The organism is Streptomyces aureus, from assembly GCF_001418135.1.
Taxonomy (GTDB): domain Bacteria; phylum Actinomycetota; class Actinomycetes; order Streptomycetales; family Streptomycetaceae; genus Streptomyces; species Streptomyces aureus_A.
The window spans coordinates 1-49801 of the sequence record NZ_LIPQ01000112.1; the positions used below are offsets into that span (position 1 = coordinate 1).

General features: G+C 71.2%; 51 protein-coding genes and 1 pseudogene. 36 read left to right on the plus strand and 16 right to left on the minus strand.

What is annotated here, in order from left to right:
• Positions 1-38 precede the first annotated feature (38 nt).
• The gene (locus tag AOK00_RS11685) at positions 39-1781 is read right to left on the minus strand and encodes an ABC transporter substrate-binding protein (RefSeq protein WP_055600246.1); all 1743 of its coding nucleotides are present in this window, start codon (positions 1779-1781) and stop codon (positions 39-41) included.
• Positions 1782-1996: 215 nt separating this feature from the next.
• Between AOK00_RS11685 and AOK00_RS11690 the strand changes: the two genes are divergently transcribed.
• From AOK00_RS11690 to AOK00_RS11725, 8 genes are all read left to right on the plus strand, one after another.
• Positions 1997-3154 carry an NAD(P)/FAD-dependent oxidoreductase gene (locus AOK00_RS11690; protein ID WP_055600247.1) on the plus strand — a complete coding sequence of 386 codons (1158 nt, stop codon included), beginning with the start codon at positions 1997-1999 and terminating at the stop codon, positions 3152-3154.
• Positions 3155-3186: 32 nt separating this feature from the next.
• The gene (locus tag AOK00_RS11695) at positions 3187-3501 is read left to right on the plus strand and encodes a (2Fe-2S)-binding protein (RefSeq protein ID WP_055600248.1); all 315 of its coding nucleotides are present in this window, start codon (positions 3187-3189) and stop codon (positions 3499-3501) included.
• Positions 3482-5053 carry an NAD(P)/FAD-dependent oxidoreductase gene (locus AOK00_RS11700; RefSeq protein ID WP_079041950.1) on the plus strand — a complete coding sequence of 524 codons (1572 nt, stop codon included), beginning with the start codon at positions 3482-3484 and terminating at the stop codon, positions 5051-5053. Before AOK00_RS11695 ends, AOK00_RS11700 begins: the two co-directional genes overlap by 20 nt.
• Positions 5054-5173: 120 nt before the next feature.
• The gene (locus AOK00_RS11705; RefSeq protein ID WP_055600249.1) at positions 5174-6082 is read left to right on the plus strand and encodes a dihydrodipicolinate synthase family protein; all 909 of its coding nucleotides are present in this window, start codon (positions 5174-5176) and stop codon (positions 6080-6082) included.
• An 86-nt stretch (positions 6083-6168) separates the two neighbouring features.
• Entirely contained in the window at positions 6169-7173 is a 1005-nt protein-coding gene (locus tag AOK00_RS11710; protein ID WP_055600250.1) for a proline racemase family protein, read from the plus strand.
• On the plus strand, positions 7170-8555 hold the full coding sequence (locus tag AOK00_RS11715) for an aldehyde dehydrogenase family protein (protein WP_107097365.1): 1386 nt from the start codon (positions 7170-7172) through the stop codon (positions 8553-8555). The genes AOK00_RS11710 and AOK00_RS11715 overlap by 4 nt, the downstream gene beginning before the upstream one ends.
• Positions 8556-8602: 47 nt before the next feature.
• Complete coding sequence (locus tag AOK00_RS11720; RefSeq protein WP_055600251.1) at positions 8603-9283, plus strand: GntR family transcriptional regulator; 681 nt, start codon at positions 8603-8605, stop codon at positions 9281-9283.
• A 162-nt stretch (positions 9284-9445) separates the two neighbouring features.
• Positions 9446-10423 carry a GNAT family N-acetyltransferase gene (locus AOK00_RS11725; protein WP_055600252.1) on the plus strand — a complete coding sequence of 326 codons (978 nt, stop codon included), beginning with the start codon at positions 9446-9448 and terminating at the stop codon, positions 10421-10423.
• Positions 10424-10514: 91 nt separating this feature from the next.
• Here the strand turns inward: AOK00_RS11725 and AOK00_RS11730 are convergent, their stop codons facing one another.
• A complete protein-coding gene (locus AOK00_RS11730; protein ID WP_055600253.1) occupies positions 10515-10904 on the minus strand; it encodes a VOC family protein in 390 nt (129 codons plus the stop codon).
• 245 nt (positions 10905-11149) lie between these two features.
• On the opposite strand from AOK00_RS11730, the gene AOK00_RS11735 reads away from it, so the two are divergent.
• Complete coding sequence (locus AOK00_RS11735) at positions 11150-11641, plus strand: DUF2975 domain-containing protein (protein WP_055600254.1); 492 nt, start codon at positions 11150-11152, stop codon at positions 11639-11641.
• The gene (locus AOK00_RS11740) at positions 11641-11862 is read left to right on the plus strand and encodes a helix-turn-helix domain-containing protein (RefSeq protein ID WP_055600255.1); all 222 of its coding nucleotides are present in this window, start codon (positions 11641-11643) and stop codon (positions 11860-11862) included. Before AOK00_RS11735 ends, AOK00_RS11740 begins: the two co-directional genes overlap by 1 nt.
• A 66-nt stretch (positions 11863-11928) precedes the next feature.
• On the opposite strand, the gene AOK00_RS11745 is transcribed toward AOK00_RS11740, so the two are convergent.
• Positions 11929-12381, minus strand: a complete 453-nt coding sequence (locus AOK00_RS11745) for an Lrp/AsnC family transcriptional regulator (RefSeq protein WP_030319132.1) — start codon at positions 12379-12381, stop codon at positions 11929-11931.
• Between the two features lie 111 nt (positions 12382-12492).
• Between AOK00_RS11745 and AOK00_RS11750 the strand changes: the two genes are divergently transcribed.
• The 5 genes and pseudogenes from AOK00_RS11750 to AOK00_RS40190 form a co-directional block, all read left to right on the plus strand.
• The gene (locus tag AOK00_RS11750) at positions 12493-13110 is read left to right on the plus strand and encodes a LysE family translocator (protein WP_055600256.1); all 618 of its coding nucleotides are present in this window, start codon (positions 12493-12495) and stop codon (positions 13108-13110) included.
• Positions 13111-13457: 347 nt separating this feature from the next.
• A complete protein-coding gene (locus AOK00_RS11755) occupies positions 13458-14495 on the plus strand; it encodes a PP2C family protein-serine/threonine phosphatase (protein WP_055600257.1) in 1038 nt (345 codons plus the stop codon).
• A gap of 743 nt (positions 14496-15238) precedes the next feature.
• A complete protein-coding gene (locus tag AOK00_RS11765; protein WP_159041740.1) occupies positions 15239-16051 on the plus strand; it encodes a hypothetical protein in 813 nt (270 codons plus the stop codon).
• A gap of 395 nt (positions 16052-16446) precedes the next feature.
• On the plus strand, positions 16447-17109 hold the full coding sequence (locus AOK00_RS11770; protein WP_159041741.1) for a hypothetical protein: 663 nt from the start codon (positions 16447-16449) through the stop codon (positions 17107-17109).
• A pseudogene (locus AOK00_RS40190) lies at positions 17082-17324 on the plus strand (hypothetical protein); the annotation flags it as partial. The gene AOK00_RS11770 and the pseudogene AOK00_RS40190, both read left to right, overlap by 28 nt.
• A gap of 335 nt (positions 17325-17659) precedes the next feature.
• On the opposite strand, the gene AOK00_RS11780 reads toward AOK00_RS40190, so the two are convergent.
• Positions 17660-18400: a class I SAM-dependent methyltransferase gene (locus AOK00_RS11780; protein ID WP_055600261.1), complete on the minus strand. Its 741-nt coding sequence runs from the start codon at positions 18398-18400 to the stop codon at positions 17660-17662.
• A gap of 83 nt (positions 18401-18483) precedes the next feature.
• Here AOK00_RS11780 and AOK00_RS11785 point away from each other — a divergent pair, with 83 nt between their 5' ends.
• Entirely contained in the window at positions 18484-18888 is a 405-nt protein-coding gene (locus AOK00_RS11785) for a hypothetical protein (protein ID WP_159041742.1), read from the plus strand.
• Positions 18889-18999: 111 nt separating this feature from the next.
• Here the strand turns inward: AOK00_RS11785 and AOK00_RS11790 are convergent, their stop codons facing one another.
• Complete coding sequence (locus AOK00_RS11790; RefSeq protein ID WP_055600263.1) at positions 19000-19647, minus strand: GNAT family N-acetyltransferase; 648 nt, start codon at positions 19645-19647, stop codon at positions 19000-19002.
• 447 nt (positions 19648-20094) lie between these two features.
• Here AOK00_RS11790 and AOK00_RS11795 point away from each other — a divergent pair, with 447 nt between their 5' ends.
• Entirely contained in the window at positions 20095-20889 is a 795-nt protein-coding gene (locus AOK00_RS11795; protein ID WP_055600264.1) for an SGNH/GDSL hydrolase family protein, read from the plus strand.
• Between the two features lie 363 nt (positions 20890-21252).
• Here AOK00_RS11795 and AOK00_RS11800 read toward each other — a convergent pair whose 3' ends face one another.
• On the minus strand, positions 21253-22380 hold the full coding sequence (locus tag AOK00_RS11800; protein WP_055600265.1) for an NADH:flavin oxidoreductase: 1128 nt from the start codon (positions 22378-22380) through the stop codon (positions 21253-21255).
• A gap of 116 nt (positions 22381-22496) precedes the next feature.
• Here AOK00_RS11800 and AOK00_RS11805 point away from each other — a divergent pair, with 116 nt between their 5' ends.
• Together AOK00_RS11805 and AOK00_RS11810 are read left to right on the plus strand one after the other, a co-directional pair.
• The gene (locus tag AOK00_RS11805) at positions 22497-22931 is read left to right on the plus strand and encodes a MarR family winged helix-turn-helix transcriptional regulator (protein WP_055600266.1); all 435 of its coding nucleotides are present in this window, start codon (positions 22497-22499) and stop codon (positions 22929-22931) included.
• A 217-nt stretch (positions 22932-23148) separates the two neighbouring features.
• Positions 23149-24666, plus strand: a complete 1518-nt coding sequence (locus AOK00_RS11810; RefSeq protein ID WP_107097367.1) for a DHA2 family efflux MFS transporter permease subunit — start codon at positions 23149-23151, stop codon at positions 24664-24666.
• A gap of 182 nt (positions 24667-24848) precedes the next feature.
• Here the strand turns inward: AOK00_RS11810 and AOK00_RS11815 are convergent, their stop codons facing one another.
• From AOK00_RS11815 to AOK00_RS11835, 6 genes are all read right to left on the minus strand, one after another.
• A complete protein-coding gene (locus AOK00_RS11815; RefSeq protein ID WP_055600268.1) occupies positions 24849-26390 on the minus strand; it encodes a UDP-N-acetylmuramoyl-L-alanyl-D-glutamate--2,6-diaminopimelate ligase in 1542 nt (513 codons plus the stop codon).
• Positions 26391-26585: 195 nt separating this feature from the next.
• On the minus strand, positions 26586-26723 hold the full coding sequence (locus tag AOK00_RS38995; protein WP_159041743.1) for a hypothetical protein: 138 nt from the start codon (positions 26721-26723) through the stop codon (positions 26586-26588).
• Positions 26724-27004: 281 nt separating this feature from the next.
• Entirely contained in the window at positions 27005-27427 is a 423-nt protein-coding gene (locus tag AOK00_RS11820; RefSeq protein WP_159041744.1) for an STAS domain-containing protein, read from the minus strand.
• Between the two features lie 214 nt (positions 27428-27641).
• Positions 27642-28082, minus strand: a complete 441-nt coding sequence (locus tag AOK00_RS11825; RefSeq protein ID WP_055600270.1) for a VOC family protein — start codon at positions 28080-28082, stop codon at positions 27642-27644.
• Between the two features lie 205 nt (positions 28083-28287).
• The gene (locus tag AOK00_RS11830) at positions 28288-28824 is read right to left on the minus strand and encodes a hypothetical protein (RefSeq protein ID WP_055600271.1); all 537 of its coding nucleotides are present in this window, start codon (positions 28822-28824) and stop codon (positions 28288-28290) included.
• 387 nt (positions 28825-29211) lie between these two features.
• Entirely contained in the window at positions 29212-29469 is a 258-nt protein-coding gene (locus AOK00_RS11835; protein WP_055600272.1) for a WhiB family transcriptional regulator, read from the minus strand.
• Between the two features lie 207 nt (positions 29470-29676).
• Here AOK00_RS11835 and AOK00_RS11840 point away from each other — a divergent pair, with 207 nt between their 5' ends.
• The 8 genes from AOK00_RS11840 (at position 29677) to AOK00_RS11875 (ending at position 37174) form a co-directional block, all read left to right on the plus strand.
• Positions 29677-30507: a DUF1206 domain-containing protein gene (locus AOK00_RS11840; protein ID WP_055600273.1), complete on the plus strand. Its 831-nt coding sequence runs from the start codon at positions 29677-29679 to the stop codon at positions 30505-30507.
• Positions 30508-30608: 101 nt separating this feature from the next.
• Complete coding sequence (locus AOK00_RS11845; protein WP_055600274.1) at positions 30609-31799, plus strand: alcohol dehydrogenase catalytic domain-containing protein; 1191 nt, start codon at positions 30609-30611, stop codon at positions 31797-31799.
• Between the two features lie 238 nt (positions 31800-32037).
• Positions 32038-32718, plus strand: coding sequence for a HemK2/MTQ2 family protein methyltransferase (locus AOK00_RS11850; RefSeq protein WP_254047332.1), 681 nt, complete (start codon positions 32038-32040; stop codon positions 32716-32718).
• A gap of 142 nt (positions 32719-32860) precedes the next feature.
• A complete protein-coding gene (locus tag AOK00_RS41575; protein WP_254047334.1) occupies positions 32861-33034 on the plus strand; it encodes a CDGSH iron-sulfur domain-containing protein in 174 nt (57 codons plus the stop codon).
• Positions 33031-34071 (plus strand): iron-containing redox enzyme family protein, encoded by a 1041-nt coding sequence (locus AOK00_RS11860; protein ID WP_055600276.1) that lies wholly within the window; start codon positions 33031-33033, stop codon positions 34069-34071. The genes AOK00_RS41575 and AOK00_RS11860 overlap by 4 nt, the downstream gene beginning before the upstream one ends.
• A 9-nt stretch (positions 34072-34080) precedes the next feature.
• Complete coding sequence (locus tag AOK00_RS11865) at positions 34081-35448, plus strand: mycothione reductase (protein WP_055600277.1); 1368 nt, start codon at positions 34081-34083, stop codon at positions 35446-35448.
• Positions 35449-35568: 120 nt separating this feature from the next.
• A complete protein-coding gene (locus AOK00_RS11870) occupies positions 35569-36057 on the plus strand; it encodes a flavin reductase family protein (protein ID WP_055600278.1) in 489 nt (162 codons plus the stop codon).
• A gap of 151 nt (positions 36058-36208) precedes the next feature.
• A complete protein-coding gene (locus tag AOK00_RS11875) occupies positions 36209-37174 on the plus strand; it encodes an LLM class F420-dependent oxidoreductase (protein WP_055600279.1) in 966 nt (321 codons plus the stop codon).
• A gap of 231 nt (positions 37175-37405) precedes the next feature.
• Here the strand turns inward: AOK00_RS11875 and AOK00_RS11880 are convergent, their stop codons facing one another.
• Positions 37406-37918: an SRPBCC family protein gene (locus tag AOK00_RS11880; protein WP_055600280.1), complete on the minus strand. Its 513-nt coding sequence runs from the start codon at positions 37916-37918 to the stop codon at positions 37406-37408.
• Positions 37919-38087: 169 nt separating this feature from the next.
• On the opposite strand from AOK00_RS11880, the gene AOK00_RS11885 reads away from it, so the two are divergent.
• The 3 genes from AOK00_RS11885 to AOK00_RS39000 all read left to right on the plus strand — a co-directional run bounded on the left by AOK00_RS11885 (position 38088) and on the right by AOK00_RS39000 (position 40133).
• Positions 38088-38921 (plus strand): class II glutamine amidotransferase, encoded by an 834-nt coding sequence (locus AOK00_RS11885; RefSeq protein ID WP_055600293.1) that lies wholly within the window; start codon positions 38088-38090, stop codon positions 38919-38921.
• 315 nt (positions 38922-39236) lie between these two features.
• The gene (locus AOK00_RS11890; RefSeq protein WP_055600281.1) at positions 39237-39581 is read left to right on the plus strand and encodes a hypothetical protein; all 345 of its coding nucleotides are present in this window, start codon (positions 39237-39239) and stop codon (positions 39579-39581) included.
• 117 nt (positions 39582-39698) lie between these two features.
• Entirely contained in the window at positions 39699-40133 is a 435-nt protein-coding gene (locus AOK00_RS39000) for a hypothetical protein (RefSeq protein ID WP_063886584.1), read from the plus strand.
• Positions 40134-40412: 279 nt separating this feature from the next.
• Here AOK00_RS39000 and AOK00_RS11900 read toward each other — a convergent pair whose 3' ends face one another.
• The 3 genes from AOK00_RS11900 to AOK00_RS11905 all read right to left on the minus strand — a co-directional run bounded on the left by AOK00_RS11900 (position 40413) and on the right by AOK00_RS11905 (position 42436).
• Complete coding sequence (locus AOK00_RS11900; protein WP_254047333.1) at positions 40413-41639, minus strand: PP2C family protein-serine/threonine phosphatase; 1227 nt, start codon at positions 41637-41639, stop codon at positions 40413-40415.
• 243 nt (positions 41640-41882) lie between these two features.
• Complete coding sequence (locus tag AOK00_RS39415; RefSeq protein ID WP_167346867.1) at positions 41883-42029, minus strand: hypothetical protein; 147 nt, start codon at positions 42027-42029, stop codon at positions 41883-41885.
• A gap of 47 nt (positions 42030-42076) precedes the next feature.
• Entirely contained in the window at positions 42077-42436 is a 360-nt protein-coding gene (locus AOK00_RS11905; RefSeq protein ID WP_055600284.1) for a hypothetical protein, read from the minus strand.
• Between the two features lie 249 nt (positions 42437-42685).
• Between AOK00_RS11905 and AOK00_RS11910 the strand changes: the two genes are divergently transcribed.
• The 6 genes from AOK00_RS11910 to AOK00_RS11935 all read left to right on the plus strand — a co-directional run.
• On the plus strand, positions 42686-42910 hold the full coding sequence (locus AOK00_RS11910) for a DUF6458 family protein (RefSeq protein WP_055600285.1): 225 nt from the start codon (positions 42686-42688) through the stop codon (positions 42908-42910).
• A 62-nt stretch (positions 42911-42972) separates the two neighbouring features.
• Positions 42973-43347, plus strand: a complete 375-nt coding sequence (locus AOK00_RS11915) for a hypothetical protein (RefSeq protein ID WP_055600286.1) — start codon at positions 42973-42975, stop codon at positions 43345-43347.
• A gap of 185 nt (positions 43348-43532) precedes the next feature.
• The gene (locus AOK00_RS11920) at positions 43533-43934 is read left to right on the plus strand and encodes a hypothetical protein (protein ID WP_055600287.1); all 402 of its coding nucleotides are present in this window, start codon (positions 43533-43535) and stop codon (positions 43932-43934) included.
• Between the two features lie 107 nt (positions 43935-44041).
• Positions 44042-44203: a DUF5670 family protein gene (locus tag AOK00_RS11925; RefSeq protein ID WP_055600288.1), complete on the plus strand. Its 162-nt coding sequence runs from the start codon at positions 44042-44044 to the stop codon at positions 44201-44203.
• Positions 44204-44544: 341 nt separating this feature from the next.
• Complete coding sequence (locus AOK00_RS11930; RefSeq protein WP_055600289.1) at positions 44545-48564, plus strand: HAMP domain-containing protein; 4020 nt, start codon at positions 44545-44547, stop codon at positions 48562-48564.
• Between the two features lie 126 nt (positions 48565-48690).
• Positions 48691-49801: GAF and ANTAR domain-containing protein (locus tag AOK00_RS11935; RefSeq protein WP_159041745.1), on the plus strand; the 1111-nt coding region annotated here is incomplete at its 3' end.

Consider the following 49801-nt stretch of genomic DNA (forward strand, 5'->3'; position numbering starts at 1 on the left):
GGTCGCGGGGGAGGGTGGGGTGGTGGTCACGGCCGGCCTCAGTTCCCGCTCTTCGAGGGGTCCTTGAGGCCGACGGTGGCGTAGTCGAGCTGGCCGCCGAAGGAGGTGTGGCCGAAGGCCCCGGCGATGTTGGTGCCGATGACGAGGGGCTTGCGCTCGACGACGACGGGCGCTGTGGGCGCCTTGGCGAGGATCGCTCCGTCGAGTTCACGCCAGGCCTTGGCGGCCCGGGTGGCGTCGGCCATCGCCGCGATCTCGTCCATGCGCTTCATCGTGGCGTCGTCGCGGAAGAGCGAGTGGTTGCCGGAGTTGCCCTTCTCCTTGATGAAGCGGCCGTCGAAGACGAACGGCAGGAACGTCGAACCGGAGGGGTAGTCGGGGCACCAGCCGGTGTAGACGAGGTCGGTGCGGTTCTTGGTGTCGCCGATCGTGTCGTAGAAGGCGGAGGGGTCGACGGTCTCGATGGTGACCTTGATCCCGGCTCGGCCGAGGGACTGCTGGACGGCCTCGCCGACGGCCTTGTCGCCGTTGGAGACGGTGATGCGGGTGGTGAAGCCGTCCGCCTTGCCGGCCTGCTTGAGCAGCTCCTTCGCCTTGGGGACGTCGCCGGTGAGGGGGATGCCGAGGGTGTCGGGCTGCTTGCCGCCGAACAGGAACCCCGGCATGAGCGCGGTGGCCGGGTCGTTGAGGGCGGGGCCGCCGGACGCGGTGAGGACGGCCTCGCGGTCCAGGGCGTACTGCACGGCCTGCCGGACCCTGACGTCGTCGAAGGGCGCGCGCCCGGTGTGCATCTGGACCATCTCGGTACAGCCGGTCGACTCGGCGAGGAGACGGGCCTTGACGTCCGGCCTGGTGAGCACCTTGGGGGTGGACTCCGGGCGGAGCTTGTCCCACGGCACGGCGGAGGCGTCGGGGCCGGTGGCGGCGATGAGCCGGTCGTCGATCTGGTTGGCCTTGAGGCCCATGGTGACGACGACCCTGTCCGGGTACGCCTTGCGCACCTGGTCGGTCTTGGGGTCCCAGTGGGTGTTGCGTACGAGCACCAGCTGCTTGTCGCGGGCGTAGGAGTCGATCTTGTACGGGCCCGAGGAGAAGGGCCGGTTGTCGTACTGGGGCCCCTTGTCCTGGGACGGAGGCACGGGCGCGAAGGTGGGCAGCGTCGCCGCGAAGGGGAACTCGGCGAAGGGCGTGCGGAGTTCGAAGACGATCGTGCGGTCGTCGGGAGTCTTCACGGAGGCGAGGTGCTTGCCGCCCGCCGGGCCCGTGTAGCCCTCGGCGCCGGCGAGGTAGCGGGCGGCGTAGTCGGGCCCGCCGGGCAGGTCGGGGGAGAAGGACCGTTCCACGTTGTGCTTGATGTCCTGGGAGGTGATGGGCGTGCCGTCCTCGTACTTCAGTCCCGGCTTGAGCGTGAAGGTCCAGGTGCGGGCGCCGTTGGAGGAGACGCCCAGGCTCTCCGCGAGGTCGGGGACCAGCTCGCCGCCCCGCGCGCCCGGTTCCGCCTTGTACGTGACGAGGGTGCGGTAGAGCAGGCGGGTGCCGAAGTCCATGTCGCCCATCACCCAGTTGCGGGCCGGGTCGAGATGGGTGAAGTCCTGGTTGGACAGCACGGTGAGCGTGCCGCCCTTCTGCGGGGTGCCGCCGAGGACCGCCCCGGTGTTGGAGGTCGCGGGGTTCCCGCCGTTCCGGTCGCCCCCGGACGTGCCTCCGCCGGAGCAGCCGGTCGCGGCGAGGGTCAGGGTCGTCACCAGGGCCGTGGCCAGGGTGCGCGTGCGCTTGTTCATGCGGGTCACTCCGGGGAAGCAGTCGGACAGCCGGAGGCGGCTGGAATGTGACCGGTAACATAGTAATGTGAAATTGTACTGACAAGGTGTCGGGTCGGCCGTTACCCATCCGTGTCCGGACGGGGGTGCCGGGGGTCGGCCGGAGTCGGCCGGAAGCTTGGGGATGTCTCGCTCAGGGTCTTGGCAGGGGGTGTGCAATGTGAAATATTACTGCTGTGCCCACGAGAGAAACCTCGGACGTCATCGTCATCGGCGCCGGCGTGGTCGGCGCAGCCTGCGCCCACTACGCGGCCCTGGCCGGCCTCTCCGTCACCGTCGTCGACCGAGGTTACGTCGCCGGCGGCACGACAGGAGCGGGCGAGGGCAACCTTCTGGTCTCCGACAAGGAACCCGGCCCCGAGCTCCAGCTCGCCCTCCTCTCCACCGCGCTGTGGACCGAACTCGCCGACAGGCTCCCGCCGGCCGTCGAGTACGAGGCCAAGGGCGGCCTGGTCGTCGCCTCCGGCGAGACGGGACTGCACGCCCTGCGGGAGTTCGCGGCCCACCAGGAGAAAGCGGGGGTCATCGCGCACGAGGTGCCCGGTGACCGGCTCCACGACCTGGAGCCCCACCTCGCACCGGACCTCACCGGCGGCTTCCACTACCCCCAGGACGCCCAGGTGATGCCCGCCCACGCCGCCGCGCAGCTCCTCCGAGCCGCCGGCGACCGGGTCCGCCTCGCGCTCGGCGAAGAGGTCACCGGCCTCCTCACCGGCGCGGACGGAGCGGTCCGCGGGGTGCGGACCGCCACCCGCGAACTCCACGCCCCGTACGTCGTGAACGCCGCGGGCACCTGGGGCGGCGCCGTCGCCGAGCTCGCCGGCGTCCACCTGCCCGTCCTGCCCCGCCGTGGCTTCGTCCTCGTCACCGAACCCCTGCCGCGCATCGTCCGCCACAAGGTGTACGCCGCCGACTACGTGGCCGACGTGGCCAGTGGCTCCGCCGCGCTCCAGACCTCGGCCGTCGTCGAGGGCACCCCCGCCGGACCCGTCCTCATCGGCGCCAGCCGCGAGCGCGTCGGTTTCGACCGGACCCTCTCCACCGAGGTCCTGCGCCGCCTCGCCGCCGGAGCCACCGCGCTGTTCCCCGTCCTCGGCACCGTACGGGCGATCCGCACCTACCTCGGCTTCCGCCCGTACCTGCCCGACCACCTGCCCGCCATCGGGCCCGACCCGCGCGTCCCCGGCCTTCTGCACGCCTGCGGCCACGAGGGCGCGGGCATCGGCCTCGCACCGGTGACGGGACAGATCGTCGCCGCCTGTATGACCGGCGCCGAACATCCCCTCGACCTTGACCCGTTCCGCCCCGAACGCTTCGACGCCACCGCACCTTGAGGCGCGCACCCACCGTCACGAGAGGAGGGCCCGTGGCCCGCACCCCCATCGGCCTCGTCGGGGCACAGCCCGATCCGCCGTTCGGCATCACCTTCGACGGCCGGCCCGTCCCCGCCCTGCCGGGCCAGACCCTCGCCGCCGCCCTGTGGGGCGCGGGCATCCTGGCCTGGCGCACCACGCGGGACGGAGGCCGTCCGCGCGGCGCGTTCTGCGGCATCGGCCAGTGCTACGACTGCCTCGCCACCGTCAACGGAGAGCCCAACCGCCGCGCCTGTCTGGTCCCGGCCCGCCCCGGCGACGCGATCACCACCCAGGAAGGGCACGGCCATGACCGCCTCGGCGTCTGAACCCGAAGACGTGGCCGGGCCTCCTTCGGCGTCCGCACCGAAGGGCTCGACACGGAGCGTCCCCGACTCCGTGCCCGACGCGGGCCGACGCCCGGGCGCGCCGCACGACCTCGTCGTCGTCGGCGCGGGCTCCGCAGGGCTCGCCGGAGCCGTCGCCGCCGCTGAACTCGGTCTATCAGTAGCCCTGTTGGACTCCTCGACCCAGCCCGGGGGGCAGTTCTACCGGCACCCCGCGCCCACCCTGGGCGCGAGACGGCCCGAGGCCCTTCACCACGACTGGTCCGCCTTCGCCGACCTGCGCCGACGCCTGCACGCGAGCGATGTCGACCACCTGACCGGACATCACGTGTGGTCCGTCGTGAAGGAGACCGACGGGACGTGGACGGCGCACGCCCTCACCGGCGCGGACGGACGCGCGGACGCGCCCGCCCGGATCCGGGCCCGCGCCCTGCTCCTCGCCACCGGCGCCTACGAGCGCCAACTGCCCTTTGCCGGATGGACCCTGCCCGGAGTCGTGGGCGCCGGGGGAGCGCAGGCCATGCTCAAGTCCGGGCTCGTGCTGCCCGGCCGGAGCATCGTCGTGGCCGGCAGCGGCCCGCTCCTCCTCGCCGTCGGCTCCTCCCTCGCCTCGGCCGGAGCACGGGTGCCGGCGGTCGTCGAGGCCGCGGGGTACCTGCGGTACGGCCGCAACCCCCGGGTGCTCGCCACCAACCCGCGCAAGGCGGTCGAGGCCCTCGTCCACACGGCCGCGCTGGCCCGTCACCGGGTGCCCGTACGGCTCCGCAGCGCGGTGACCGAGGTGCACGGCACCGACCGGGTGGAGGCCGTCACGGTGAGCCGCCTGGACCGCGACTGGCGGCCCGTACGGGGGACGGGCCGCCGGATCGCCTGCGACGCCCTCGCCGTCGGTCACGGCCTGGTGCCCCAGATCGAGCTGGCCGTGGCCGTCGGCTGCACCACCCGCGTGCTGCCCGACGGCACCCTGGGCCTGGCCCTGGACGACCTCCAGGAGAGCTCGGTGCCCGGCCTGTGGGCCGCGGGCGAGACCGGGGGCGTCGGCGGTGCCGAACTCGCCCGTACCGAGGGGGAGCTGGCGGGCCGGGCGATCGCCGCGCGGCTCCTCGGCCGTCCCGACCGGGTCGGTGCGACCGCCGGGCTCCGGCGGCGCCGGGACCGCTTGCGTGCCTTCGCCGACGTCATGTCCGCCGCGCACGCACCCGGCCCCGGCTGGACCGGGTGGCTGAGCGACGACACGGACGTGTGCCGCTGCGAGGAGGTCCCGGCGGGCAGGATCCGCGAGGCGGTCGCCGAGTGCGGCGCGCGCGACGCCCGGACCGTCAAGCTCCTCACCCGGGCCGGCATGGGGTGGTGTCAGGGCCGCGTGTGCGGGACGGCCGTGGCGTGCCTCGCGGCCACCGGAGCCACCCCTGAACCACCGTCCGAACGCCGCCCGTTCGCCGTCCCCGTACCGCTGTCGGCGCTTGCCGCGCTCGACGGGCCACCGGACCCGACTTCCGCGGTCGGCAGTCCGTCAGACCCAGGCCCCTCCTGAGACACCGCACCTGTCACAGCCGTCACACCCGTCACACCTGTCCGACCTGTCAGACCGGTCAGAGTTGACACCCCTGCCACTGCTACCACCTCCGCCACACGTCACCGAAAGGTCGTCGAGATGAACACCACCGCCTGGACCACCGAGCGCCCCTGGCGCGGCATCATGGTCGCCACCACCCTGCCGTTCAAGGAAGACCTCTCCGTCGACTACGACGCCTACGCCGAGCACGTGGCCTGGCTGATCGCCAACGGCTGCGACGGCGTCGTCCCGAACGGCTCCCTCGGCGAGTACCAGACCCTCACCGCGGACGAGCGCGCCCGGGTCGTCCGTACCGCCGTCGAGGCCGCGGGCGACGGAGCCAGGGTCATGCCGGGTGTCGCCGCCTACGGCAGCGCCGAGTCGCGCCGTTGGGCCGAGCAGGCCGCCGAGGCCGGCTGCGGCTCCGTCCTGCTGCTGCCGCCCAACGCGTACCGCGCCGACGAGCGCTCCGTCATCGCCCACTACGCGGACGTGGCAGGGGTCGGCATCCCGGTCGTCGCGTACAACAACCCCATCGACACCAAGGTCGACCTCGTCCCGAGCCTGCTGGCGAAACTGCACGCCGACGGCAGCATCGTCGCCGTGAAGGAGTTCAGCGGAGACGTCCGCAGGGGCTACGAGATCGCCGAACTCGCCCCGGAACTCGACCTGCTGATCGGCGCCGACGACGTCCTCCTGGAGCTCGCCCTGGCCGGCGCGGTGGGCTGGATCGCCGGCTACCCCAACGCCCTCCCCGCCAGCTGCGTCGAGCTGTACCAAGCCGCCGTCGCGGGCGACCTGGCGACGGCCCGGCCGCTCTACTCGTCGCTGCACTCACTGCTGCGCTGGGACTCCAAGGTCGAGTTCGTCCAGTGCATCAAGCTGTCCATGGACATCGCCGGTCGCCGCGGCGGCCCCGTCCGCCCGCCGCGCCTCCCGCTCACCGGAGCGACCGAGACCGCCGTCCGCACCGCCACCGAGAAGGCCGTCGCCGACGGTCACCGCTGACCGGACCCACCGACCGGACCCACCGACCGGACCCGCTGACCGGGCCTGCTGACCGGGCCCACCGACCGGACCGAAAGGAACTCCGCGTGCGTACGCGTCATGTCTTCCACGCAGTCGACTCCCACACCGAGGGAATGCCCACCCGGGTCATCACCGGAGGCGTCGGTGTGATCCCCGGTGCCACCATGGCCGAGCGAAGGCTCCACTTCATCGAGCACCTCGACCACCTCAGGACGCTCCTCATGTTCGAGCCGCGCGGGCACGCGGCCATGAGCGGCGCCATCCTCCAGCCGCCCACACGCCCCGACGCCGACTACGGCGTCCTCTACATCGAGGTGTCGGGCCTCCTGCCGATGTGCGGCCACGGCACCATCGGCGTCGCCACCGTCCTCGTCGAGACCGGAATGGTGCCGGTCGCCGAACCGGTCACCACCGTCCGCCTGGACACCCCGGCGGGCCTCGTCTCCGTCGACGTCCAGGTGGAGGACGGCGCGGCGAAGTCCGCCACCTTCACCAACGTGCCCGCCTTCTGCGTGGGCCTGGACCGCGCGGTGGACGTCCCCGGATTCGGCAAGGTCACCTACGACCTTGCCTTCGGCGGCAACTTCTACGCCTTCGTCCCCCTCGACGACCTCGGGCTGCCGTTCGACCGCGACCGCAAGGACGACCTCCTCGCCGCCGGACTCGCGATCATGGACGCGATCAACGCCTCCCCGGACCGCCCCGTCCACCCCACCCGCCCCGAGATCGCCGGACTCAAGCACGTCTACCTCACGGCGCCCGGCTCCGACGCCACGCACTCCCGGCACGCGATGGCCATCCACCCCGGCTGGTTCGACCGCTCCCCGTGCGGCACCGGGACCAGCGCGCGCATGGCCCAGCTCCACGCACGCGGCGAACTGCCGCTCGACCGCGACTTCGTCAACGAGTCCTTCATCGGCACCCGGTTCACCGGCCGGCTCACCGCCGGGACGGAGGTCGGCGGCCTGCCCGCCGTCGTCCCCACCGTCACCGGCCGCGCCTGGATCACCGGCACCGCCCAGTACTTCCTCGACCCGGACGACCCCTTCCCCGGAGGCTTCCTCCTGTGATCACCGACGTGACCACCCTCGTCTCGCACAACCCGGCCGACCCGACCGACGTGCTCGTCAGCCTCCCGGCCCCCGGCGCCTTCGCGGCCGCCGACGCCGTCGAGCGGGCCCGGGCCGCCCAGCCCGGCTGGCTGCGCGCCGGAGCCGCCGCACGCTCGGCCGCGCTCGGCGCCGTCGCCGCGGCCCTGGAGGCCGCGGCCGACGAGCTCACCGCCCTCGCCGTACGCGAGGTCGGCAAGCCCCGCACCGAGGCCGGGGCCGAGATCGCGCGCACCGTCGCGATCTGGCGCTACTACGCCCAGGCGCCCTTCGAGCCCACCGGCTCCGTCCACGAGACCGCGGCAGGACCCGGGCTGCTCCTGAACCGGCGCCGCCCCCACGGCGTGGCCGGGCTCGTCACGCCGTGGAACTTCCCCTTCGCCATCCCGAGCTGGAAGGCCGCCCCCGCACTCGCGGTCGGCAACACGGTCGTCCTCAAACCGGCCCCCGAGGCCACCGCATGCGCCCGGCGACTCGCCGAGATCGTCCGACAGGCCCTGCCGGACCACGTGTTCGCCGTCCTGCCGGGCGGCCCCACCGAGGGCAACGCCCTCGTCTCCGCGGCCGACGTCGTCTCCTTCACCGGCTCCACCCCCGTCGGCCGGGCCGTCGTCCGCGCGGCGACGGCGCGCGGCATCCCCGTACAGGCCGAGATGGGCGGCCTGAACGCGGCGATCGTCCTGCCCGACGCGGACATCGGGCAGGCAGCGGCCCACATCGCCGCCGCCGTCGCCGGGTTCGCGGGCCAGAAGTGCACCGCCACCAGCCGGATCATCGCGGTCGGCGCCGCCCTCGACCCCCTGCGCGAAGCCCTCTCCGAGGCCTTCCGGGCCGTCCGGGTCGGCGACCCCGCCGATCCCGCGACGGTGTGCGGTCCGCTCGTCCAGGAGAGGGCGCGCGAGCGGGTGGTCGAGGCCTGGCAGGGGCTCCCCGTCCTCGCCGGCGCCACCGTCCCCACGACACCCGGCTGGTACGCGGCCCCGACCCTGGTCGAGAGGGTCCCGCCGGGACACCGACTGCTCAACGAGGAGGTCTTCGGGCCGGTCGCCGCGCTGCTCCCCGCCGACGACCTCGCCCACGCGGTACGGATCACCAACTCCGTGCCGTACGGCCTCGTCACCTCGGTCCACACGGCCGACCTCGACGCGGCCCTGTACGGACTCGACCTCGTCGACACCGGCATGATCCGGATCAACGCCCCGTCCACCGGCGTCGACTTCCACCTGCCGTTCGGCGGGGCCAAGCAGTCCGGTCACGGCCCGCGCGAGCAGGGCAGGGCGGCCCTGGAGTTCTACACGTCCTCCCGGACGTACACCCTGGCACCCGCGGGCGCCGCGACGTGACATCGTACGGTGGTGACGCAGAACGAGCCGAAGGGATCACCACCTCCATGGGGCACCTGACCCACCGCGACCTGAACGCTTCCCGAGAGCGGCTGCGCGACCAGGTCGCCCATGCCCTGCGCGCCGCCCTGATCTCCGGCGAACTGCGGCCGGGCGTGGTGTACTCGGCCCCCACCCTGGCAGAGGACTTCGGGATCTCCGCCACACCCGTGCGTGAGGCGATGCTCGACCTGGCCCGTGAGGGGCTGGTCGAGCCCGTCCGCAACAAGGGGTTCCGGGTCACCGAGGTCGACGAACGCGACCTCGACCAGTACACCGAGATCCGTGCGCTCATCGAGATCCCGACGGTCGGCCGCGTCACCCGGTCCGCCACGCGCGAGGACCTGGAGGCGCTGCGGCCGGTGGCCGTCGAGATCGTGCGCGCCGCCCGTGAGCACGACCTCATCGGCTACCTGGAGGCGGACCGGCTCTTCCACCTCACCCTGCTCGGCCTCGCGGGCAACGAGCGCCTCGTCGAGACCGTCGGCGAGCTGCGCAAGCGGTCGCGCCTGTACGGGCTCACCGCCCTCGACGAGAGCGGCGACCTCATTCCCTCGGCGGAGGAGCATCTGGAACTGCTCGACCTGATGATCGCCGGGAACGCCGAGGGCGCGGAGGCGTGCATGACCCGGCACCTGGGCCACGTCCGTTCCCTGTGGGCCAAGAGCGAGGGACCGGCCGAAGGCTAGGCCGGGCCCGTCGGGATCATGGCCGGGCGACGGCGACGTCGGCTCCGACGGTGAGGCCGGCCGCGCGGACCGCACCATGGGCGGCGAGGGCGAGCCAGGTGCGGGCGGCATGCTTGGCTCACGTACCGAACGCTTGTCACGCACCGAGGGAGCGATGCTCACATGTTCACTCTGCCCATCGGCGATCAGGCCAGGCTCCGCCCCCTGGAGCCCTCGCGGGCACCGGAGTTCCTCGCCCACATCGACCGCGCACGGGACACCGTCGACCCCTGGATCCCCTGGGCGACATTCAGCACCGACCTGCCCTCCGCCACGGCCACCCTCCAGCGCTACGCCGACCGGCTGGCCACGGACAACGGCGGGATCTTCGGCATCTGGCTGGACGACACCCTGGTCGGCGGCGTCATGTTCACCCGCTTCGACAGCACCTCGGGCGTGTGTGAGATCGGCTGCTGGCTCGAGAAGGCGGGGGAGGGGCGGGGCCTGGTGAACCGGGCCTGCCGGACCCTGATCGACTGGGCCTTCACCGAGCGGGGGATGAGCCGGGTCGAGTGGTGGGTCGCGGCGCACAACGCCCGCAGCATCGGGGCCGCGCGCCGGCTCGGCATGACGCGTGACGGGGTGCTGCGGCGGCATTCCCCGTACCGGGGAGTGCGGCACGACATCGAGGTCTGGTCGGTCCTCTCCGAGGAATGGCCGACTGCCGGGGAGGGGTCCGCGTCCGGCGTCCAGGCCGAACTCGACCGGCTGATGGGTGTGTTCGTCGGTGCCTTCACCAACACCGGCGGCAGGCGGCCCGACCTCGACGTCATCCGCGACGTGTTCGTCCCGCAGGGCAGGATCATCGCGAACGTCGGAGCCGAACCGGTGATCTACGATCTCGACGCGTTCATCGAACCTCGCCAGAGGATGCTCACCGACGGGACCCTGACGGAGTTCTCCGAATGGGAGGTCGCCGCGCGCACCGAGATCTTCGGATCGATCGCCCACCGCTTCAGTGAGTACCGGAAGTCCGGCTACCACGACGGCGAGTGGTTCGAGGGTTCCGGCCACAAGACCACCCAGTACCTCCTGACCCCGGCGGGATGGAGGATGTCCTCGCTGGCCTGGGACGACGTGCCGGCTGCCGTCGCCGGCTGACCGTGCGGACACCGGTGAGTGGGACAGGAAGAGGAGGAGGGGGCCGGGGGCGTGGTCGAGGGCCGCGCCGGTCGCGGCCCTCGGCGGTCGCCTACGAGGGCCGGCCGCCGTACGGCACGGTGATCAGCTCCATGAGGTGACCCGCCGGGTCGACGAAGTACACGCCCTGGCCGCCGTCATGGTGGTTGATCGCGCCGGGCTGCTTCCGGTGCGGGTCGGCGTAGTGCTCGACGCCGAGCTGCCTGATCCGTGCGTACGCCGCGTCGAACTCCTCGTCGGAGACCAGGAAGGCGTAGTGCTGGGGCGTGATCCTGTCCGCCGGGATCGTGGCGAAGTCCAGAGTGACGTGGTTGCTCAGATCGACCGCGACGAACGGCCCCCACTCGGCGGTGATCTCAAGGCCCAGCAGGTTCGCGAAGAACTCCGCGGATTCCCGGTTGTCCCGGGCGTGGACGATGGTGTGGTTCAACTCGACTGACAAGGAATGCCTCCGAAGGCATCTCCCGACACCTCCGTGCCGCACCCGGGCGGTGACCGGCACGCGATGTCGCCGTAGATCCTGGACGTTGCTGTCCGTGTCGCTGTTGTCCGTCCGCTGATCTCCGTGAGGCGCTCAGACCATCTCCAAGTTTACGGCGCAGGCGAACGCCGGCATCCGCATCCACCCCTTGCCTCACCTATCGAGATTCGATAGGTTCCCATCGTAAATCGATGTAAGGGTGGGTCATGGGAAAGCTGGCAGTGCGTGCGTTGCGCGCCGTGCTCGCCGTGGTGCTTGCCGGCACCGTGTGCGTACAGGCGTTGATGGTGTGGGTGCTGGTCAGTGGGAGCGACCCTGAGGACGGGTCGCTTCCCCTGACCCCGCTGCGCGTGATCGTGATCCTGGGGATGGCGTCGGCGCAGGTCGCTCTGGTCTCTGTGTGGCGGCTGGTGGCGATGGTGCGACGCGGAACCGTGTTCTCCCACGCCGCCTTCCGGTACGTGGACCGTGTGATCGGCGCGATCGTGGCGGCCGCCGTCCTGTGGTTCGCGGTCACGGTCATCAACGCGCCGGGCCAGCGGGAGGACCCGGGCGTCACCGTCATCATGGGCGGGGTCGGCGTGGCCATTCTGGGGGTCGCGCTCATCGTCCTCGTGCTGCGGATGCTGCTCGCTCAGGCCGTCGAGCGCGATGTCGAAGCCGCGCGCATGCAGGCCGAGCTTGACGAGGTCATCTGATGCCGATCGTCGTCGACATCGACGTGATGCTGGCCAGGCGGAAGATGTCCGTCGGCGAGCTCGCCGGCCGCGTGGGGATCACGCCCGCCAACCTCGCGGTGCTCAAGAACGGCCGTGCCAAGGCGGTGCGGTTCGCGACGCTCGCAGCGCTCTGCGAGGTGCTGGAATGCCAGCCGGGCGACCTGCTGCGCTGGGAGGTCGAAGACACCACGGACGGCTGACGTCCCCAGGACGCGGCGGGGTGAGACCTCGCGGGGCGGGTGCCCCTCCTCGGAGGGCACCCGCCTCTACTCGGGCAGGGGGCGGTCGTCGATGACGTTCTTCATGACGAGGGTGGAGGTCAGGCGCTGGACCCCGGGCAGTCGGGCGAGCTGCTGGTCGTACAGCTTCTGGAACGCGACCAGGTCGGCAGTCGCGATCCGCAGGAGGTAGTCGGGCTCGCCGAAGAGGCGCTGCGCCTGAAGCACGTGCGGAACGGCGGCCACGGCCTCTTCGAAGGCCGTCACGGTGTCGGCGTCCTCCCAGCGCAGGGTGGCGAACACGAGGGCCTCGAAGTTCAGGCCGACGGCGGCAGGGTCGACGACGGCGCGGTAGCCGCGGATCGCGCCTTCGCGTTCGAGGTCGCGCAGCCGGCGGTGGCACGGCGAGACGCTGAGCTTCACGCGAGCGGCCAGCTCGGTGATGGTCAGACGGCCGTCGAGCTGCAGCTCGGTAAGAATCTTCCGGTCCAGGGCGTCCATGGGCAAGATTCTCCCTCAGTTCGCGCGATCATGGGGTAAAGACGCAAACACCTTCGGATGTATCCGGCCTAGCCTTCCCTCCAGAGCGAGAAGTGCGAGAGGGAACGATCGATGGATACGACGACGCTGGCGGCCTTCCTGGTGGTGGACCTGCTCCTGGTGTTCACCCCCGGTGCGGACTGGGCCTACGCGATCACCGCCGGTCTTCGGGAACGTTCGGTCGTCCCTGCGGTCACGGGCCTGGTCGCCGGGCACGCGGCCTACGCGCTGGTGGCCGTCGCGGGTCTTGCGGTGATCGTGGCGAGTTCCCCGGCCGCCCTCACCGCACTGACCGTGGCCGGCGCCGGCTACCTGCTGTGGCTGGGCTGGGGTGTTCTGAGGCAGCCGGCCGTACCGGAGGCCACGGGCGAGACCGCGTCGGCCTCTCGCGTACGGGTCATGCTCAAGGGGGCCGGGACCAGCGGCCTGAACCCGAAGGCACTGTTGCTGTACTTCGCGCTGTTCCCGCAGTTCATCGACACCGCCGACGGCTGGCCGGTCGCTGCGCAGACCGGTCTGCTCAGCACGATGCACCTGGCCGCGTGTGCCGTCGTCTACCTCGCCGTCGGCGTGCTTGCCCGTACGGTCCTCAGGACCCGGCCCTCGGCCGCCCGGGTCGTCACCCGCGTCAGCGGCGCCATGATGATCGCCATCGGCACGTTCCTGCTGGTGGAACGCCTGGCCGGCTGAAGGCTCCGGCCCGCTCCACCCGAGTCTTCCCGCCCACGGACCGCTCCCCGCCGCCCTCCCCGCCAGCCTGGCCGGCAAGCGAGCCGCGGTGGTACACGAGGGAACAAGACGGATCGGGCAAGCACCCTCCGGCCACTCGCCGGCCCCACCTCCTCGGAGCGTGTGATCAGCAGTGATGCCACCCGTGACCTGTGCCTGACTGGTACCCGACCTGGGCCGGCCCTCCGCCACCCGCTCCGGCCGCCTCTGCCCCCGAGGCGCTTTGTCCCCCTTATGTGGATATTCTGTCCGGTGTGATCGAGTCTGGACAGCTACGGCTACGGCTCCGCCGGCGCTATGGCCCAGGGATGTTTGTGCGGCTATCGCCGGTCATGCTGACCGTCGTGATCGCCGCACTGGCCTACAACACTCCGCCGGAGATGGCTTTCAGCCGCCTCCTGCCGGCCGCACCGGCCCTGGCCGCCGCCATGTGGCCGGTCCTGCCCACTGTCCTGCTCGGCACGGTCTGCCTGGTGCTGATGATCGGCCTCAGCCTCGTGTTCCCCGACCTCGGAACATGGTGGACGGCTGCGGGGATCATCGCCGTCACCGTCGCCGCGGCGTACGGAAGCCATGTGCGGCTCCAGCGGGAACGCACCCTCCTGCAGGTGCGTCTCGTCGCCGACGCGGCGCAGCAAGTGGTGCTCAGCCCGATGCCGCGCCGCTTCAGAAACGTCGAGATCGAGTCGCTGTACCTCGCGGCCGCGGCCGAAGCACGCATCGGCGGGGACTTCTACGAGGCCGTCGACACGCCGTACGGGGTCAGGCTGCTCATCGGTGACGTACGGGGCAAGGGTCTGCCGGCCGTGGGAGCGGCCGCCGCCATCGTCAACGCCTTCCGCGAGGCGGCCTTCAGTGAGACGGACATGGTCGGCGTCGCGCGCAGGCTCGACGCCACCTGCACCCGCTACAACGGAGCCTTTCCCCCCGAGGGGACGATGGAGCGCTTCGCCACCGCGCTGCTCGTCGAGATCCCGGACGCCGGCGGCAGGATCGACGTCCTCAACTGCGGACACCCGCCCCCGCTGATCCTGAACCGCGCGACGCTGCGCGTCGTCGAGTCGCGGACCCCCTCGCCTCTGCTCAGCCTCGCCGACCTGCTGGGCGACCACTACAACGTCGACACCTGCAGCTTCGCCCCGGGTGACCTGCTGCTCCTCTACACCGACGGAATCGCCGAGGCCCGCGATCGGCGCGGCGAGTTCTTCCCCCTGGCGGCCTGGACGCGCCGACAACCCCTGACGCCACCCCGCGAGCTTCTCAACGCGCTTCACCGCGATCTTCTCCGCTACACCCACGGGCGTCTGGACGACGACATCGCCGCCCTCGCTGTACGCCTGAGCTAGGACCTGTCCGGCCGATCTCGGACTGTGGGAGGATGCCGTCCATGACGTGCATCCGAAGGGGCCGTGCCTCGTAGAACCCCCGCTTCAATTCGGCCGCGGGAACGCGGCCGGGGTAGCCCCTGGGTGCGGTATCGCGATGTCCCAGGTCTGTCGGGAGCGGCGAATGCCGCTGTCCGTGTGCTTGAACGGGAGCGATTGTCTCCGGGAATCGTGGCGGTGGCGCTGAGCGTGTGGTCCGTGCGCGTCCACGGCACGAGGCGCCGGTGGAGACGATGGGAGGCGGAGTTCACCTGCTCCTGCTGCGGCGAGGGTTGGGCCCGGGACAAGCTGCAAGACGCTCTGTTCATGCTTCCGCCAAGGTCCGCCGGCGAACTCCGGGTGCAGGTCGAGCGCCTGGACGCGGTGCTCCTCGGGCGAACGCATCACGAACCGACGGAAGACCCGGCGTTGGCGTGGTGGCATCGCAGGTGCTGACCGTACCCATGCCGCTCACGGGGTCGTTGGCTCTGGGCGGGGGGATCTGACAGACCTGCTGCGGCGACGCTGCATCCGCCACGTCATCTCCGAGGAGAGCGACCAGGCCGGGACCGCGTACGCCAGGGCTGGGCGGGGGTCGCCCACCCGGCTTTGACAAGGAGCGGTACAGGAAGCGCAGCACCGTGGAACGGGCGATCAACAAGCTCAAGAACTACCGAACCGTGTCCGCGAGGTACGACAAGCGCGCCCGCTCTACGATCATGCCCATGTCGACTTCCATTTCCACCCTCCCGGTGCTCCGAGGCCGGGACGGGGCCATCCTGTCCGTCGAGGACATCGGACTGGTCCTCGACCTCCCGCGCGAGCAAGTCACCTTCACGCCGGACGGGTTGGGCCGGATACGCGCCGAGGGCCGCTCGGTCCTGATCGAACTGCGGGCGAAGGCGGGGGCGACGCCGCGCGTCCACCGCATCGACGACGTGGACGAGGCAGCGGCCATCGCCTTCGCCGACGGGGTCAACGCGATCCTGGCGAACCGGACGGACAGTGACGACGTCGACGGGGCCCCGTTCGCCGTGGTCCGCTCGCTCGCCCCCACCTGGCGGACGCGGTTCCACCGCCGGATCCTGCGGGGCACGCTGTGGCACCTGCTGGCGCTCGTCGTCCTCTGCGTGGTGGCCGCCTCACTCGGCATCTGGGACTTGGTGCTCCTCACGGTCCCGGCCGGCGGCTTCGCCTGGCTGGGCCTGTGGCTCGGCCTGTACGGGGTGCTCCGCGCGCGGCGGGAACGCTGGTTGTACCGGCACGGCGTCACGGTGACCGCCACCCGGGCCACGATGTCCCGCGGTGCGTACGTCTACCCGGACGCGACCGGGACGTACCGCGGCTTCCTGCACGGCGAGGCCGGCCCCACGATCACCGTGGCCCATCCCCAGGAGGACCCGGCGGACGTGCTGGTGCCGGCATCGCCGTTCACGCACCTGGTGAACACCTACGCGGGCGCCGTGCTGGTCTTCTGCTGCAGCGCCATGACCGTCCTCCACGCCGTGATGGCGGTGGATTTCCTCCTCGACGGCTGAGCACGCATGAGAGAGGCGTGGTGCCCTCGGCGTCGTTGGTCTCCGGGCAGGCCCCGGCCCGCAGCAGAGCGTGGACACGGGTGCTGTCGTCGAACGTCGCCGCCTCGACGAGGCGCTTGGACAGTTTCTTCTGCCGTCGTCTGTTCACCATCGCTCAGGCTAGCCATCAGGTGGGGAAACGTCTGGTCACAGCCGCTCGTTGAGGGCCGCCACGAGGACGGTCGTCTCATATCGATCAGAAACGCATTGGGTCATTCGTTGAGGGTTGTCCCGGCTCACCGGAATTTGACGAGTCTCATTGGAGTCCGGCCACTCGGGATTCGTCTCATCGGACCTTGACGTCGCAGGTCAGGTACGGTGCGGGCATGATTGAGGGTCTTCCTTCCGATGCTGACGTGTCAGGTGAGGTGATGCTCGCCGGCTACTTCGTTGGGGTGCCCGAGCGGGTCACGGTCTCGGGGTTGCCCCGTACGGAGCGGCTGACCTCTGCGTCCGACTGCCTGATCGACCGGTTTCCGGATGCCGGCTGCTGGTTCGGCACGGCGCAGGAGGCACTCGCGGCCTGCCTGCCCCTCCAGTTGCCCGTGGAGGCACGCTTGTACGCCCTGCTGGTGCCCTCCGAACATGTCGGCGGATTCGTCGCCGACATCCGCGCGGCCGGGACGGACGAGCCGGTGCTGCTCGCCCACCTCGCCGGTCAGGGGGGCGGCGACGCCGCCCCGAAGGTGGCCGAGGGCGGGCACACGCTCGGCTGGGAGGTACTCGGATACGACAATGGCCTGCTCCACACCTGGCTCTGCAACGGCCTGTACGAGGAGGGCAGGCTCCACCTCGGAGTGGATACCGATGAACGCGGTCTGCTGCCCGACCGGCAAGCCGCCCTACGAGTCGCCGCCTGGGCGAACACCCGTGGAGACACCAAGCCGGTCACCTGGTTCCCTGGCGCCCTGATCGAGTGGGACACCCCGATCGAGAGCGGCCTCGGCCCCGTCACCACCGAGACCCCGGCGCCCCCTGCACGGCAGTCCTGGTGGGGCCGCATCCTCCAGCGCGCCTGAACCTCAGGCCGAGCCCGATATCGCCCTTCCGGTGGTCTCGCAGTGGTCGTCACTTCGCGGGCTGGTACTGGACAGCGTCGACCGGGCAGCATGTCGGCTTCGAGTCCTGGCTGGAGCGGGACCGGCTCGTGCTCATGGACTTTGACCCGCAGGTGACAGGGATTGCCTCGCAGCCGTTCTGGCTGCACTGGCATGACGGCGAAGGAGAGCGACGGAGACAGGTCAGCGGACGTGGGGGTCGCCGAAGCAGCCGTGGATGACGTGGGGCCGGCGTTGTCGGCGGCGGAAGAACTGCGGGTTTCGGCGGCGAGTTCGGCCTGGTTCCTGGCCCGGTGGGTGTGGAGGCAGGCTGCGTTTGAGGTCGGCGTCGACCAGGTCGTCCGGGTTCGGCCCGGGTGAGTACCCAGGCGAGTGCAGCTCGATCTTGTCGTCGTGCTCGGCAAGTTATGACTGGACGGCCTTCGAGCGTGGGCCCGAGTGCCGGTCGACGACCAGATGGGCCTTCCGGTCGAAACGCCCGACGATCCGGGCGAGGAACCGGCACATGACCTTAGGGTTTGTGGGTCACCCAGAGAAGTTCCGCCGGCCAGCGGTGGGCCCAGTCGGGCGGGTCGGTTTCGTTGTAGCCGTTGGGTGTTCCGGGTTCGGGCCGCGGCTCGATGAGGTCGTCGATGATGAGACCCGCGCCGCGCAAAACCTTGACCCAGTCGCCGTAGGTGAGCTGGTAGCTGGTCGCGCCGTCGCCTTCGGCGATGGTGTCCAGCCCGAAGTAGTCCTTCTGCAGCGTTGTGGTGACGCGGCCGGCGGCTTCGTCGTAGCAAGCTTCGAACCAGGGGCTGGCGACGTTGAACACCAGGCGCCCGCCTCGGCGCAAGACGCGTGCGGCCTGCGGGACGGCCAGGTGCGGGGACGCCCAACTGAGTCCACCGAAGTCGCAGAACACGAGGTCGAAACTGTCCTCGGCGAAGGGGAGTTGTTCGGCGGCGCCGTGCACCAGCTGGTAGCGGGTCGCTCCCATCGCGCCTTCCGCTGCGGCGAGTTGGGCTTCGGACAGGTCGAGCCCGACCACGGTGGCGCCCTCGGCGGCGAGCGCCCTGGACCACTGGCCGGCGCCGCAGCCGAGTTCGAGGACGCGCTTGCCGGTGACGTCGCCCAGGGCGTGCAGGTGCGCGTCTGGGATGGAGTACATGCCCCACAGCCGGGGCGTGGCGCCGATCTGCGGGTCGTGCTCGTGCTGGTAGGCGCTGCTGATCCGGTTCCAGAGCCGCCGGTTGGCGGGGATGCTGTCCACGTGCCGACTCCAGCACTGCATGCCGGGGGCGGTCAACACGATTTGGCCCTGTCAGGCGATCATGACGGTGGCAGAGTGTGTCCGTGAGTTACAGCATCTTTCTGCTCCGGTTCGTGGACCGCGAGGTTGTCGCGTTGGACGCCGAACGGTTTCGGCATGTGACGGAGCCGTACGTGGTCGCGGGCGGTCCGGAGGAGGGCTTCTCCCTGCTCCGCGCGGAGGACGGGGGCGAAGCGGACCTGTACCACGAGTCCCACGGCGAGAGCGGGATGCCGGGCGTGACGGCGACGCACTTTGCCCGTGGCGCGATGCTCGGCGTGCTCGCCCGGCTGGCGGCAGCCCTCGGAGCCTCAATCGTCCCCCAGAGTGGCGGGGCACTGATCTTCCACGAGAACGACCGTCGTCACCTTCCTGTGGACCTTCAGGGAAACGCGGTTGTCATAGCTCCGACGGAGGAAGCGTTGCAGGCGGCATTCGACGCGCGTTGAGCGTTGCCGTCCTGATCAGGGGGCCCATCCCGACCTCCGGATCACGGGCGGAGCCGGAGACGGATGGTTGCTGCGGTGACGGTTCCGTGGAAGACGTGGGCGCGCTCGTCGTCATGGGTCGCGAGGGGTCGGGGGCGCGTCCTGTGCCGTCGGGCGGCCCAGATACCAGACGGGTCCGGAGTCCGGCACGTCCAGCGGCTCGAACCCCAGACGGTCGTAGAACGCCCGGGCCGCCGTGTTCGCCTGCACCATGCACAGGTGCACGGCGGGCACGCCGTGCGCGTGCAGCGCCGCGAGGAGTGCGTCCATCAGGGCGCGCCCGTACCCCCGCCCCTGCCAGGAGGGCAGGAGGTCGATGTGCAGGTGCGCGGGATGGCGGGCCGGCTCTCCGCGGACCATGCGCTCCGGCGTGTGCAGCAGGACCGCCATCGACTCGGCGGGCGTGCCGGCCTCCCCGGCGGGCGCCGGGAACCGTTCCGCCACCCGGGGGAGCCACTCCTCGCGGAACCGGGCGGCGAAGCCGGCGGTGTCCGGTACCCCGAGGACGTAGCCGACGGCCCGCCCGGCGCCGTCGTCCAGGACGAACGCGAAGTCCGGCTCCAGCTCCACGTAGGGGTGGGCGAAGAGCACGGGCATCAGCTCGGGATCGGGGTAGAGCGGGGAGGAGTCACCTCCCTCGTGAGCCGTCCTGACGCAGATGTCCGCGAGTTCGGCGCGGTCCGAGGGTCGGTAGCGGCGGACGAACGGTGCTGTCTCCATGCGTGCGACGATCTCAGAGTGGGAGCGCTCCCGCACTGGGTTTGGGCCGGATTCGCCGGTGCGCGCGGCGGAGTCGGCCGCTCCGATTCTGCGTGGTCTGTCGAGCAGGCCTGACGGCCTTCGGAGTTGGTCTCGTCAGGCCGTTCCGCCGAGGGCTGGGAGGGCCTGCGGAGCCTGCAGTCGCCGACGGTCCGGGCCGGCGGATGCCGAAGCACCTTCGAAGCGCCGCTTGTTGGGGCCGTTGCCGGAGCCGTAACGGCAGCCGCCCTGATGTGCAGCCCGCCGCGTGCGTGGCGCAAACAGGACGAGTCTACGCGCGGAGAATTAAACATGCGCCCAAAGCGGACGACATCCGCCCCGAGGGCTACCGGTCGGTATCACCGCCCTGCTAGAAGTGTCGCGCTCAACCAACTCACCTCCCACGCTTTGGATTTGAGGCTGATCGCCATGCTCTGGCGAAGAATCGCGCTGTCCGCGTCAACCGCGCTCGCAGTGGCCGCCGCGGCCCTCGGAGTCGCCCAGCCGGCCACCGCCGCCGGCCACCGCTACGTGGCCCTCGGAGACTCGTACTCCTCCGGCGTGGGGGCCGGAAGCTACCTCGCGGACAGCGGCGACTGCCGCCGCAGCACCAATGCGTACCCGCGCCTGTGGGCAGCGGCCAACTCCCCCTCCGCGTTCTCCTTCACCGCATGCTCCGGTGCGACCACCGGCTCCGTCCGCAGCGGCCAGCTCGGCCCGCTGAACTCGTCCACGACCCTCGTCAGCGTCACGGCGGGCGGCAACGACGTCGGGTTCGCGGACGTCATGCAGACCTGCGTGCTCAACAGTGAGGCCACCTGCGTCGCGGCCGTCGACGCCGCAGTCGTGAAGATGAACAGCACGCTGCCCGGCGGCCTTTCCGCCCTCTACGGAGACATCCGCGGCCGCGCACCCCAGGCGCGCGTGGTGGTTCTCGGGTACCCCCGGTTCTACAAGCTGGCCGGGAGCTGCATCGCCGGACTCAGTGAGAGCGAGCGAGCGGCCATCAATCGGGGTTCGGACACCCTCAACGGCGTTCTCGCGAAGCAGGCGGCGAACGCGGGCTTCACCTTCTCCAGCGTCGTCGACGAGTTCACGGGCCACGAGATCTGCTCCGCCGACTCCTGGCTGCACAGCCTGTCCGTCCCGGTGTACAACTCCTACCACCCGAAGGCCGCTGGGCAGTCGGGCGGATACCTGCCCGCTTTCCGTTCGGCCGTCTGACCCTGCCGACCTTTGTACGAAGGGATCGGACCGGCCGCTCGACGGCTCGGCCCGATCCCGGTCGCATCGGGGTCGGACCGGCGCGCGGCCTTCTTCCCGGGCCGCCCCTTCGCGGTCTCGCCTGTGGGCCGGCTCCGAGTCGCGCCCGCGCGCCACATGGACGCCTCGATCGGATCGAGCGGCACGACCGGAGCGGTCGGACTCCGCCCCGGCCTCCCGGCGACCGAGCTCCTCCCCGCACCCGGCAACCCGCCGTCGCGATCACCATGGCCACGCCCTCGCGTGCCCGCTCGGCCCGCGACCGGGAGCCGCCCCACGAGTGCGCCAGATTCGCGACGTCGGTGCATCGGCACGCGCGCGGGGCTAGCTGAGCGTCTTCACCGCCGCCGCGTCGTACGGCTTGAGCTCGTCGGTCCGCCCTGCCAGGACCTTCGCGGCCCACTCCGGGTCCTGGAGCAGCGCGCGGCCGACGGCGACCATGTCGAACTCGTCCCGCTCCAGGCGGTCGAGGAGGTCGTCGATGCCCTGCACCGGGGCGCCCTCGCCCGCGAAGGCGTGGATGAAGTCGCCGTCCAGGCCGACCGAGCCGACGGTGATGGTGGGCCTGCCGGTGAGCTTCTTGGTCCAGCCCGCCAGGTTCAGGTCCGAGCCTTCGAACTCGGAAATCCAGTGGCGGCGGGTGGAGGCGTGGAAGGCGTCGACACCGGCCGCGGCGAGCGGGGCCAGGATCGCCTCCAGCTCCTGCGGGGTCTCGGCGAGCCGCGCGTCGTAGGCGTCCTGCTTCCACTGCGAGTAGCGGAAGATCACCGGGAAGTCGGGCGAGACGGTCTGGCGGACCGCGGTCACGATCTCGGCCGCGAACTTCGTACGGGCCACGGGGTCGCCGCCGTAGGCGTCGGTGCGACGGTTCGTCCCCGCCCACAGGAACTGGTCGAGGAGGTAGCCGTGGGCGCCGTGCAGCTCGACGCCGTCGAAGCCGATGCGCTCGGCGGCCGCGGCGGCCTCGGCGAAGGCGCCGATGACGTCGTCCAGGTCGCTCTGGGTCATGGCCTTGCCCGTGCCCTCGGTGCCGTCGGGGCGGATGCCGGAGGGCCCCATCGCCGGGGCGTCGGCGTAGGGCGCCTGGCCCTGCTTGCGCACCATGCCGATGTGCCACAGCTGCGGCACGATCGTGCCGCCCGCCGCGTGGACGGCCTCGGCGACCTTCGCCCAGCCCGCCAGCTGCTCCTCGCCGTGGAACCGCGGCACGCGGTCGCTCTGCCCGGCCGACTCGTGGCCGACGTAGGTCCCCTCGGTGACGATCAGGCCCACGCCGGCGGCGGCGCGTCGGGCGTAGTACGACCGCACGTCCTCGCCGGGGACTCCGCCGGGGGAGAACATGCGCGTCATCGGCGCCATCGCGATGCGGTTCGGGACGGTCAGGCCGTTCAGCGTGACGGGCCGGGACAGGATCTCGGCAGCGCGGGAGGTGGGGGACGCGGTGACGGTCACAGGGACGCTCCTCTGGGCTATTGCTTGACAACCTTGATGCTTGAGAACTTCATGCAATGAGGACGGTAGACGTCAAAGCTTGAGATCGTCAAGTATCTCCGGTTAGAGTGGCTCGCATGACAGAAGCTCCCCGCGCCGACACGGCCCAGCTCATGGAGCTGCTCTCCGTGTCGCTCGGCGTCTACTACGGCGATTTCACCGTCGCGGCGGCGAGCGAGAACCTCACGGCGAGCCAGGGCAAGGCCCTGACCGTGCTCCGCCGGGGGCCCGCCGCGATGCGCTCCCTGGCCGAGACCATGACCTGCGACGCCTCCAACATGACCGGGATCATCGACCGGCTGGAGAAGCGGGGCCTGGTGCGCCGCGAGGCCGACGCCTCCGACCGGCGCGTCAAGAACGTCATCCTCACAGCCGAGGGCGAGCGCGTCACCGACGCGATCCGCGCGAGGATGCGCACCACGCGGGAAGGCCTGGACAGGCTCAGCGGTGAGGACCGGGAATCCCTGTACACCCTGCTGGAACGGGTCTTCGTCTCCCCGCCCACCGTCTGACCCCTGGCTGCCTCGCGTCTCCTCGACGACGCCCGCTGCCGGCGCGGGGATGATGCCGACGCCCTCCGGCTCGCAGGCCCGCGGGCGGTCGGGAAATTGGTTTGTGCTCGGGCGGCGCCACCGACAGGATCGGGAACACCCATGAGTTCTTCCCGGCGCCGCGGTCCGTCATTGTGAGCTGCCACGTGCGGAGGACACTCACATGACGGAAGGCGCCATGCCCGCATCACACGCAGTGCCCGCGTCGCACGCGACGCCCACTCTCTCGCCCGCCCACATCACCGCCGTGCTGCGGATTCTCGTACTGTCCACGTTCGTCGTCCTCCTCAACGAGACGATCATGGTCAACGCGATCCCGCGGCTCATGCGCGAGTTCGAGGTCACCGCGGCGGCCGCAGGATGGCTGTCCACGGCCTTCATGCTCACCATGGCTGTCGTCATCCCGGTGACGGGGTGGTTCCTGCAGCGCGTGACGACCCGGACCGCCTTCAGCCTGGCCATGGCGCTGTTCCTCGCCGGTACGGCTCTGGCCGCGGCCGCGCCCGCCTACCCCGTGCTGCTGGCGGCCCGCGTCATCCAGGCCGGCGGCACCGCGGTCATGATGCCGCTGCTCATGACGACGCTGATGACCCTCGTGCCCCCGCACGACCGCGGCCGCGTCATGGGCAACATCACCCTCGTCATCTCCGTCGCACCCGCACTCGGCCCCGCGGTCTCCGGTGTGCTGCTGCAGCTGGGTTCATGGCGCCTGCTGTTCTTGGCCGTGCTGCCCATCGCCGGAGCCATGGCCGTCTTCGGCCGTCGCAAACTGGTCAATATCGGTGAGCCGCAGGCCGGCCCCATCGACTGGGTGTCCGTCCCCCTGGCGGCGGCGGGCTTCGGATCCCTGGTCTACGGCCTGAGCGGGCTCGGTGCCGGGGACGCGGCGCAGGCCCCCATGCCCCCGGTGGCCATGACCCTGACCGGCGCCGCGCTCGTGGGCCTGTTCGTGTGGCGACAGCTGGCGCTCCAGCGCTCGTCCACGCCGCTCCTTGACCTGCGCGCCCTGACGTTTCGTCACTTCTCCGTCGCACTCGGCCTGATGTGCCTGTCCTTCATGGCTCTCATGGGTGCGTTCATCCTGCTGCCTATCTATCTGCAGGAGGTGCGCGGCCTGAGCTCCCTGCAGACCGGGCTGCTCCTCATCCCGGGCGGCCTGACCATGGGCCTGCTCGGACCACAGGTCGGCAAGCTCTACGACCGGTTCGGCGCACCTCGCCTCGTCGTACCCGGAGCCGTACTCACGGCGCTGTGCCTCGCGCTGTTCGCACTCACGGGCGAGCAGACCTCGCCGTGGCTGGTGCTCGCCCTGCACGTGGCGCTGAGCGCGGGGATGGCGTTCGTCTTCACCCCCGTCTTCACCTCCGGCCTGTCCGTGCTGCCGCCGCACCTCTACCCCCACGGCTCCGCCATCCTCGGCTCGCTCCAGCAGGTCGCCGCCGCCGCCGGTACCGCCCTGGTCATCAGTGTCATGTCGGGACACGCCGCCACGGCGGCGGCCGAGGGTGCCGGCGCCACCGGCGCCCTGGCCACGGGCGTCCGATGGGGATTCGGCATCGGGGCCGTACTGGGCGCCCTGGCCGTGCTGGTCGCGCTGCTGGTCCGCACCCCGCCCGCTCCGCAGCAGCCCGCCGAGCCGGAGGCCCAGGACGAAGACGGCACCACGACGAACAAGACCGCCCCCACACCCACCTGACACCTGGACGAGCGACCGGGCACTCGGCACGGGCCATCGCCGTGTCGAGAGCGCCCGAGATCTCGTAGGAGTTCGTCGCAGGGGCCACGCCCGCACTCGGAGCCAGGGGGGGGCGAGGCCCGGCCCAGGAGCAAGGGGCGACGTCGCTCACCCAGCCGTCGCCCACCTCGCGGACGCCCAGATCAGCCGGCCATCGCCGCGCTGCCTCCACGGCTCGCATCTCCATCGGAGACGTATGCGGTCCGTGCCGAGGCGAGTTCACGCACGGTGGCCATGTCGCTGAAGGGCAGCAGTTCCTCGCCGACGATCTGGTAAGGCTCGCTGCCCTTGCCGGCGATCAGGACGGTGTCCTCGGGACTCGCCGCGGACAGGGCGAACGAGATGGCCTCGCGGCGGTCGGCGATCCGCTCGAACAGGGTGCCGGTCGCGGCGAGGCCGGGGGCGATCTGGTCCAGGATGGCCTGCGGGTCCTCGTTGCGCGGGTTGTCCGAGGTGAGGACGCACAGGTCGGAATGGGCCCCGGCGATCCGTCCCATGTCGGAACGCTTCGTGTCGTCCCGGTCGCCGCCGCAGCCGAAGACGGTGATGATCCGGCCCCGGGCATAGCCGCGGATGGTGGTCAGTACCTTGTCCAGGGAGTCCGGGGAATGGGCGTAGTCCACGATCACGGACGTACCCTCGGGGGTCTCGAAGCGTTCGAACCGGCCGGGGACGGGCGGCATCCGGTCGAGTGCCGTCACCAGGTCGCCCAGCTCGTGCCCGAGGACGTGGCAGGCGGCCAGGGTGGCGAGGGCGTTGGCCACGGAGAACCGGCCCGGGACGGGGATCGCCGCCGGATACGCACGCCCGCCGTGGTGGAGGGTGAACCTCGTGCCGGACGCGCTGACGGCGAGATCGGTCGCCCGGTAGTCCGCCGGCCCGTCGAGGGAGTACGTGGTCACCGCACCCGGCATCATCGCCACGATCCCGGCGCCCACCGGATCGTCGGCGTTGACCACCGCCTGCCGGCACAGCCCCTGGAAGAGACGGAGCTTGGCGTCCCGGTAGTTCGCCATCGTCCCGTGGTCGTCGAGGTGGTCCTGGGTCAGGTTGGTGAACACCCCGACGTCGATGAACGTACGGTCCACCCGGTGCGTCAGCAGACCCATCGACGTGGCCTCGAGCACCACGCTGCCGACCCCGCGGTCACGCATGCACCCCAGGAGATACTGCAGGTCCGGCGACTCCGGCGTGGTCAGCACCGATCGTGGCATCGGGATCAGCTCGTCGCCGATCCGGCTGCCGGCCGTCCCGATCACTCCCACCTTCGCGCCCTCGGAGATCCGCAGGGCGGACTCGACCATGTACGAGACCGAGGTCTTGCCGTTGGTGCCGGTGACCGCCACCACGTCCATCTGCCGCCCGGGTTCGCCGAAGTAGCGGGACGTGACGATCGCGGCCGCCCTCCGGATGTCCGGCACCCGCACGGCACACGAGCCCGGCGGCCACACCGACGCCGGGAGCGCCGGTTCCGCGCCGTCGACGACCACGGCGGCCGCTCCGCGGGCGAGCGCGGGCGCCACGGAGCCGGGCCCGCCCTCCCGGTGTCCGGGCACGGCGATGAACAGACAACCCGGCGTCACCCGATCCACGTCGAAGGTCGTCCCCGCGGTGATCAGCGCGCCGCGCGGGTCTCCCTGGAGTACGTGATGCTCCTGCCCGGCCAGCAATTCGCTCAGCTTCACAATGATCCCTTCGAGGTGGCCGGGCCCGGTCGTGCGGCCGTAGCCGGGCGGCAGCGCCGGGCGAGTGCCGGAACGCTGCTGTGGTGACGTGGAGCGGGGCGGAGACCGCCCGGCGTCGGCAGGGCGGGGCGGGTTCGGCCCGGGAGAGGTCCGGCGTACGGCGTGGAGAGCGGCGCGCCGGGGGAGATGGGAGGGCTAGCCGTGGCCGTGGAGCGCGATACGGCGAGTCGGGGGCGCGTCCACGTCGGCGGCGGTGGCCGGGTCGACAACGGCCGGACGCACTCCGGAGGCGGCCTGCAACAGGCACTGCCTCGTCGAACTCGTGCGACCCATGGGGCGAGTGTACGGCCGTTCCGCCGGCCTGCCGCCCACATGGCCGGCCGCGACGGTACAGGGAGCGGCCGTGGGGGCCCGCAGTTCGGTGCGGGCCCCGACGACCTTTCCCGTCTACGGAGTGGAGCAGGTGATCAAGAGCGCGCCGCGGCAGTACAGCAGGGTTCTGCGGGGCGTGACCTGGGCGGATCGGGCACGACGGCCGTGGCGGGAGGCGCGGGGTTCCCAGTGGACCATGAGGACCGCTGCCAGCATCGGGCCGCACGTCATGAGTATGAAGGTCATGACGTGGCCGCCGCCATCAGTGGGTCGGCCTGGGCCGCCGACTGTCCTGAGACGTCGGCCGCGGTCAGGAGGCGTCGGACGGCCCGGGAGCGGTTCGCGACGGTGAGGCGCCGTCCTCGCCGGGGCCACCAGTCGAGGACGGCGAGGAAGCTGGAGTCGCAGAAGGCGACCCGTGCGGTGTCCAGTACGAGTCCGGTGTAGCCGTCGGCCGCTGCCGAGGCCAGCAACGCACGCAACGGAGCGACGCTGTAGCAGTCGATCTCCCCGACGAGGCGGACGACCAGGGTGGAGCCGAGCGTGGTGCAGGAGTCGACGACTATGACGCCGGGCGCGTTGTCCGCGCCCGAGTCGTGCACGACGGGAACGGCGGGGGCAGCGAGCGAGGCGGGCAGTATCGGGGCTGTGCTTGAGGTACTCACGGACCCATCAACGCCTCGCGTACGGTGCTGGGATTCGAGGCACGCGGCTCTTTCACCCCATCTGAGCAGCATCGATCCCCAGCACGAGCGAAAGATGCCACCCGTACGGGTCAGCGGGGGGGCCTGTTCTCCCGCCCCCACGGCTGCGACGGCGGAGCCGGCAGAGGAGGCCCCCGACCCGGCCGAACCCCGCGCCGAGTCCGGTGCCTCCTTCTCAGCGCAGCTCTTCGGCCAGTCCGACGATGATGCCCTCCGGGCCGCGGACGTAGCAGAGCAGATGGCTGTCCTCGAACCGCGCGATCTCGCCGACGAGTGTGGCGCCGTGAGGGCGCAGGCGGGCAACGGTGTCCTCGATGTCGTCGACGGCGAACATGACACGGTGTGTGCCCAGCACGTTGTGCGGCCGGTTCCGGGGCCCGCCGCTGATCACCGCGGGGCTGCGGTACTTCGCCAGCTCCAGCCGGCTGTGGCCGTCGGGGGTCCGGACCATCGCGATGTCGCAGTGGACGCCTTCGAGTCCGGTGCACCGGTCGGCGAACAGCCCCTCGACCTCGCCCCTGCCTTCCACCTCCATACCGAGTTCCACGAAGAACGCGATGGCGGCATCCATGTCGTCGACGACGATGCCGACGTTGTCCATCCGCTGAATCGCCATGCCGGTTGCTCCTTCTTCCACGTGCGGCCGGGGGCCGCTGTTGTCCCGGGGACGGAGCCGATGGCACGTTCTCGACATCCGCGGACCGCCGAACTCCGAAAGGTCCGGATCACGCCTGGAGCTCGTCCGACCCGCGGCGGCGTCGATGCGCGCGCGTGACCCTCTCCGCCCGAGCGACGCCCCGCCCGCAGGCTCCGGCCAGTGCTCATTTGTCGCAGTGCTCGGCGGGCTCCTGACGAGCAGGCACATCATCGCCGACGTCCTGGCCGTCGACCCGTTCCATCTCCGCCGCACGGAGCCCTGTCGGGTCGCGCAACCACTGCCGCCCGTCGCTGTCGATGAACTGGATCGCCCGGAGCGGGGCCACGCCCTGTTCGATTCCGAAACTGTTCAGCAGGAAGGCGTCGACGGCGCGGTGATCGAAGACCATGCGGGTGCAGGGCGGGACGGTCGAGAAGGCCATGAAGACGTCCTCGTGCTCGGCCGGGTCGATGTCCGCGTCCGGCGCGTACCACCAGAGCTCGACGTTGGTCACCGGATCCAGTGAGCGGTTCACCAGAACGATCGTCTCGGAGAGTTCGCCGGCCGGCTCGGCCCAGAAGCCGACCCGTCCGGCCTGCTGCCGCTCGTCCTGGTCCAACTGCCTGCGCGTGGCGTCCACGCTCGACGAGGCCACCGTGGCGCTGAAGAAGAGACCGATCGCGGCCGCGAGGGCGGACAGGGCGGTCGCCCAGGGCGCCAACGCGTTGCCGAGACCGAGGGGTCGGCGTGCCCCTCGCGGCGATCCGCCGGCCGCCGGACGTCGCCGACGGGCGTTCAGCCGACGGGCCCTGACAGTGGGGGAGGTAGGTCGATGCGCCACACCCTCACCATCGGCCAAAGAGCGCGGCCCGGCCACCGGGTGTCCTCCACCCGGCAAGGCGGTGGAGAAGCAGCCGCCGCACAGCGGGCACCCGCGGTCGATCGCGTCGTCCGTTCGAGCGACTCCGCACCGGGCCGGCGGCGTCGCGCCCTGCCACCAGCCGGAGCGATGCGCACCGGAGGCAGTCCGGCTCGGGCGGCTCGTGACGTCGTCAGGGGATCCCCGCGGTGCGCACCCGGGCCGCCGCCCGCCCCGAGGGCTGGTTCCTCATCGAGCCTTCACCGTACGGTTGCGCAACCGCCGCCTCAGGCAACGGCGTTCGTCGTCGTCGAGACCGCCCCACACGCCCGTCACCTGACGGGAGTCGTCCATGGCCCAGCGAAGACAGGCCTCCCGAACGGGGCAGCCTCGGCAGATCTCCTTGGCCTCCTCGGCCTGGACCAGGGCGGGGGCGCCGGTCCCCACCGGGAAGAAGAGGTCGGGGTCGACGTTCTGGCAGGCAGCGGATGCGCGCCAGCTGTCCATGTCATTCCTCCTGCCTAAGGGTGCGGGTGTCATTCCATTCGGCTGACCGGTCGGCGGCACTTGAAACACCGCCGGCCCCGCGAGTGCGCCCCTGCTACGGGCGCGACGCTGTGCGGAGGGCCGGGCGGTCGGCTCGCCGGCCGCCCGATGGTTCGGCCGGCGGAGACGGGGCAGCCGAAGGTTCCGAGCCGAGGGGAGTGACCGGTCATGACCACAGGAGAGTCGCCCACGATCGTGGCGAGCAGGGTGGACCGCGCGAAGGTCGTACGGGCAGCTGCCCGGGCGGGGTTCGTGGCGCGCGGGGTGCTGTACCTTCTCGTCGGAGCCCTGGCCGTACGTATCGGCCTGACGGGCACGGGCGAGCAGGCCGACCGGGGCGGGGCCCTCGCGGAGGTCGTCTCGACACCGTTCGGGTTCGTCCTGCTCTGGGCCCTGGGCGTCGGCCTCGCCTGCATGGCGTTGTGGCGGCTTTCTGAGGCGCTCTTCGGGGCCGCCGGGCCCAAGGGCGACCGCTCGGGCACACGCGCTCTGTCCGGCGCCCGGTTCGTGTTCTACGCGGTCTCCTCCTTCCTCGTCCTGTCCTTCGCGGCGGGGGACCGGGGCAGTGGCGCGGGCTCGACCGACAGACAGAGCCAGGACCTCACGAGCCGTCTGCTGTCACTGCCCGGCGGTCCGTGGTGGGTGGGGGCGGTGGCCGTCGGCTTCCTGGGCGCGGGGCTGTGGATCGCGGGCCGGGCGGTACTGCGGAAGTACCGCGAGCATCTGCAGTGGCGACGGATGTCCACGCTGCAGCGCCGCTTCGTGGACGTGACGGGCACAGCGGGCGGTGTCGCGCGCGGGCTCGTGTTCGCCGCCGTCGGCTTCTTCGGCCTGAAGGCATCGATCGAATCCGATCCGGGCGAGGCCAAGGGCGTGGACGACGCGATCCGCTCGTTCGCGCAGGCCCCGGCGGGCCCCTGGCTTCTGGTCGCCGTGGCCGTCGGTCTCGTGCTCTTCGGGGTCTTCTCCTTCGGCCAGTCCAAGTGGCGTGAGGTCTGATCCACGGGGTCGCTCTCCGACGGTGGGAGGGGGAGCGCATGGGACGGCCGGCACCGGGCAGCCGCTGAGTGTCGAGCGCGGCCGAGAGCGAGGAGAGGACCATGAGGGCATTGACCTGGCACGGACAACGCGACGTGCGGGTGGACACCGTGCCCGATCCGGTGGTCGTCGATCCTACGGATGTGATCGTCCGCGTCACCTCGACCGGCATCTGCGGCTCCGACCTGCATCTGTACGAGCTGTTCGGCCCCTTCCTGGACGCCGGTGACATCCTCGGGCACGAGGCCATGGGGATCGTGGAGGAGATCGGTCCCGGCGTGCGCACCCTCGTGCCGGGAGACCGGGTCGTGGTGCCGTTCAACATCTCCTGCGGCACATGCTGGATGTGCGGCCAGGGATTGCAGTCGCAGTGCGAGACCACCCAGGTCACGGAGTACGGCATGGGCGCGTCGCTGTTCGGCTACACCAAGCTCTATGGCCAGGTTCCGGGCGGCCAGGCCGAGTTCCTGCGGGTTCCCTTCGGCGACACCCTGCCGGTCAAGGTACCCGACGACGCTCCCGACCAGCGGTACCTCTACCTCTCCGACGTCCTGCCGACCGCCTGGCAGGCCGTGGACTACGCAGGGATCCCACCCGGGGGGAGCGTGACGGTGCTGGGGCTCGGACCCATCGGCGACATGGCCGCTCGCGTGGCCCTTCACAGAGGCGCGGCTGAGGTCCTCGGCGTGGACCTCGTCCCCGAACGGCTCTCCCGCGCTCGGGAGCGCGGTGTGCGCACCCTCGACCTCGCCGAGCTCGGCGACGGGCTCGGCGACCGGGTACGGGACCTCACGGACGGCCGTGGCACGGATGCCGTCATCGACGCCGTCGGCATGGAGGCGCACGGCGCCCCCCTCACCAAAGCCGCCCAGCGAGTCACCGGACTGCTGCCCGACGCCCTCGGCAAGAGGCTCATGACCAGGGCGGGTGTGGACAGCATGGCCGCGTTCGACGCGGCGGTGGACGCGGTGCGTCGCGGCGGCACCATCAGTCTGGTCGGCGTCTACGGCGGCGCCGTGGACCCCGTGCCCATGCGCAGCCTCTTCGACAAGCAGATCCAGCTCCGGATGGGCCAGGCCAACGTCCGGCACTGGGTGGACGACATCCTCCCGTTGCTCGACGACAGCGATCCGTTGGGCGTCGACCAGTTCGCCACCCATGTTCTGCCGCTCGAGGAGGCGCCCCAGGCCTACGAGACGTTCCAGGCGAAGCGGGACGGCATGGTCAAGGTGGTGCTGACCCCCGGCCGATGACCCTTCCGCCGCAGGTCGGCTCCCGCGTGTCGGCGGGCTCCCCGGTCGGGGCCGCCTGCCACGCGAGCGGCAGGGCTCCGGCGGCGCCGACCGGCGTCACTCCTCGTGGCCGTCGGCTCTCTTCGGGTCGACAGATCCCCGCATCGCGGATGAGCCGCCCCGTACGGGGCAGTCGCAGGGAGCAGCCGGTCGGCGCCGTCGCGCCCACGATCGGTCCCGTCGATCATGGAGGTATCCCGTGTCCGGTACGGCTCTGACCCTGGCCACACTGCCAGGCGGGTTGATCGCGCTGCCCGGCGTCTACCGGCCGCAGGCGGACACACGGCTGCTCGCCCGGGCCCTCGCCCAGGAGGACGTCGGGCCCGGTACGGAGGTGCTGGAGATCGGCACGGGCACCGGCGCACTCGCCCTCGACGCGGCCCGGCGACGGGCGCGGGTGACGGCGGTCGACGTCTCATGGCCCGCGGTCGTCACCGCCCGCCTGAACGCCCTGCGCCAGAGACTGCCCGTGCGCGTCGTCCACGGCGACTTCGCGGCGCGCAGCGCGGGCCGCCGCTTCGACCTCGTCGTCTCGAATCCGCCCTATGTGCCGGCACCGGACGTCCAGCTGCCCTCGCGGGGGCCGGAACGGGCCTGGGACGCCGGACCGGACGGGCGGGGCGTCATCGACCGCATCTGCGAGAGCGCTCCGGCGCTGCTGCGGCCCGGCGGGGTCCTGCTCCTGGTGCACTCCCAGATGTGCGGGGTCCAGGAGACCGTCGACCGACTGACCGGGGCGGGGATGGCCGCGGACGTCACGGCCAGGGCCTCGGTCCCCTGGGGGCCCGTCCTGCGTTCGCGCCGGTCCTGGCTGGCACGGGTGGGCCTGGCGGCCGAGGCCGAGGAACGGGAAGAGCTGGTGGTCATCCGTGCACGCTGACTCCCGGAACACCCCCGGTGACTCCCGGAACACGCCCCGCGACTCCCGGAACACCCCCGGCGACTCCCGGAGGAACACCCCCGGCCCGGCCCGCCCGGAGGCGCCGGTCAACCGGGCGGCCAAGGAACCGAAGGGCCCTGAGCTGGTCGAGGGGCCGGTCGAGATCGTCCTCGACGACGGAACGGTCGCCCGCTCCGAGCGCTTCATGGTCGCCCTCTGCACCTGCCGCCGCAGCCGCATCTACCCGTGGTGCGACACCAGCCACCGCCCCCGCGAGCGCGCCGTCCCGACCCCGGAGGACAGGAATCCCTCATGACGCCCACGCTCACCAGCACCACAAGCACCACGGCCGCCACGGGGCCCCGCCTGGTCGAACCGCGCGGCACCCTGTCCGCCGCAGTCGCCGAGGCCCTCCGGTCGAACGACACACCGGCGTACCGTCCGGGCGCCGTGCTGACGGCCGACCCGTGGGGCGAGGACCTCCAGCTCGCGCTCTACCTCCTCTACGAGCTCCACTACCGCGGCTTCGAGGGTGTGGACGACGACCGCGAATGGGACCCGGAACTCCTGCGGCTGCGCCAGGCCATGGAATCCCGTTTCCTGCACGCTCTGAGCACAGAGCTGTCCGACGTCCCCCGATCGGTCGAGGAGGCCTTCGCTCCGCTCCTCGTCGAACCACTGGACCCCGCCGGTGGTCTCAGTCGCCACCTGGAACGGAAGGGCGAGCTGTGGCAGCTGCGGGAGTACGCGGCTCTCCGCTCGCTCTACCACCTCAAGGAAGCCGACCCGCACGCCTGGGTGATCCCCCGGCTGCGGGGCCGGGCCAAAGCCGCGATGGCAGCCATCGAGTACGACGAGTTCGGTGCCGGCCACCCCGACCGGATCCACGCCCAGCTCTTCGCCGACCTCATGGTGGACCTCGGCCTCGACCCCGCGTACGGCCGCTATCTGGACCAGGCGCCCGCTCCGCTGCTCGCCACCGTCAACCTGATGTCCCTGTTCGGGCTCCACCGGTCCCACCGAGGTCTTCTGGTCGGTCACTTCGCCTGCGTCGAGGTGACCTCCTCACCCGGCTCCAGGCGACTCGCCAAGGCGATGCGGCGCTGCGGGGCAGGGCCGGCAGCCGAGCGCTTCTACGACGAGCACGTCGAGGCGGACGCCGTGCACGAGCAGGTTGTGCGCCGTGAGGTCATCGGCGGACTGCTCGCGGACGAGCCGTCCCTCGAGGCCGACATCGCCTTCGGCTGCGCGGCCACCGTCCACCTGGAGGACCGCCTCGCGGAGCACATCGGCGCGGCATGGGCCGACGGACGCAGCGCGTTGCGCACGCCCCTGAATACACGAGACTCGTAGGCTGGCCGGATGCGTCACCACGATCTTGTCGTCATCGGTGCGGGTTCCGGCAACGCCGTGATCGACGACTCGTTCGCCGATCTGGACGTGGCCATCGTCGAGGAGCGCTGGTTCGGTGGCACCTGCCTCAACTCCGGATGCATCCCGAGCAAGATGCTCGCGTACACCGCGCAGGTCGCCCGGACCGTCCGGGAGGCCGGGGAGTACGACGTGGACGCCGAGCTGCGAGCGGTGCGCTGGCGCCAGGTGCGCGATCGCGTCTTCGGGAGGCTGGACGCCGAACGGGACAGCGGCCGTCAGGGACGCGTGCGACAGGACTCGGTCACCGTGTACGAGGGCAGAGCCCGGTTCGTCGGACCCAGGAGCCTCCGGATCGAGCGTGAGCACGGGACCGTCGACGTCAGCGCCGGGCAGATCGTCGTCGCGGCCGGCAGCAGGCCCTCGATCCCCGGGCCTGTCGCGGAGGCGGGCCTGCCGTACGAGACCTCCGACACCATCATGCGGATCGACGCTCCGCCCCGGCGCCTGGCGATCCTCGGGGGCGGATACATCGCCGCGGAGCTGGCCGAGGTGTTCGCGGCGGCGGGTTGCTCCGTCACCATCGTGGAGAAGGAGGAGCGCCTGCTCGGCCCACAGGACGAGACCGTCGCGGAGCGGTTCACGGAACTGGTCCGCTCCCGCTACGACCTCAGGCTCGGCCGGGAGCTCACAGGAGTCGGCGGACACCCGGGCGCGCTGCGGCTGAGCCTGGACGACGGATCGACGGTCGACGGGGACATGCTGCTCGTCGCGGTGGGCCGGGCGCCGAACAGCGACCGGCTGAACCTGGAAGCGGCCGGCATCTCCACCCACGACGACGGCCGGGTGCGTGTCGACCGACATCAGCGCACCACCGCCGAAGGCGTCTTCGCCCTGGGGGACATCTGCTCACCGGTGCCCCTCAAGCACGTCGCCAACCGTGAGGCGAAGGTCGTCGCACACAACCTCCGCCACCCGGACGACCTCATCGCCGCCGACCATGACCTGGTACCCGCGGCGGTCTTCACCCAGCCCCAGATCGCCTCGGTCGGCGCCACCGAGCAGGACTGCCGTGACGGAGGCCTGGACTACGTCGTGGGCCGGGCCGATTACGGCGACGTCGCCTACGGCTGGGCGATGGAGGACACCACAGGGTTCTGCAAGGTGCTCGCCGAGCCCGGCACCGGGCGTATTCTCGGCGCCCACCTGATGGGCGCCGAGGCGTCGACACTCATCCAGCCCCTCGTCCTGGCGGCGACACTCGGAATCGACGCCACCACGCTCGCCGAGTCCCCGTACTGGATCCATCCCGCACTCACCGAGGTCGTGGAGAACGCCCTCCTCGACCTCGGTCCGTGATGCTCTGCCGCGCCCGGGCCCCGGGCGCGGCAGGGCAAGGGGCAGCGCCGGCTGCCCGCCGACGCCCGGGGCATCCGCCCGACGGGGCCCACCGGACCATGCGGAACCACAGGAGGCGCCATGACGGACGCGGACCCCTTCACCGACGCGCTCGACGGCCCCATGTACGTCGTGACAGCCGCGTCCGGCGGAGAGCGGGCGGGCTGCCTGGTGGGCTTCGCCTCGCAGTGCTCCATCGATCCGCCGAGGTTCACCGTGTGGCTGTCGGTCGCCAACCACACCTACCGCGTCGCGAGCGAGGCCGAGTACCTCACCGTGCACCTGCTCCACCGGGACGAGCGGGCACTGGCGGAGCTCTTCGGAGAGGAGACCGGCGACCGCGTCGACAAGTTCGCGACGATCGGCTGGCGGCCGGGAGAAGGAGGCAGCCCGATCCTGGAGCAGCTGTCCACCTGGTTCACCGGCCGGATCGAGGGGCGCATCGAGGGCGGCGACCACGTGGGATTCCTCCTGGCGCCCGTGGCGGTGTGCCCGCCGGTCGAGGGCCCACCGCCCGTGCTGCTCCGATACCGGGAGCTACGGGACCTCGATCCGGGGCATCCGGCCTGAGGCCCCGGACCGCCGGGGACCGGTACCGCGGACGGTGCGGGGGACCGGTATCGCATGATCCGACCGTTCCCCGCGAGCCGCGACGCCCCAGCCCCGCCCGGCGGGGAACGGCCACAGGTTTCAGAGGGGCCGAAGCGGAAAGCCGCCCGGCATGGTGCAAATCGGATACACGATGATGACCGAGCAGGCCGGACCCCGGGACCTGGTCGACCATGTGGTGGGGGCGGAGCGGGCCGGATTCGACTTCTCCGTCATCTCCGACCACTCCTTCCCCTGGCTGGAGGCCCAAGGGCACGCGCCCTACGCGTGGAGCGTGCTGGGCGCCGCCGCGCAGGCGACCTCCCGGATCCCGCTGATGACGTACGTCACCTGCCCGACCTTCCGCTACCACCCCGCCGTGGTCGCCCAGAAAGCAGCCACGATGCAGCTCCTGTCCCAGGGGCGCTTCCGGCTTGGCCTGGGCTCGGGCGAGAACCTCAACGAGCACATCGTCGGCGCCGGCTGGCCTGCCGCCCACGTCCGCCTGGGCATGCTCGAGGAATCCGTGGAGATCATCCGTTCCCTGTTCGCCGGCGGTTACGTCAGCCACCACGGCCTCCACTTCGACGTCGAGAACGCCAGGATCTGGGATCTCCCCGACGATCCGCCTCCGATCGGGATCGCCGTCTCCGGTGACCGCTCCTGCGAGATCGCCGGCCACCTCGGCGACCTGCTCATCGCCACCGAGCCGAAGAAGGAGCTGCTGACCGCGTTCGGTGCGTACGGAGGTGCCGGCAAGCCGTGCGTGGGCCAGCTCCCGGTCTCCTACGACCCCGACCGCGCGGCGGCGGTGGCCCGGGCACACGACCAGTTCCGCTGGGCGCTCGGCGGCTGGAAGGTCAACGCCGAACTCCCGGGCCCCGCGGCCTTCGCCCAGGCCTCGCAGCACACCAGGCCCGAGGACGTCGCGGATGCCATCCCCTGCGGCGACGACGTGGACGCCTTCGTCGATGCGGTTCGCCCCTACAGCGACGCCGGATTCACCGAGATCGCCCTGGTCCAGATAGGCGGCGACCGACAAGAACCCTTCCTGAACTGGGCGGAGACGAAGCTGCTGCCGGCCCTGCGGGAGCTGTGAGGACCCGGGTGGGTGACTGCGACGAGAGCCTGGGTGGACGACCGCGACCGGAGCGGCGCAGGCCCGGCCCCCCGGCCGTGGTCGTCCACTCCGGTCGTGTCTCCGTCGTCCGCTCCGGTCGTCTCTCCGTCCGCGGCGCGCCCCGGGCTCCGTGGCCCCGACTCCGCGGGGCCGTTGTCCTACGGCTCAGGGAGCCTCAGGGATGGGTTCTCATCCATCGAACACGGGCTCTCATCCGTCCGTCGGACGGCCGATGTTCCCGGAGGGGTTCATCGTCGAGCCGGCCTGTCCAGGAGTGATGCGGCCGCGCCATCCGCCGGTTTCCCGCCCTCGTTCCTCGATGAAGCCCTTGAACCTCCGCAGATCGCCCTTGACCTTGCGGTCGAGGACGCCCATCATGTCGCCCGCCCGTTCGGCCATGCCCTCCGGCTGGAAGTCCATGGCGAGGATCACCCGCGTGTGCCCCTCGTCGAGGCTCTGGAACGTGACGACTCCCTTTTGCTTCGTGTCGCCGCCCACCGTGCGCCAGGAGATTCGTTCGTCCGGCAGCTGATCGACGATTTCGGTGTCGAACTCTCGCTCGACGCCGCCGACCTTCGTCCTCCAGTGGCAGTGCTTGTCGTCGAGCTGGCGAACGTCTTCGACGCCCTCCATGAAGCTCGGGAATTCCTCGAACTGCGTCCACTGGTTGTACACGTGGTGCAGCGGTATGTCGACGTCGATTGATTCCTTCACCATGCTCACGAGAATTCTCCTCACGTGATCGTGGACCTTCTGCGGACAATTCGGCGCCTACCCGTCATGCGTGGTGATACTCGCGAAATCGGCCGCCGGCGAGCGGCGGAACGCCCTGCGGCCCGTGCCGGCGGCGACCGGCGTAGGCTCGGAGCAGACCTCGAAGGGGATGGTCCGCATGTGCCGCTGGCTCGCGTACTCGGGTTCGCCCCTGTTGCTCGACGCCGTGCTCTACCGCCCTGAGCACTCCCTGATCAACCAGAGCCTCCATGCACGGATGGGGGTCGAGTCGACCAACGGTGACGGTTTCGGCGTCGGTTGGTACGGCTCGGACGGCGACGGGACGCCGGCGGTCTTCCGCGATGTCGGCCCGGCCTGGAACAACCGCAACCTGCGGGAGCTCGCGTCGCATGTCCGCTCGTCCCTGTTCTTCGCCCATGTCCGCGCTTCCACGGGCTCCGCGGTCCAGCAGACGAACTGCCATCCCTTTCGCCACGGTCGCTGGCTGTGGATGCACAACGGGGCCATCGCGGACTTTCCCCGGCTGCAGCGGGACCTGTGCATGGCCGTCGACCCGGTGCTCTTCCCCTTCATGGAGGGTTCGACCGACTCCGAGGTGATGTTCTACCTGGCCGTCACCTTCGGCCTCGACCAGGACGTCCCGGGGGCCGTCGCCCGAATGGCCGGCCTCGTCGAGCGCCTCGGCAAGAGCCACGGCGTGCCGGAACCCCTGCAGATGACGGTGGCCGTGAGTGAAGGAGAGCGCGTGTGGGCCTTCCGCTATTCCAGTCAGGGGAATTCCCGCTCGCTCTTCTACAGCAGCAGGGCCGAGACCGTTCGGCGCCTTCATCCCGAGCTGGAATACCTGAAGGAGATCTCCGACGAGACCCGCATCGTCGTCTCCGAGCCCCTGGGTGATCTGCCGGGTGTGTGGAACGAACTGCCTGAGGCCAGCTACGCGGTCATTCCTTCGGGCTCGGCCGCGGACTATGTTCCGTTCGCGCCGAGATGACTGCGACGCGGGCGCCGACGATGGTCTTCTCAGCCTCGGTCTCCACAGGTGTACGTCCCGTCTGACGGGGCAGCCGCCGGTGGAGCGCGCGCTCCGAGAAAGCCGCCGTCCGGCCTTCCCCCCTTCCGGGCGGCGGTGCGGCGCCACGGGCGGTGTCAACCTGGCTCTCTCCGGCCGAGCCGCGTCTGTTGGCTCATCTCACTTGTGACGAGATGCCATAGGGGACATCCGGGTGGCTTTCTCCCCGGATCGCAACGGCTCGCAGTGCTCACGTCGTCGTCATCTGCACGTTGCACGACGACTGAGGAGACGCTCATGACCGAGTTCCAGGCGCTCACCACGGCTCCGCGCACACTGATGGATCTCGACCCGTACCGCTTCCCTGCCGTGTACGTCGAGGACCGGGCCGGGGAGACTTCGGCGGCCTTCGGCCTCATGGACTACGACGACTGCCTCGAACCGGAGCCCACGCCCTCCAGCAGCCTGTCCGACCGTCTCCAGCCGGTCGACCGCCGCCGGCTGGAGCTGCACGCCGCTCTCACCACGGCGGGTATCGCACCCCTGCCGGGCGACCTCGACGCCATCGAGGTGCTGTGCACCCTGGACGACACCACCCACAGTGCGCTCCGTCGATGGCTCGGCTGGTCTGGCACCCACTGACACATCACAAGAGTCGGCGGGTTGAATTCGCCATGCTCCGCCTCCCTGCTCATGCCGCTTCTGGTCCGGGATAGTCGGCCACTCCGTCGGCTGATCCCAGGAACGAGGTACGTGGAGATGAATCCCTCTTTGCGGTCGGTGCGGTGGCTGGCTTCCGTCTGCGACGACCCCGCCGTGTGCCTGAGCGAGTGGAGGCTGAGCGAACGGGGTGTGGTCCTTCTGCCGGCGGGGCGGCTCTGGGACGCCCTGGCCGTCCCGGAGCAGCTGGGACACAGGTTGCTGAACGCACTCGCCCGCTGCGGGCGTTCGACGACCGGCCCGGTGCTCCGCGACAGCAGGCGTCAGGAACTCGTGCTGCTGATGACTCCGGGCAGCCCCGCCGCGAAGCCGGGGCGGGCGGGTCGGTTCCTGACGACCGGGACCTGGCTGGCCGTCCCCGACCCCGGCCGGAAGGTCACCGGACTTTCGTGGCTCGTCCCACCCGACGGGCGGGAAACGCTGTTCTCCCCACGGGAGGTCTATGCAGCACTCGAGCCACGGGCCGGACGATGAATGAAGGAGCGAGGAAGGAGAGCGGCCGCGTACGCGAGGCACGGCAGGGTTCACCGGCTGTGGACTTCGGCGACTCGACTGAGAGCAGCCCGTCTCGAATGGTCTGTCATGCTGCTCCGCCGTCTGGTCTGGGGGGCCAGCCACGATGTCTACCGATTGCGAGGGAGGCCGCCTGAGGCTTCGGAGCCGCAGGGCCGGGAGATGTGACGACCGGTGCCCGTCCGACGGGCGCACCACCGGCCCCCCACCGGCGCAGGTCGCGGTCCTGCGCCGGTGGGTTCATCGGTGCGGCGGGTGCCACTCGGTGAGGAGAAGGGTGGCGTCGTCGTGCAGGCGTTGGTCCTGGTGCACGAGGATCTGCTGGATGAGGCGGCGCAGGGCTTCGGGTGAGGGGAGGCCGTCGGTCAGGGCACGGACGACGGCGTCGGCCAGGCGTTGTTCGCCGAACAGTTCGCCGGCGGCGGAGCGTGCGTCGGTCACACCGTCGGTGAACAGCAGCAGTCGGTCACCGGGCTGCAGGTGGGTGCTGTGGACGCGCGGGGGCGGCACCTCGTAGCCGGTCAGCCCGAGGGGCGGATGGGGGGTGCGGTCGAGTGCGCCGGTCACGACGCGGCGGTCACGGATCAGCAGCGGGGGAGGGTGGCCGCAGTTGATCCAGTCCAGCCGGCCGGTGGTGGTGTCGAGGTTCGCGATGACGCAGGTCAGCAATCGCCCCGGGATCCAGCGGTCCAGGGTGCGGTCGATCTCCACGGCGATGTCGTCGAGGCGACCGCCTGCGCGCCGGGCGGCACGGCAGGCGGCCAGCGCCGTGGCGCTGCAGCCGCCGGACGCGAGGTCGTGGCCCATGGCGTCCAGGAGCGTCAGGTGCAGCACTTCTCCGGCCAGGCTGTGGTCGTACGCGTCCCCGCCCACCTCGTACGCGGGTTCCAGGAGGGCGCTGGAGGTAACCGCCGCGGTGCCGATGGTGCGCGGTGGAAGGAAGGCCCACAGCAACTCGGCCTGCAGGCTCATCGGCCGGGTACGCATCGTCTGGGCCAGGAGGTCGCTGTACGGCAGCTTCGCCGCCAGGATCATGGCGACCAGGTCGGCGAGGGCCTCGCAACGGTGCAGCAGGGAGGCATCGAGTTCCGGCGCGGACACGCGCAGCACCCCCACCCGGCCGATGCCGTCCACGACCGGGATCCATCCCGTCCGTTCGGAGTCGTCGGCGTCCGGCCGGCTCAGCTGCACGGTTTCGGTGCGGTAGGCGCGTCCGGCGAGAGAGTTGTCGACGGGCAGCGTCTCCAGGTCCGTGGTCCCGCCGGCGGCGGCGGACCTTGGCGCCTGCTCGGGGGCCGGCAGCGCGACCAGATCGCGCTGCTGGAGGTCGGCGACGTATGCACGGGCACCGGACAGCCCCAGCCGCCGGCCGGCGTCCTGCACGAGGTCGGGGATCGCACGGGCCGCGAGGCGGTGGGACGCGGCCAGCACGTCGGCCAGGACCGAACCCAGAGTGTCGTTCTCCACCGGCACCAGCCTGCCTTTCGCCGCAGGTCACCGGGGCGACCCCGGTGACCTGCCCATCATGCGCCGGAACAGGACCGGCCGCGGCGGCGCCGCGCGTGACCCGGGCGGTTCCACGAGACCGGCCCACGAAACATTGCCCGTTCGCGTACCCCGTCCGGTGGGGTCGGCGCGCGCGGCGACGCCCCGCGCCGTATGTCGCGCGGGGCGTCGTTCCACCGGCCTGCCGGGCCGTGGGAGCAGCCGTCAGCGGTGGCCGCGCAGCTTGGAGAGGAGGCGCTGGACCTGGGTGCGCCTGCGGGGGTCGGCGGCGGCCCGGCGGACGGACGCCGCCGCGCTACGGCCCTGGGGGCTGTGGGCGAATCGCTTGATACGGGTCAGCAGTGCGGTCACGGGATTCTCCTTGGATTGCCAGGGCGGGGGGCCTGCGAGGGGATCGCCTATCGGAAGAACGCCAGGTAGTAGTCGACGAGCCCCATCCGGTGCGGTTGCTCGTCGTCCCGGTCGTGGTCGGGGCCGGGTTCGAACGGCGGGGCTTCCTCGATCCGCTGCTTGGAGCAGCCGATGTGGAGCCTCTCCGTGCCGGAGTCGACCGCGGTCACGACCCCCGCCGGAACGATGACGCGTCTGCCGGGGATCCAGGGAGCCGTGTCCACCACGACATGGGCCCGGCCGGCCGTGGGCTCGTGCGTGTCGACCGTGCCCGCGAACCCGTCCGTGGCCTCGACCCTGTACCCGGTCAGGTCGAGATGCGTCGCGAGGGCCGCGGTCTCCCTGTAGGTCCAGATGTCGTGCGCCATGGATGCCTTCCTTCCGTCGAGGGCGAGTGTCACCGGGCTTCGTGCTCTGTCACTCCGTGTTGCCCGTCGCCGCCGTCCCACACCAACCGGATCCGCCCGATCGCGAAACTCTCCGGGGCGATGCGGCCCGCCCGCCGGTTTCCCGATGGCGGGACAGGGGATCGGCCCCGACCGCGCCGGGGGAGAGCGGAATGATCCGTGGGGGGCCGGGTACGCGGACGCTGTCCAACCCGTATGGGAGGAGCAACCATGGGTCTGGGACTGTTCATCATCATGATCGCCGTCGGCGCCATCCTCACCTTCGCGTCCGACTGGGAGCTCGAAGCGGTCGACCTCGACCTGGTCGGCCTGATTCTCATGGCGGTCGGATTCCTCGGAACCGCCGTGTACACGAGCGTCCTTCGCCGCCGCCGGATGGTGGTCCCGCCCGTCGCGCCGACGGCCACCGACGACGACCGGCGTGACCTGCTCTGAGGAGGCCCGCGCGTTCGGCGCCGTGACGTACACCACGCAACAACGACAGAGGAGTGACAGCGATGACCGATCACATCTGGTCCTACAGCACGGAGTCCGGCCACCTGGCGGGCATCGACCTCACCGGGTGGCGGGTCGAGGCGGCCGACGGACACATCGGCAAGGTGGACAAGCACTCCGACGAGGTGGACGACGCCTATCTGGTCGTGGACACGGGAGCCTGGATCTTCGGCAAGGAGGTGCTGATCCCGGCGAGCGCGGTGACCCGCGTCGATCTGGAGGACTACAGGATCCACCTCGCACTGACCCGGCAACAGGTGAAGGACGCACCCGAGTTCGTCTCCGACAAGCACCTCGCGGACCAGCAGTACCGCGAGGAGATCGGCCACCACTACCGCACCGGCGGCCCCTTCTCGGGCGGCACCGGCGCCATCTGACAGGCCGTGGCCCGGGTTGCCCGCAGGCCACACGACGGTGTGGGCCGGACGAGTCTCCGTCCGGCCCACACCGTCGTCCGTCCGTTGTCGTGCGGAATCTGCCGTGCGACGCCACGGGGGACACGAGGAGCCGGTCCGTACGACGCACCAGGTTTACCGCAGGCGCATCCGGTGAGACGGCCGTCATGAGTCCTTCGGAGAAGAGTGGTCAGAACCCGTTCCCCTGGACCGGGCCGTACGCCGTGCCGGACTACCCCGCCATGGAGGAGAGGTACGCCCCCACCATGGCGGGGGCGCTCAGCCCCGACACGATGGAGACGTACGGCCCCGGCACGGCGGAGATCCACGCGGACATGGGGGAGCTTCGTGCCCTTCCCGACCCCTTCCCCGAGAAGGGCGGTAGGGCCGCGGAGGCGGTCCGCGGCGCCGGGAACGCGCTGTGGGCCGACGTGCGTGCGCACAGGGCGGTGACGGCGGGTGCCGTCGCCGGCTCGGCTGCCGCACTCACCCTCGCGTACGCGCTGGGGCGACGGGCAGGGCGACGCCGCCTCGGACCGGTGGCCCTGCTCTTCGAACGCCGCTTCTGAGGGGCGAGGCTCCCGGCCCTTTCCGGCGGCGCCCGCGCCCCGTACCCCGCGCCCCGTACCCCGTCCATCCGCATCTTTCACTACCGTCCTCCTGGAGGTAGATTCACATGGTCCCCCTCATTCTTGTTCTGCTGCTCATCCTGCTGCTCTTCGGCGCCGGCTTCGCGGTCAAGGCGCTCTGGTGGATCGCGGTGATCGTCCTCGTCCTGTGGCTGCTGGGCTTCGTGGCCCGGCCCAAGGGCGGCACGGGCCGCTGGTACCGCTGGTAGGCGGCACCAGCCGTCCACCCGCGGGCTGGATTCCACCGGCATGAATGAGCCCGGCACTCTCCGTTCGGAGCGTGCCGGGCTCGTCCGCGTGCTCGGGCGGTCAGCGCCGATTCGCCCCCTCAGGCCTCCGTCCTGGGGCCCGGGGAACCGGGCTGACGGCTTGTTCCGGCTGTATGACGCGTCACCGCCCTCCTCTTGTCGATCACGGCGGGGTAGTGTCGTCATCATTGCCGTACGGCAACGATCGTGGCCGGAGTCGTCCTGGGGGAGCGGGTGTCCGGCCTGGTGACCGGGGTCGAACGGCCCGTAAGCGGAAGCTTGTTGGTGAACGAGGATGGGGCATGTCTGAGACGACGACCGAAGGCTCCTCGACCCGGGTGCGGCCTGGGCCGGCCGCGGTGGGCGAGCCCGAGCTTCGACAGCTCCTTGCCGGACTCACGGCGGTGCGGGACGGTGACTTCGGTACCCGTCTGCCCGACGAGGCGGACGGCTTGATGGGCGAGATCTCCACGGTGTTCAACGGCATGGTCGACCAGCTCTCCCTGTTCACCTCCGAGGTGACGCGGGTCGCCCGCGAGGTCGGCACGGAGGGGACACTGGGCGGGCAGGCCGCGGTGCCCGGCGTCTCCGGGACCTGGGCGGACCTCACCGACTCGGTGAACGCGATGGCCGGCAACCTCACCACCCAGGTCCGGGACATCGCCCAGGTGGCCACCGCGGTCGCCAAGGGGGACCTCTCCCAGAAGATCGACGTGGACGCCCGCGGCGAGATCCTGGAGCTCAAGAACACCATCAACACGATGGTCGACCAGCTCTCCTCCTTCGCCGACGAGGTCACGCGTATGGCCCGGGACGTGGGCACGGAGGGCATTCTCGGCGGACAGGCCGACGTGAAGGGCGCTTCCGGCACCTGGCGCGATCTGACCGACTCGGTCAACTCCATGGCGGGGAACCTCACCGCTCAGGTGAGGGCGATCGCCCATGTCGCCACCGCGGTCGCCACCGGTGATCTGTCGAAGAAGGTCGACGTCGACGCCCGTGGCGAGATCCTGGAGCTGAAGACGACCATCAACACGATGGTCGACCAGCTGTCGGCCTTCGCCGACGAGGTGACCCGCGTCGCCCGCGAGGTGGGCACCGAGGGCAACCTCGGTGGCCAGGCCACCGTCCGGGGTGCCTCCGGCACGTGGAAGGACCTGACGGACAACGTCAACGTGATGGCGTCCAACCTCACCGGGCAGGTTCGTTCGATCGCCCAGGTCGCCACCTCCGTGGCCCGCGGTGACCTCTCCCGGCGGATCACCGTGGAGGCCAAGGGCGAGGTCGCCGCGCTCGCCGACACCATCAACACCATGGTGGACACGCTGTCGGCCTTCGCCGACGAGGTGACCCGCGTCGCCCGCGAGGTGGGCACCGAGGGCCGGCTCGGTGGCCAGGCCCGGGTGCCGAACGTGGCCGGCACCTGGAAGGACCTCACCGACAACGTCAACTCCATGGCGAACAACCTGACCGGGCAGGTCCGGAACATCGCCCAGGTCACCACGGCCGTCGCCAACGGCGACCTCTCCAAGAAGATCGACGTCGACGCCCGCGGCGAGATCCTCGAACTCAAGACCACCATCAACACGATGGTCGACCAGCTCTCGGCCTTCGCCGCCGAGGTCACCCGCGTCGCCCGTGAGGTCGGCAGCGAGGGCCGGCTCGGGGGACAGGCCGAGGTCGAGGGCGTCTCCGGGACCTGGAAGCGGCTGACCGAGAACGTCAACGAGCTGGCAGGCAACCTCACCCGCCAGGTTCGCGCCATCGCCGAGGTCGCGAGCGCCGTGGCCGAGGGCGACCTGACTCGCTCGATCACCGTCGAGGCCTCGGGCGAGGTGGCCGAACTCAAGGACAACATCAACGCGATGGTCGGCTCGCTGCGCGAGACGACACGGGCCAATCAGGAACAGGACTGGCTGAAGTCCAGCCTGGCCCGGATGTCCGCACTGATGCAGGGCCACCGGGATCTGGCCGTCGTCGCGGACCTCGTCATGGACGAGCTGACCCCGCTCGTCGCCGCCCAGTACGGCGCGTTCTATCTGGCCGAGGAAGGAGCGGGCGGCGTCGAACTCGGCCTCGTCGGCTCCTACGGGCGACCCGCCGGAGACCAGTGGCGGGACCGGTTCCGGCTGGGTGAGTCACTCGTGGGACAGGCCGCCCGCGGCCGTCGCACCATCGCCGCCGAGAACGTCCCCGCCGACTACGTCACCATCTCCTCGGGACTCGGCAGCACGGCACGGGGCAGTCTCGTGGTGCTGCCGGTCGTCGTCGAGGAGCAGGTGCTCGGCGTCATCGAGCTCATGTCCTTCAGCCCCTTCACCTCCGTGCACAGGGACTTCCTGGAGCAGCTCATGGAGACGGTGGGGGTCAATCTCAGCACCATCGTCGCCAACGCCCGTACCGACGAACTCCTCGACGAGTCCCAGCGGCTGGCAGGCGAACTGCGCTCGCGCACCGAGGAACTCCAGGTGCAGCAGGAGGAGCTGCAGCGCTCCAACGCCGAGCTGGAGGAGAAGGCCGCCCTCCTCGTCACCCAGAATCGCGACATCGAGGCCAAGAACCTCCAGATCGAGCAGGCCCGGCAGGAGCTCGAGGACCGCGCTCAGCAACTCGCGCTGGCCTCGACGTACAAGTCCGAGTTCCTGGCGAACATGAGCCACGAACTGCGTACCCCGCTCAACAGCCTGTTGATCCTGGCTCAGTTGCTGGCGCAGAACCCGACCCGCAACCTCACGGCCAAGCAGGTCGAGTACGCCGGCATCATCCACTCCGCCGGGTCCGACCTGCTGCAGTTGATCAACGACATCCTCGACCTGTCCAAGGTGGAGGCCGGGAAGATGGACCTCAACCCGGAGCGCGTGCCACTGCGCAGGCTCTTCGACTACGTCGAGGCCACCTTCCGCCCCCTCACCTCTCAGAAGAGCCTCGCCTTCTCGGTCGCCACGGCCGCCGGTGTCCCCGTCGACCTGGTCACCGACGACTCCCGGCTCCGGCAGGTGCTGCGGAACCTGCTGTCGAACGCCGTCAAGTTCACCGAGCACGGCAGCGTCGAGCTCCGCATCGAACCGGCATCGGACGACGAGCTCCCCGTGTCGGTCCAGCGGGGCGGCCCCGTCGTCGCCTTCCGCGTGACGGACACCGGCATCGGCATCGCCACCGAGAACCTGGAGGCCATCTTCGGCGCCTTCCAGCAGGCCGACGGGACGACCAACCGGAAGTACGGGGGCACCGGTCTGGGCCTCTCCATCAGCCGCGAGATCGCCTATCTGCTCGGCGGTGCCCTCACGGTCACCAGCGTGCTCGGTGAGGGCAGCACCTTCACCCTCTACCTGCCCGTCACCCACACCGACTTCCCGGAGAAGTCCGGCCCCGCCGCCCGGCCGGTGGAGGCCACCGCGGTCCCGGCACCGGCCCGGGGCGCCGCTCTCGCTCTGCCCGCCGGGCCCGGCGCGGCGACGGCCCGGCCGACACGGCGCCTCCTCGTGATCGAGGAGCGCCCGCGCGGTCTCCTCGCCGTCGTCGCCGAGAACGCGGTCACGCAACTCTCCGCCGACGGGGGGCACGCCGAGCGGACGGACATCGAGCTGATCGCGGTCGTCGGCCCTCAGGAGGCGGCGACCGCGCTCGCCACCCAGCCGTTCCACTGCGTCGTGCTCGACGTAGACATGGCGGACGGCGACGCGCTGCGCTTCCTTGACGCCGTGGACGGCGACGAGGCGTTGCGTACGGTTCCGGTCCTCGCCCACAACAACCGCCGACTCCCCGCCCACGAGGAGAGCGCCCTGCAGGACCTCGCCCGCCGCCGTCCGCTGGAGCTCCTCTCCAGCCTCGACGAACTGCGCGAGCGGATCGCTCTGCACCTGTCCGCGGAGCAGCCCGGTGACGTCGTGCCCCTGGTCCGCGGGGACCACTGGGCCCCGGCGCCCCAGGCCATCGACACCACACTGCGAGGCCGGACCGTCCTCGTGGTCGACGACGACGCCCGCAACCTCTACGCCCTCAGCGGCATCCTGGAGCTGCACGGCGTCACGGTGCTGCACGCCGAGAACGGCCGGAAGGGGATCGAGACGCTCCTGGCGAACCCGGCCGTGTCACTCGTCCTGATGGACGTGATGATGCCGGAGATGGACGGCTACACGGCGACGGAACGGATCAGGCAGCTGCCGCAGTACGCGGAACTGCCCGTGATCGCGGTCACCGCCAAGGCCATGCCGGGCGACCGCGAGAAGAGCCTCGCGTCGGGCGCCAGCGACTACGTGACCAAGCCCGTCGACGCCGACGAGCTCATCGCCTGCGTCGGCCGCTGGCTGAACGATGGATAGTCCTGTGACCGTCGCCGTCGCCGTCGGGCCGTCCGGCACACCGAGGCGAACCCCGCGCCGCTCCGGCGCACCATGTCCCCGTCCGTGCGGCGGCCGCGAGGCCGTCCTGACCGAGGAGTCGCCGACGTGAGTGGCCCCCGCTTCCGGGACGGAGACCCGCCCGCCGCGCTTCCTGGGGACGGTGTTCCGACACCCGAGGCGCCCGCCGGCGTCCCGGGTCCCCCGCCCGCCGACAGTGAAGGCCCCTCGGCGCGGGACGACTTCACCGATGGCCGGCTCGCCACCACGGTGGAGCGGCTGCGCGGCGAGGTGCGCGCCGCGCATGCGGCGGCCGAGGGGCGTGCCCTGATCGAACTCGCCAAGGGAGTCCTCGTCGAGCGCCTGGGCTGCGGCCCCGCCCAGGCGGCGCGGCAGCTCGCCGAGCTCGCCGACCGGGCCGGGCTCTCCAAACTGGAGCTGGCCGCGGACATCATCAACCAGGCGGCCCGCGACCGGGTCGCCGAGGTCACGGGCGAGTTCGTGAGGACGACCATCGGCGAGCCCGGCACCGCCGGGCCCGCCGCCTCGGTCGCCGTGCGCCTGCGCACGGCGGAGAGCGCGGCGCTCGACGCCGGCGACACCCAGGCCGTCGCCGATTCGCTGCTCGCGCACGCCCTCGAACCCCTGGGCGCCGTCGCCGTGGCGATCTGGACCACCGGCCAGGACGCGTCGCTGAGCCTGCGCGGCCACGCCGGGTTCGGCGCCGACGAGGCGGCCCGCTGGCACTACGTACCTCCGGGGGTGACCACCGCTGCCCGGGAGGCGCTGACCGGCCGTCGCACCGTCTGGTACCCCTCCCTGGCCGCCGCGGGCATCCCCTCGATCGGACGGGCGCGCCACCCCGAGGGCGGGCGGGTCGTCGTCCCCGCCGGGACCGGCGGCCGTATCCACGGCGTCCTGGAGATCTGCTGGGCCCGCCCGCTGGACCCCCAGCCGCAGGCCGTGGAACGCCAGATCGAGGCACTCGCGGAACTCTGTGCCCACACCCTGGAGGCGCTGCCCGAGCAGGCGGCCCCGGCGCGCCCCCTCGTCCCTGTCGGGGACGGATCACCGGAGTTGGCGGAGCTCTCCGACGGGCTCTACGACCCCGCCCTCGTCCTGACCCCCCACCTGGACGATGCGGGCAGGCTCGCCGACTTCCGTATCCGGCACGCCAACGCGCACTTCCAGGACCCGGCGGGCCGGCCCCGCGGGGCCG

What these genes read in the sequence shown, in the direction of transcription:
- AOK00_RS11805 (WP_055600266.1), top strand. Translation starts at nt 22,497, where the DNA reads ATGACAGAAGCTCCCCGCGCCGACACGGCCCAGCTCATGGAGCTGCTC.
- AOK00_RS11925 (WP_055600288.1), top strand. Translation starts at nt 44,042, where the DNA reads ATGGTCCCCCTCATTCTTGTTCTGCTGCTCATCCTGCTGCTCTTCGGC.
- AOK00_RS11740 (WP_055600255.1), top strand. Translation starts at nt 11,641, where the DNA reads ATGCCGATCGTCGTCGACATCGACGTGATGCTGGCCAGGCGGAAGATG.
- AOK00_RS11795 (WP_055600264.1), top strand. Translation starts at nt 20,095, where the DNA reads ATGCTCTGGCGAAGAATCGCGCTGTCCGCGTCAACCGCGCTCGCAGTG.
- AOK00_RS11910 (WP_055600285.1), top strand. Translation starts at nt 42,686, where the DNA reads ATGGGTCTGGGACTGTTCATCATCATGATCGCCGTCGGCGCCATCCTC.
- AOK00_RS11930 (WP_055600289.1), top strand. Translation starts at nt 44,545, where the DNA reads ATGTCTGAGACGACGACCGAAGGCTCCTCGACCCGGGTGCGGCCTGGG.
- AOK00_RS11920 (WP_055600287.1), top strand. Translation starts at nt 43,533, where the DNA reads ATGAGTCCTTCGGAGAAGAGTGGTCAGAACCCGTTCCCCTGGACCGGG.
- AOK00_RS11755 (WP_055600257.1), top strand. Translation starts at nt 13,458, where the DNA reads ATGTTTGTGCGGCTATCGCCGGTCATGCTGACCGTCGTGATCGCCGCA.
- AOK00_RS11870 (WP_055600278.1), top strand. Translation starts at nt 35,569, where the DNA reads ATGACGGACGCGGACCCCTTCACCGACGCGCTCGACGGCCCCATGTAC.
- AOK00_RS11745 (WP_030319132.1), bottom strand. Translation starts at nt 12,381, where the DNA reads ATGGACGCCCTGGACCGGAAGATTCTTACCGAGCTGCAGCTCGACGGC.
- AOK00_RS11705 (WP_055600249.1), top strand. Translation starts at nt 5,174, where the DNA reads ATGAACACCACCGCCTGGACCACCGAGCGCCCCTGGCGCGGCATCATG.
- AOK00_RS11845 (WP_055600274.1), top strand. Translation starts at nt 30,609, where the DNA reads ATGAGGGCATTGACCTGGCACGGACAACGCGACGTGCGGGTGGACACC.
- AOK00_RS11725 (WP_055600252.1), top strand. Translation starts at nt 9,446, where the DNA reads ATGTTCACTCTGCCCATCGGCGATCAGGCCAGGCTCCGCCCCCTGGAG.
- AOK00_RS11765 (WP_159041740.1), top strand. Translation starts at nt 15,239, where the DNA reads ATGTCGACTTCCATTTCCACCCTCCCGGTGCTCCGAGGCCGGGACGGG.
- AOK00_RS11865 (WP_055600277.1), top strand. Translation starts at nt 34,081, where the DNA reads ATGCGTCACCACGATCTTGTCGTCATCGGTGCGGGTTCCGGCAACGCC.
- AOK00_RS11720 (WP_055600251.1), top strand. Translation starts at nt 8,603, where the DNA reads ATGGGGCACCTGACCCACCGCGACCTGAACGCTTCCCGAGAGCGGCTG.
- AOK00_RS11890 (WP_055600281.1), top strand. Translation starts at nt 39,237, where the DNA reads ATGACCGAGTTCCAGGCGCTCACCACGGCTCCGCGCACACTGATGGAT.
- AOK00_RS11790 (WP_055600263.1), bottom strand. Translation starts at nt 19,647, where the DNA reads ATGGAGACAGCACCGTTCGTCCGCCGCTACCGACCCTCGGACCGCGCC.
- AOK00_RS38995 (WP_159041743.1), bottom strand. Translation starts at nt 26,723, where the DNA reads ATGGGTCGCACGAGTTCGACGAGGCAGTGCCTGTTGCAGGCCGCCTCC.
- AOK00_RS11835 (WP_055600272.1), bottom strand. Translation starts at nt 29,469, where the DNA reads ATGGACAGCTGGCGCGCATCCGCTGCCTGCCAGAACGTCGACCCCGAC.
- AOK00_RS11810 (WP_107097367.1), top strand. Translation starts at nt 23,149, where the DNA reads ATGCCCGCATCACACGCAGTGCCCGCGTCGCACGCGACGCCCACTCTC.
- AOK00_RS11840 (WP_055600273.1), top strand. Translation starts at nt 29,677, where the DNA reads ATGACCACAGGAGAGTCGCCCACGATCGTGGCGAGCAGGGTGGACCGC.
- AOK00_RS11875 (WP_055600279.1), top strand. Translation starts at nt 36,209, where the DNA reads ATGGTGCAAATCGGATACACGATGATGACCGAGCAGGCCGGACCCCGG.
- AOK00_RS11905 (WP_055600284.1), bottom strand. Translation starts at nt 42,436, where the DNA reads ATGGCGCACGACATCTGGACCTACAGGGAGACCGCGGCCCTCGCGACG.
- AOK00_RS11735 (WP_055600254.1), top strand. Translation starts at nt 11,150, where the DNA reads ATGGGAAAGCTGGCAGTGCGTGCGTTGCGCGCCGTGCTCGCCGTGGTG.
- AOK00_RS39000 (WP_063886584.1), top strand. Translation starts at nt 39,699, where the DNA reads ATGAATCCCTCTTTGCGGTCGGTGCGGTGGCTGGCTTCCGTCTGCGAC.
- AOK00_RS11700 (WP_079041950.1), top strand. Translation starts at nt 3,482, where the DNA reads ATGACCGCCTCGGCGTCTGAACCCGAAGACGTGGCCGGGCCTCCTTCG.
- AOK00_RS11825 (WP_055600270.1), bottom strand. Translation starts at nt 28,082, where the DNA reads ATGGCGATTCAGCGGATGGACAACGTCGGCATCGTCGTCGACGACATG.
- AOK00_RS11685 (WP_055600246.1), bottom strand. Translation starts at nt 1,781, where the DNA reads ATGAACAAGCGCACGCGCACCCTGGCCACGGCCCTGGTGACGACCCTG.
- AOK00_RS11915 (WP_055600286.1), top strand. Translation starts at nt 42,973, where the DNA reads ATGACCGATCACATCTGGTCCTACAGCACGGAGTCCGGCCACCTGGCG.
- AOK00_RS11860 (WP_055600276.1), top strand. Translation starts at nt 33,031, where the DNA reads ATGACGCCCACGCTCACCAGCACCACAAGCACCACGGCCGCCACGGGG.
- AOK00_RS11750 (WP_055600256.1), top strand. Translation starts at nt 12,493, where the DNA reads ATGGATACGACGACGCTGGCGGCCTTCCTGGTGGTGGACCTGCTCCTG.
- AOK00_RS11885 (WP_055600293.1), top strand. Translation starts at nt 38,088, where the DNA reads ATGTGCCGCTGGCTCGCGTACTCGGGTTCGCCCCTGTTGCTCGACGCC.